The following is a 56,670-nucleotide window of genomic DNA, read 5'->3' on the forward strand; positions in this document are numbered from 1 at the left end:
ACTAAGACGCGTCTCCCACCCGGCCGACCTAGCGTTGGCCGGGCAAGCGCTATCTGCCGCTATGCCTTCGCTTGCGCATCGTGCAGCGCATCGTAGATGTCGGGAAGATAAGAAACGATATCGCCGTCAAGCGCGCCTTCGCACACCATCTTGTACAGTATCGACAGGCATGCCTCTTTCGGCATCCCTGGCCGATATGGACGGTCTTCGGTGATGGCGGTAAAAACATCCGCAACCGCGACGATGCGCGCTTCCAGAGGCAGGTGACGCGGACGGAACGGATAGCCGGTGCCATCCAGTCGTTCATGATGGAAGGCTGCCCAGGCACAAACCGTTTCCAGGCCCGGGACCGCGGAAAGTATCTGGTGCGTGTAATAGGGATGCTGGCGGATCAGTTGCATTTCATCCGGTGCAAGCTTGCCTGGCTTGTCGAGCAATACGACAGGCACCGACAACTTGCCGATGTCATGCAGGTAACCAGCTATGCCGACCAGCCTGACGCCGGCGCCACGCAAGCCCAGACGCGCCGCCAGCAGTTCGCTGGCGCAGGATATTTTCCTTGTACTTGCTGACAAAATCGAGCCAGAACGACTCCGCTGCGGATAGTTCGTCGAATATTTCGATCAGCATGGGAAGAAACTGCGCGCCGGCTCCCGTTCGGATTGCGCTGCAGATGTCGTTTTTCTGGGCAAGGATGTGCAAGTCTTCCCTGGGAAGTACCGCCAGACGGTCAGCCAGCCTCAGGATGTGGCTGGCCAGCGGGATGGCATGGCCGGCCCTGGCGGCTATTTTGGCGGCCCGCCAGTCCACATGGTGAAAACGGATGATTGTCGCTGCTTGCGTAAACGGCGGAAAATCGTGCAGCATGAGGTAGCCCTCTTCGGCATGCTCATGAATGTTTGCTTCGTCCGTCATGTCGCCGTCGTATACAGTCAGAGCCTTGTCCAGCAACGGGAGAGAGTAGGGCTGGCACACTGCGGCGATATCGTGCAAGGCGCCGGCGACGATAATGTCCTGGATCGCATCGCCAGAAAAGCCTGCAAGCTCGGCGATGCGCGCGGATAGATATGCTACGCGCAGGTGATGTTCGCCAATAGCGGGATGAAGAAGATCGATCGCCCGCGAGAACGACATCACCATGTCGAATAGCGCGACATCGACGCATCCGGCTTCGCCATTCACGCCTGGCCCGTGTCAGAACGCTTCGATCTCGGGATAGAACTCCCGGTCTTCGCGGCGGATGCGTTCATGCAGCATTTTCAAGACACGATTTGCGTCCGCCCTGAATCCTTCAGGGTCGCAGGTTACGGCGTCAGAGGTATTCCAGCGCCTTGCAAAGCCTTGATACTTTTCCGCAATAGCTTTCATCTCGGCTTGATATTCGCCGCCTTTCTTGGCAAGGCGGGCGTTAGCGCTCATTTTCAGGGCAGGATAAAGCACGGTGTCTTCAACGGCGAGATGCAACTTGATGACCGAACTCATTGATATGACAAGGCGCGCAATCGCCGGCGCATTTTCCGCGATGCCTGTGACGGCATAATTTCGAAGCGAATCGATGCAGCCATAAATCTTTTCGTGCTGCACTTTGAATTTGTCGATTTTCATTTTTGAGCCATCCTGATTGAGCGAACTTTGAAATTGATTCGGCAAGTTGGGAATACACCATGGAAAAGCAGGGTAGTCGCAAGGCAAAAACATATCGGCCAGGCGTATGGAGTACGGATGAATACGTTCGCGAATGGGCAATAAACCAAGTCAAGGGTAAAGGCGAATGCCGCATTCCATTGCAATGCCTGCAGCATTCCTGGGTGGCCAGAATCCGTTTTGACAAGCCGGGGAAGCCTGTCGAACGCATCAGGGAGCAGCTGACGCCAGCCTGAAATGTCTGTACGCCAGGTTCATTCTGCAAGCGGGATTAAAACGTCGTCGCCGCTACCGAAATCAGTTCCTGATCGTTCGCATGATCGATCAGGATACGTCTGACGCGGTCTTGCCACAGCGCTGCAAAATCGCGGCCTTCTTGCGGAGTCGCCTGGCCTTCGAGGATTTTTCGCAGCAGGCCAGTGGTGCGTGGATCGGCCGGGACCCGGCTCATGTGCATGCCAAGCACAACCGATTCCCCACTGTCGACGCGGTCGAAACGCACTTCGCCTTCCAGGGCGCAGGTGAAGTACATCAGGTTCTGGCGCCGGAAGCTGTGTCCGATGCCTTTGAATCCGCCTGGGCCCGCAGCTCCCGTCACAAGCCCGACCACACTGGCGATGACGCCGGTCACGCCGTCATCCTGAGACGCAGCAAAACGGACCTGGAGATTGCCGCGCTCGGGTATTTGCTCCGGGTACAGCAAGTCAAGCGCCCTCCTGGTCAGCAGGTAGGCGCCAGCGACGGTCGGGCAGGAATGGCCTGCCAGACGCACCGCATCAATATACCGGTAGGTGAGCAGGCCGTCATTGCACGCGCCGAGAAATCCGGCGAGCCTGTCACGGACCGTGATGGCGGGCGCCTGGTCGAAAAAAGCAGGGTAGTTCATGGTCGTCTCCGGATCGTAAGCCATGCAAAATGCGATAGCAATGTCCCACGCCCTGTCTGGTCACGCCGGCGTATTGCAGCCGCGCGGGTGCAGGGGCATTAACCGCCGCAACTGCCGCAGCACATGCCTGCTTCCCCATGTGCGAGCGGCTTGACACGCAGCCCGGCTTTCTGCAGGACTGTACGCAGTTCCTGGACCGAAGTGAGGTTTTCATCAAAGGCGACATCGATGGCGCCTGCCGCGGTAGTGATCGCCACCTTGCTTACGCCGCTCATGGAATTCAATAGTTGCGCAGCTTGCAACGCGCCGGCTTCGTTCAGGGGGCTGGCAAGGGTGAGTGTTTCGGATTTCATGATGCTCCTTGGATGCACAGGTAAGGGTTGCTCGAGTCGTTTGGGTAGAAGTACTCTACCATAAGATGCAGATGAAATGCATCTTTTAATTTACCCAGGGTTGGCAGCATCCAGCGTTGCGCCATGCGAAACGCCCGTTTTCAATTACAGGCATGCGCTGCTGGTGCAATCTCAAATGACAACGGATGTGATAGCGTATGGGTTCAAATTGACCAGGCGCCACTTTCTGATATTCGCAAACAGATGCATATACTGATCGTCGAAGACGATGCCACCATTGCCGATAACCTGTATGAATTTCTCGCAGCCCGGGGTTATGGCGTCGATGCGGCGCCAAATGGCTTGACGGCCATGCACCTGCTCGCCACCCAGCAATTCGATGCAGTGGTGCTGGATATCGGCCTGCCTGGCATGGATGGCTTGACGCTGGCGCAGCGCCTGCGCCGGGATGCGCAGTCGGCAGTGCCGATCCTGATGCTGACGGCGCGCGACACGCTCGACGACAAGCTGGCCGGTTTTGACGCTGGCGCAGACGATTACCTGGTCAAGCCGTTCGCCCTGAAGGAGGTCGAAGCACGTCTGCTGGCGCTGGTGCGCCGTGCCCAAGGCCACACAGTCGAGAAACTGCAACGGGTCGGCGAACTGGCGTATGACCCGTTCTCCGGCATTGCAACCTGGCGCGGCGAAGCGCTCAAACTGCCGCCCAAGACGCTGAAGCTTCTGCAGGCCTTGCTGGCGCGTCCTGGACGCCTGTTTTCCCGGGACGAACTGGAACAGGCGGTGTGGGGGCAGCTGCAGGCCAACAGCGATACCTTGCGCAGCCACCTGTCGCAATTGCGGCGCGAACTCACGCTGGAGGATGGGAAAAGCATGATCGAGACCGTGCACGGCCGAGGTTACCGCCTGGTGGAGCCGCATGAGAAATAGCCTGCGCTGGCGCCTGGCGTGGAGTTTCGCGCTGCTATCCACACTGGCAGTGCTGATCCAGGCAATTGCCCTGTTCATGACCACCGAGGAACAGGAAGAAGACATGATTGACGAGGTGGTCAATGTGACCCTCGACGACATCCTGACACGGTCAGGCGGCACAATGCCGGGGCTGTCGCAGCAATCGCTCACGCAGCGCCTCAGCCTTTACCACTTGCGCCCGGGTGAGTCGCCCGCGCCGCTACCCAGGGAATATGGCAGCAAGCCGGTCGGTAACTACGAGTGGTACAGCAGCAGCACCGAATACCACATCGGCATACGCGAGGTGGGTGGCGAGCGCTTCTACCTTTTGTACGATGTCGGCGAACATGAGGTGCGCCTGGAACGGTTGCGCTGGAATCTGGTGACCGGCATCTTCGTTCTGGGGCTGGTTTCCTTGTGGCTGGGTTATTGGCTTGCCGGCCGCCTGCTGTATCAGCTGCAAAAGATGACCGATCACCTGCAGCGCGACGACCGGGCCCAATTGTATGAATCCGGATTGGACCGCGAAGTTGGCCTGCTGGCGCGCGCGCTGGACGATTACCGCCAGCGCAACCGCGAATTGCTGTCGCGCGAGCGTGAATTCACCGCCAATGTCAGCCACGAATTGCGCACCCCGCTCACGCGCGTGCGCACCAGCGCCGAGCTCCTGCTGGAAGAACCGGCACTCGCCGAGCGTGCCAGGACGCGCCTGGAGCGCATCGTCACTGCCGCCGATGACATGGAGGCGCGTTTGCGCGGGCTGCTGTTTCTGGCGCGCGAGACGGCGCTGGCGACGCTGCAGCGGCTCGACTTGCGCCAGCGGGTGCAAGCCAGCGCGGGCCAGTTTGCGCCGGCGTGTACTGCCGCCGGCGTGGGTCTGGACGTGCTGGTGCCGCCCGAGACCATGATCGAAGCGGATGCGTCATTGCTGGCATTGTTGCTGGATAACCTGATCGGCAATGCCGCGCGTTATACGCGCGAGGGCAAGATCACGATCGATTTCGCCGATGGCGCATTGACGGTCTGCGATACCGGTCCCGGCATCGCGCCGGAACATCTTGCGCATGTGTTCGACCGCCATTATCGCGCCAGTGATATTCCTGGCGGCATGGGATTGGGCCTGTCGATTGTCGAGCGTATTTGCGCTGCGCATGGCTGGCATTGCAGCATCGACAGCGTCGCCGAGCCGGGGGACCCGCGCCAGGGGACGCGGGTGACAGTGCGTTTTGCGCCGGCGGCACCGATTTAGCCAGCCACTTCACAATTCCATCACATAAGCGGCAGGCATTCTTCACAGGCACATTTCTACACTCCAGTTGTTAACCTGGAGGAATGACGTATGTCTGGAAATTCAAGCGGCTGGCGCGCACGTGCGCATCACTATTTTGGCGCGGTGCCGTTGCTGCTGCTGGCGACATTCCTTGCGGCGTCGCTGCTGACGCGTATTGGCTTGCTGGCATTGTCCTGGCGGGAGGTCGACTGGCTCATGCTGCCAGCCAGTTTCCTTCTCGGCATATTGTATGACCTGATCGCCGGCGCCTGGTCATTGGTGCCGGTTTTGCTGATTTACCTGGTTTTGCCGCAACGCCGCATTCCAAGGGCGATGCTGCAGGGCATCGTGCTTGCGCTTTTGGGAACAAGCATCTATCTGCTGCTGTTCAATTTCGTCTCCGAGCTACTGTTCTGGCAAGAGTTTGGCGTGCGCTACAACTTTATCGCAGTCGACTACCTGGTTTACACGACGGAAGTCATCGGCAATATCCGCGAGTCCTATCCAGTCGGGAAAATCCTTGCCGGCCTGCTGGTGCTGACGCTCTTGCTGTTGTGGCCGGCACGCCGCCTGGTGGCCGCAGCACTGGCGCAGCCGCAACCTGTCCGGGCACGCCTGCGGCATGCCGCAGGCTGGGCCATGATTCTGGTGGCGACCTGGTTTGGCGCCGCCGCCGCCAGCGCCGCGAACGGTTTTGCCAATCACTACAATGTCGAGCTGGCCAGCAATGGCTTGTACAGCTTTGCCGCGGCTTTCCGCAACAATGAACTCGACTACGAACATTTTTACCTGACCCGCCCCAGCAACGAAGTACGCCAGACCCTGGGCCGCATGCTGGCTTCCCCGGGTGCAGAGCCCGACAAGCCGCGCCAGGTGGCAGCCCATGGCGCCGAGCAGCGCCTGAATGTCGTGCTGGTTTCAGTGGAAAGCCTGTCGGCCGATTTCCTCGGCAAGTTCGGCAATAACGAGGGGCTGACCCCGCAGCTGGATCGCCTCGCCAGCCAGGGTCTGTTGTTCACCAAGCTATACGCCACCGGCACGCGCACCGTGCGCGGGCTGGAAGCGCTCACGCTGTCGGTGCCGCCGACGCCGGGGCAATCCATCGTCAAGCGGCCAGGCAATGAAGACCTGTTTTCCCTGGGCAGCGTATTTCGCGGCAAGGGTTATGACGTGCGCTACGCGTATGGCGGCTACGGTTATTTTGATAACATGAATGCCTTTTTTGGCGGCAACAACTACAATGTGGTCGATCGCCTGAATATTCCCGACAGCCGTATCCCGTTCGAAAACATCTGGGGCGTGGCCGACGAAGCCCTGTTCGACCAGGTACTCGACGAAATTGATGCCTCGCACCGCCAGGGGCGCCTGTCTTTCACCCATGTGATGACAACTTCCAATCACCGGCCGTTCACCTATCCAGACGGCCGCATCGATATACCGTCGCACACCGGCCGCGCCGGCGGCGTCAAATACACCGACTATGCCATTGGCCGCTTCATCGACATGGCGCGTGCCAAACCCTGGTTCAAGGACACAATGTTTGTGATCGTGGCCGACCACACTGCATCCAGTGCCGGCAAGACCGACCTGCCTGTGGCGCGCTACCATATTCCGATGATCGTATACGCCCCGGCCCATGTGAAGCCTGGCACGGTGGACCGTTTGGCCAGCCAGATCGATACCGGGCCGACGCTGCTGGGCATGCTCAACTTCAGCTACGCCTCGCGCTTCATCGGCCACGACGTCCTGCATACGCCCCCCGAGGATGACCGCGCCTTTATCAGCACCTACCAGTCGCTCGGCTATCTCAAGCATGACACGCTGACCGTGTTGCAGCCGCGTCGCCAGGTCGCTGCCTTCGCCGTTGATGCGGAATCGAATACGACCCCGGTACCCGTCAACCAGACCTTGGTGCAGGAAGCCGTCGCCTATTACCAGGGTACGGCCGAACTGGTCAAGGCCGGCCAGTACCGGAGTCTGCGATGATGGTGTTGCAGCGCCTGCGGCGCGACGGCTGGCTGCTGGCAATGCCGCTGTTGCTGGCGCCGCTGATCTGGCTGGTATTCGACCGCACGCCGCTAGACCGGGTATTGATTGCCCCCTTTTTTGACGCGCCCAGCCACAGTTTTCCATGGCGCCATCATCCGTTCATGGAGAACTTCATGCATAGCGGCCTGAAGTTCATGTCGGTAGCCGTCGCCATTGCCCTCCTGGGCGGATTTTTGCTGACGTATATCGTGCCGCAATGGGAAGCCCAGCGGCGTCGCTTGCTGTGGCTTTTCCTTGCCATGGCCGGTGGCACGCTGCTGGTGTCGGTGCTCAAGCAGGGCAGTGCCCTGCATTGCCCCTGGGATTTAGCTGAATATGGCGGCTATGCACCCTTTGCGCGATTGTTTGAACGTCTGCCAGAGACGGTCGCCGCCGGAAAGTGTTTCCCTGGCGGCCATGCTTCCGGCGGCTTCGCCCTGATGGCGTTCTATTTCGGCCTGCGCGATACGCATCAGCGTCCGGCCCGTCTGGCGCTGATGCTGGGCATGGCGCTGGGGATGGCGATGGGGTGGGCGCAGATGATGCGCGGCGCGCATTTTTTATCGCACAACGTCTGGTCGGCGTGGGTTGTGTGGATGTTCCTGGCGCTGCTTTACGTCGTTTATCCGCCCCATGCCGTATTGCCGCGTCAATGAGGCGGGCTTTTCTCTTTCAGCGCGTGCTGAACGACCAGGCACGCGTGGCGGCAATGCCGTCGACGGTGCCGGTGAATTGCACGTCATAGGCTGTTTTCGGCGCAAGCGGGCCGAGCGGCACGATGGCTGCCACCGACTGCACGGTATTGGCATCGGTGGCGTGGCTCAGCACTTTGACGGGCAACGGCGCGCCGCCGCGCGGTGAAATGCTGAAGCTTTGCACCGTCACGGTGGACGTGATGTCGGCGTGAATGCTGACGGGATAGCCCACTTCATTGCGGTCGCCGACCGGGTCAGGCGTTTCATAGTCGCTGAAAAAATTCGTCAGCACGTTCTGTTGGCCTGCCAACGGGTAATGGACGAAGTTGCCCTGGCCCAGGCCGCTGCCCAGGCCCCTGGTGCTGGCCAGGTTCAGCGTGAAATAGGTATAGCCGCTGGCGGCAGTGGCGGCACCTGCGCCGGCTTCCAGAAAGCGCGGCTCGAATATCACGAAGCGGTGGTAGATCGCCGTGATCAGGTCTTCGGCGGCATTGGCCCCTGAGGTGTCGCCACTGGCGGAAATAACTTCGCCATATGCGTAGGGCGCGACCAGGGCATAGCCCGCCGCGGCCAGACGGTCCTTCAGGGTGGCGCCGGTAAAGCCGGCGGCAGTCGGCGACTGTTCATGCGTAATGACGTCGTTGCGCTTCTGGTAATCAGAATGTCCTTGCGCGGCGCTGTCGATCAGCGCATTACGGTTCAGTACGCTCAAGCCGAGTTGCTGACGGCGGAAATTGGCCCGGTTGAAGCCATCGGTGGCCGTATTGCCGGTGGCCAGAGGTGCGCCGCTTTCCACGACCGGTGCCGGCGCTGCGCTGGCGGTGCCCTGGCTGACGGCGGCATTGCCACTATCCCCACCGCCCCCGCCGCATGCCGCCAGCAACAAGCTGAGGCAAAGCGGTGTCAATGACGGCTGTAAAAATGGCAAACGCGGCATGGGCAATCCTGTGGATGGAAAACGGGTGAGTTCATGGGAGCAGATTTGATAGTCTGTGACCTTGCGCTGGCGCGCAAAGCCGGCGTCTTTATGTCAATTACTGTCAAATGCCGTTCCTATGACCATCATATGTCGCGTTTCGTTCGCGTTTTACGTGGACAACATTCAATGTTTCAGCGTGATTTCATTGAAAATTGGAAATGCAGGCTAAAATGGCAAGTATCAGACTCGATCTTCCCGGATTTTCATCCTTTCTCGTTCATGCTGAATCTGCTGCATCCTCCGACCCTTGGCGTGCTGGTGGCCGTGCTGTTGACCACGTTATCGACACTGATGCTGTTCGTGCTGAAGACGCGTACCACCTATTCCGGTTTTGGCAACTGGGTGACCGGGTTTTTCCTGCTGGCGGGCTGTTTTCTGGTTTCCATATTGCGCCTGTACCTGCCCGAAGCGCCGACGATCTTGCTCAGCAATGGCCTGGGGATTGCCAGCCTGGGGTTTTTCTATGATGGCATTGCCGGTTTCTACCTGCAAAAAAAGCCGCGGCCGGATTCCCTGAACTGGGGCTTGGGCGCCCTGGTGATAGCGGCCCAGGCGGTCAACCTTTATCAGGGCGGTGACGTCAATACGCGCGTCATCTGGTTCAACGCTTTTCAGTTTTTTGTCGCCGCCCGCATTTTTCTCGGGTTTTCCCGTTATGCCCATGGCAGGCAAAGATCCTCCACCCTGTTCATGCTCGCCGCATTCCTGGGGATCGGGGTCACGGCGATCTGGCGCATCGTTGCCATGCTCAATGCGCCGAGCATGGCCGATTTGATCAGAGATGATATCGGCTACCGCGTGCTGATCCTGGTTTCCGCAATGCTTGTGGTGATTCTTGCCTTTTGCTTCTTGCTGCTTACCCATACCCGCATCGAGGAAGCGCTGGACGAGGCGCGCGCCAAGGCCGAGCATGCCGCGCGGATCGACTCATTGACAGGCATGTGGAACCGGCGCCACTTTGAACTGGAAGCACTGCGGGAAATCGATCGCGCAAAGCGCTATGGCCTGCCGGTGTCGCTGGTGATGTTCGATATCGATCATTTCAAGCTGGTCAACGATCGTTTTGGCCACCTGGCGGGAGACGACGTATTAAAGCAGATTGCCGTCATCGTGCAGGACAGCTTGCGCACTTCGGACCTGGCATGCCGCTGGGGTGGCGAAGAGTTCGCCATACTGATGCCGGTGGCCCTTGCCGATGCCGTCACCGTGGCGGAAAAATTGCGGTTCGCCATTGCGCAGCATGATTTTGCGGAGGTCGGCAAGTTGAGCATCAGTGGCGGTTGCGCGCAACTCGGGCGCGGCGAGGACCTCACGGGCTGGAGCAGGCGCGCCGATGCGGCCCTTTATCGCGCCAAGGGTGCAGGCAGAAATCGCGTCGAAAACGATGTGCCTGGCGCCGTCGCGAACGAATTAATGCTGGCGCATTAACCTGCCGCTGGCGCTTCGAACACGCCGGCGCTGCGGTTTTTCTGCACGCGCTCCCATGCGAATACCTGGCCATTCATGGCCACGTACACCCCGGCTGGCAGTACTTGCGCAACGCCGGCGGCAAAACCGAAATTGAACATGGCGTCCGAACCGGCCACTTCATAGGGCACCATCGCCCCGGTCAGCACGATCGTCTTGCCCAGCGCTGCCGGGCCTAGTGTCCGCGCCGTCTCGGGCATGGTGTCGGTGCCGTGGATGATGACGATTGCCTGTTCTGGCGCCGCCCGGCACGCATCGAGTATGCGCTGGCGGTCGCCATCCTGCATGTCGAGCGAATCCAGCAGGGGCAGGGTTTCCAGCCGCACCGGCGAAGTGATGCGGGCGCGCCGGATGGCTTGCGGCAGGTGGCTGTCGGCAAAGGCCAGCTGGCCGGCGATTTCGTCGTAATGCTTGTCGAAGGTGCCGCCAGTGGCAATGATGTGTAGGGTCATGGTCGGTCTGGAATGGGAAAGCCACGTCGCATGGTTGCAGGCGACATGATAGCGCTTTCAGGCTGAGCGCAGGGCCTAGCCGTACGCCAGCATCGGCGCTTCCTGCGCCGTCAATAGCCTGAAGAGGTAATCCGCATCCACTACCTGGATCAGCTCGCTGCCGGCCTTGATTACCCAGGGCACGAGCATGCCGTCCGTGCCGGGCAACAGCGGCGTTGGCGTCAGTGCCGACACGCTGAATTCAGGCACGCCGTGCAATTCGTTGACAAGGACGCCAATGGTTTGCGTACCGCGCCGAATGATGATGACGGGACTGTTGTCATTCGTCACCGACGCTTTGCCGCGCACCAGGTAGCCAAGATCGAACACCCAGGCAAAGTCCCTGCTGCCTTCGTCGCCGTGGATGGTAAGTATGCCGATGCGCTCCTGGCGTGCGCCGACTGATACGGGCGATATGTTGGCCGCTGGAACCGCCTCAAGCACATTTTCAGCTGCCACGGCGAACAGGTCGCCGTCGATCAGGAATGTGGCGAATTCCCTTGCATCGCCACTCTCGAGAGGCACGTGGGCAAGCTCTTGCGGCCGGCTCGTGCGGATGCCATTTCCCGTCGCCGCGCCGAGCGTATGGAATACCACGCCCAGGACATCCTCGCGATAGCCGTCCGTGCGCTTGAATTCCCGGTAGCCGTTCGAGACGGTGCAGCCCATGATGGCATAGCTGCCGTCGTGGACGACGATGCGCGCAGCGCTGCGGCCGTTTTCCAGGGCCAGCAGGGCAGGATCGATGGCCAGTTGCGTGCCGACCGGCCGTGCGGCGTCTGTGCTGGCGATCACGCTGCCTGCGCGGTCGATGAAAAAAGCGCTCATGCTGGCCGGGTCCGGCAGGGCGCCGCGCAACATGGCCGAGAATTCGACTGTGGCGTCGAACACGATGCCGATGCCGCCCACTGCCAGCGCGGCCTGTTCGGGATGACGGATCGCCGCATGATAGATATAGGTATGGTCGTGGCCGTACAGGGCGCTCGCTTCGAAAGGCGTGGCATGGTATTGCTGTTCGCCATTCAGCGCGAGGACGCGTTCCAGCGTGCGTTCGTCGATGCTGGCGCCGATTACGGATTCGCCATCGACCGGTGCATTCGTGCTGGCAATGATGGTGCCGCTGCGGTCATAGACGAAAATGCGCGTGTATACCGTGTAGAGCTTGTTGATGTAGTCAAGAATGCCGTGCAGCTGCGCGACAGTCGCTTCGCTGCGTTGCGGCGCCGCCAGCGCGGCGCGCAACTCGGGCGTCAGCGCCCACCAGCGGCAATCGTCCGCGCGTTCGTAAAGATTGCGGTCAAGCAGGTCGACCAGCAGGCTGGCGATGAACTCGGCATTGTTCAGGTTCGACGCCAGGACCGTCTCGTACAGGTCGCGGATCGATTGCGCAAACAGCTTGTTGCTGGCCGTGCCGGTTTCGCTGATCTGGCCGAGCACCGTCTTTAGTTTCAGCAATTCGCCGTGCCTGCCGGCGGTCATGACCTGGCCGTTCCAGACGACGCGCCGGATGGTTTCCGCGGCGCCCTCGGCGGCGCGCATGATGTCATGCAGCTGCGGACAGAAAGACGATGCATGCGCCAGCAACCCTTCCGCCATGGCCGGTTCCAGCATGGCCAGGGCTTCGTGCTTCCTGGTGCTGACAAAGGCGACATCGACCGGGATCATGACCTGGCCCTGCCATCCCGGCGGCCCCATGTAACCCTGATAGCCTGCGGCGCTGACGGTGCGCGCCAGGTAGGCGCGGCCGCCGTACATGACCGGTTCCGGGCAGGCCGCAGGATTGACCGGCACTTCGTCGCCGACTGGTATCCAGCGCGGATTGGCGCTGGCGATGACGCGGTTGTCGCCGTCCAGCAGCAGCATGTTGGCGCGCGCCCTGGGGTCGCCGTGCGTGCGGAAAATGCTGGCCATCTCCTCTTCGAAGGAGAAGCACAGGCACAACACGCCGGCCACGGCATGGGTTTGCGGATGCATCATGCGTTTCGAATAGATCAGCGCGCGCTCTTTGCGCGGCTGCAGGTCGCTTGCGCGGAAGGTTTCGACGTAGGCGTCGCTGGCCAGCGACTGAGCGATCAGCGCATCGGCGCTGTATTCCAGGCTTGAGTTGCGGTCGATGTGCGCCAGTACCTTGCCCTGGGGATTGAGCAGGATGATTTCATCGTATACGGTGTACTTGTTGCGGTAGGCGCGCAGGCGATCCAGTACGGCATCCCGGTCATCCTGCAGGCCGGCGACAAACGCGCACAGTTCATGGTCAGTCGCCAGAAAGCCGATGTCGGCCGTGCGTTCGTAAAGGTTGCGCACCACGATATCGATGACATACTGGGCCTTGGTGCCGATCTCGTCGAGCACGTTGGCGACTTTTTCACCCGCCAGGCACGCCACCAGCTCCTGTTCCAGCTTGTCGAGGCTGCTGCGCGTGGCTGCCATGGTCGGCAGGATGGTCTGTGCTTCCGCCGTGCAGTTCATCCGGGCGGTTGATTCAATCATGCGCCACATCTGGTTCAGGCCCTGCATGGATTGTTCGCAGCGCATGACATCGCGCATATAGGGCAAGAATATATCTGACTGAAAGCTGTCCATGCGGTTGTTCTCCTCCGGTCATGTCGACGCGCGATTTTGAGTTATTGAACCCGTTAATTTGCACAGGTTTTGTGCGCGTGTTGCGAGCTGTGCAATTTACGGGCCATGTGCACTGAAAATGACGTGGCAAGGGACGAAGATGGACTAATTTTTGCGTCAGTTTTGAAAATCCGCTGAACGATGTAGGATACCCTTGGTCAATAACAAAGCGCTGCGTTACGGGGAAGTCCTTGATATATAAGGCAACTTTCTCAATGCCGCCCGATGGCTTCGTCTTGCATGCGATGGCCGGTCCTGTGCAAAATTCCTTGGGTGCGCTGCCTGCGTGCAGCGCGACGTTACTGCGGCAGATGCCGCGGGCATGCGCCTTCATGTGCCATTGCGGTGCTGTTTTCGGCCTGCGTGCATTTTGACGGTGCATGCGGTATCGTTTCAGGGGATCGCGTGCGGACGCGGCGCTGGCCGCCATTACACTGTCATTTTTAGAGCATTCACGATGAAATCTGTCGCGCCGGGCACTGTCATCTTCCACCGCCATCGGGGCTATGGCGTAATTACGTCGGTCAATTTGCTCACCGGCTGGATTTCCGCGCGCTTTGGCAGCGAGATACGCACCCTGGATTTGAACCTCGGTTCCGATGAAGTGCAGCATGCCGACGGCGAACCGATCCTGTTTCGCCGCCGCCCGCCTGACCGCATGCCCCACGCGCGCCTGATGGCGCTGGTACGCGAACTGCACCGCGCGGGCTACCAGCGCCTGTATATGTATAGCTGGCCGCGCCCGTCCGGGCTGCACTGGCGCTGGCATTTGTTTGCCGGCCAGCGCAACTGGATGGAGCGGCCCTGGCGGGAAGGGTGGTACGGGTCCGGCTCGGATTACAATTTCAATCCCGTGCTGGGCTGGGGCGATGCGCCGGGCGAAACGGCCGAGCAATTGGTGCGCACGCTGGCAAAATTCGATCCGCACGGACTGGCGCAGGCGCTCGGGCGCGACGAAGACCATAGCGAGTGGTTCGAGCGCGTGTGCGCGGCGTTGTTGCCGAATTACGCTTTCACGCTGGGCTGGGACCGCCGCGATGGCCCGGTACCTTCAAGCCTGCCCGTCATCGCCGTGCGCCGTGGCATCACTGCCTACGATGGCCCCGCCTTGCCATGGCCGCCTGGGTGGGCGCGGCTGTGGGCCGGCCCGAACATGGCCGCCAGCCCGCTACTGACCAGGAAGCTGCCCGCCAATGCGCCGTTCGATGCCGGCGACTGAAAACAAGAGCGCTGTGAAAAAAAGCGCTCGTTAAAACAGATCGCGTTGCCGTCCCTGGTAACGTTGCCGGTTGATTTGCGCCAGCGTGGCCACGCGTGGGCCGGGTGCCAGGTGGACCGTGTCACCGCTTTGCAGCGCACCCGTTTGCACGACGCGCAGGTAGAAGCCGGTGAAGCCGCTTTGCACCATCATCTTTACCGCATGAGAAAACCCCATCTTGGCCGCAAACTTGAAGCAAGGGCGGCGCGGCTCCGTCACCATGAATACGCTGGAGCCAATTGTCAGCCGGTCGCCAACCCACAGGTCTTCTTCCAGCAATCCTTCCAGCGTCAGGTTTTCGCCCATCGAGCCTGGCGGCAGAGGCGCGCTGCGCTTGAGGGCAACGGCGCGTTGCTGCTCCCAGAATGCGTAGTGTTCCACCGGGTAGGCGTATACCGCCTTGTCCAGCCCGCCATGCACGCTCAGGTCTGCCTGCTCGTCGCCCGCCAGGCCCAGCCTGCCCACCTCGACCATGCCTGAGACCGGCATTTTGTTGATGGCGCTGGTGATTCGGTGCAGTGTGCCGTGTTGCTCAACCTGCAAGCGGCCGACCTGAGCGAGGTTGACACTGAGAATTTTCATGGTGGCCTTTGCGGGGATTGGTTGTTGCACGGCAAGATAAGAAAAGGCCAGTTTACCTACCTTGCGACTATTTTTGCGACGGGGTTTGCCCGGCATGCAGTCATGCTCAGTTGTTACCAGGATATTGCTGCAACGAAAGAAATCGGTGCATTAGGCTAATTTCGATGCAATTTAACAAAAGTTGTCGAATTTTCGTAACAAAATAACGGAATGAGACCAGATATTAATAGTTGACTACAAAATTCAACTATTTTCTGCAGAAGTTACTACAATATTTGGCCTAAAGCATTGAGGCTGACTGTCGGGGGGGTGTACAATCCCCCTCCTATTTTCCGTAGCAACCCTGCGGAATGCAGTCCACACCGCCCTGGTCGGGGCGCCTGGAGCCGGATGGCAAGCGAGTCAATCGCTCCCTCGGCAACCGGTGCGCTTCGTGAGCCAGGGCAGCGCGGCCCTACAATGGCCGCCATTCGACAAGACCGCCGTTTCGTCAGCGTACCTGCTGGCCTTACCTCGACGACGATCCTGCCGTGCCGGGACAAGACAGAATTCTTTATTGGCATTGGAGGTAGCATGAATCAACCACGTATGGGCGGCATTACCGCGGTAAACGCTCCAGCATTTGTAAAACAACAAAAACTCATCAACTGGGTCGCTGAAGTTGCGGCGCTGACCAAGCCGGAGCGCATCTACTGGTGCGACGGTTCGCAGGAAGAGTATGACCGCCTGTGCGCTGAAATGGTCGCTGCCGGCACCCTGAAAAAGCTGAACCAGGAAAAGCGTCCTGACAGCTACCTGGCTTGCTCCGACCCTTCGGACGTGGCACGTGTCGAAGACCGTACCTTCATCTGCTCCGCAAAGCAGGAAGATGCCGGTCCGACCAACAACTGGATGGCGCCCGCCGAAATGCGCACCACCCTGAATGGCCTGTTCGACGGCTGCATGCAGGGCCGCACCCTGTACGTGGTGCCATTCTCGATGGGTCCGCTGGGTTCGCCCATCGCCCACATCGGCATCGAGCTGTCGGACTCGCCCTATGTGGCTGTCAACATGCGCATCATGACCCGCATGGGCAAGGCGGTGTATGACGTGCTGGGCACCGATGGCGATTTCGTTCCCTGCATCCATACAGTTGGCGCACCGCTCGCTGCCGGCCAGAAGGATGTGGCATGGCCTTGCAACGCCACCAAGTACATCGTGCATTTCCCGGAAACCCGCGAAATCTGGTCCTACGGTTCCGGCTACGGCGGCAATGCCTTGCTGGGCAAGAAGTGCTTCGCGCTGCGCATTGCCTCGACCATGGGCCGCGACCAGGGCTGGCTGGCCGAACACATGCTGATCCTCGGCGTCGAGTCGCCAGAAGGCAAGAAGCACTATGTCGCCGCCGCGTTTCCGTCGGCCTGCGGCAAGACCAACTTCGCCATGCTGATCCCGCCAAAAGCCTTCGAGGGCTGGAAAGTCACCACCATCGGCGACGACATCGCCTGGATCAAGCCGGGCAAGGATGGCCGCCTGTACGCGATCAACCCGGAAGCCGGCTATTTCGGCGTCGCCCCCGGCACCAACACCGCGACCAATTCCAATTGCATGGCTTCGCTGACCGGCAACACCATCTTCACCAACGTCGCGCTGACCGACGATGGCGACGTCTGGTGGGAAGGCATGACCAAGGAAGCCCCGGCCCATGCGATCGACTGGCAGGGCAAGGACTGGACACCGCAAATCGGCAAGGAAACCGGCCGCAAGGCGGCGCATCCGAACGCCCGCTTTACCGTTGCCGCCACCCAGAACCCGGTGATCGATCCGGCCTGGGATGATCCGGCCGGCGTACCGATCTCGGCCTTTATCTTCGGCGGCCGCCGTTCGACCACCGTGCCACTGGTGACCGAAGCGCGCAACTGGACCGAAGGCGTGTACATGGCTGCCACCATGGGGTCGGAAACCACCGCTGCAGCTGCCGGCCAGCAGGGCGTGGTGCGCCGCGACCCGTTCGCCATGCTGCCGTTCATGGGCTACAACATGAGCGATTATTTCCAGCATTGGCTGGACATGGGCAAGAAGATCGAAGCTACCGGCGCCAAGCTGCCGAGCATCTACTGCGTCAACTGGTTCCGCACCGACGAGAACGGCAAGTTCGTCTGGCCTGGTTTCGGCGACAACATGCGCGTGCTGAAGTGGATGCTCGACCGTATCGAGGGCAAGGCCAATGGCGTCGAAAACATCTTCGGCACCACGCCGCAGTACGGCGACCTGAAGTGGGATGGCCTTGAATTCACGCAAGCCCAGTTCGATACCATCACGTCGATCGACAAGGCGGCGTGGGAAGCCGAACTGGAGTTGCATGCTGAACTGTTCGAGAAGCTGAAGTACCATTTGCCGGCCGAGCTGGAAGCAGTCAAGGCACAATTGGAAAAGCGTCTGGCAGCTTGATCGCAGCGCAATAGCCATAAAAAAAGCGCGAGCCGGGCAAGCCGGTTCGCGCTTTTTGTTTTTCCCTGGTTGCGGGTAATTGCAGCTTAAGAGACTGCCTCGATCGCACTGATTATATTTGTTGCCTGTACTTCCAGTACTGCCTGTTTCACGCAATTGCGGCCGTCATTCTTGGCGCCGTACAGCGCCTGGTCAGCGCGGTTAATCAGGCTATTGATCGTCTCGCCGGGCGCATATTGTGCGACACCAATCGATGCCGTGACTTTTCTATCGATGTGGGAAAAGGCATGGTCCTCGATGTCTGCCCGGATGCGTTCGAGCATGTTGCTTGCCAAATCCATGTCCGCGTCAACGATCAATAACGCAAATTCTTCACCGCCGTAGCGGCCAAAATAATCGGTTTGCCGTACCTTTTTTTGTACGCATTCGGCAAATGCGCGTAAAACATGGTCGCCGGCCAAGTGACCGTGGCGATCATTGATCGCTTTGAAAAAATCCAGGTCAAAAAGCGCAAGGCAAAATGGCCGATGATCACGGTCGGCACATGCCTGCTCACGGCGCAATGCATCCAGGAAGCAGCGACGGTTGGGGATGCCGGTCAACTCGTCGTGCGACGCCAGCCGCTCAATGGTTTCGAGGGCCTTTTCCAATTCCTTGTTTTTTTGGCGCAAGGCGTTTCGGATATTGCTGATGTAGGCGCCAATCAAGGCAAACCAGGGTAGCACCATTGCCAGCAATACCCATTGCAGCACTTCGATCCTTGCGTTGATCGATTGTGGCCGATTAAAGAAAAGCAAGGCAATGACGATGGCGTATGCCCCCAGCGCAAATACAGCGGCGCCGATGAACTGCGCAAGGCGCAAGCGAAAGATGCCAAAGACGAAAATAATCATGAACAGCATCAGTACCGTACCGCGCACCTGCTCAATAAAATAGAGCACGAACATCATCCAGAGGATGCTGTTGATAATCTGTACCAGGGTCATGCTGGGATCCGCGAGGCGGCGGTTCCAGCCTGCGCAAATTGCCGCATAAAACAGGGCATGAATCGCAAGGGCAAGCGCCACAAAACCGAACAAGCCCGGCAGGGGAACGCGGAACAGGCCAACGTGGCTGCAATATACGGTGAAGCTGATGATCGTCAGGGAAGAAATCGACGACATCAGGGTATGGCGAGCACGTGTCGCCTGGGCCGGATCGTCCTTGGGAAAGCGAAATAAAGCAGACAGGAATTGCATGAATCAGCGTATCCCTTGCAATAATAATGTTGCATGAGGGTAGCACAATTTTGGTGCAAAAAAACTATCGGTTAAGTATGGAAAAGTTACCCATGGTAACGTTTGGCGCATTCCTGAAGCGCTGGCGTCAATGATCTTGCTGTGCCAATGGCAGACTGGCTGGTGGCTTGATTTCTTCCAGGCAGACCGTGGAGCGTACGCCCGCCACGCCGGGCACTTGCATGAGGCGGTCTGTCAGGAAATTCGATAGCGACTTCAGGTCAGCCGCCACCACTTTCAGCAGATAGTCGAAGTCGCCTGAAATCGTGTAGCACTCGATGATTTCGGGGAATTGACGGATCGCCTGTTCCACTTTGCGCACTTCCTTGAACTGGTCGCGGTGCAGGTTCAGGTTGACGAAAGCGATTACGCCCAGTCCCAGCGCTGCCGGATCGACCCGGGCGGCATAGCCGCGGATGACGCCTTCCGCTTCCAGGCGCCGCACGCGCCGGTAGCACTGGGGCGGCGACAGGCTGGCTGCCTCCGACAGTTCCACATTCGACGCGCGCGCGTTTTTTTGCAGCACCTGCAAAAGGATCCTGTCGTACCGGTCAAGCTTTTCCATAGCATCCTCACACGGATTGCGGACATGACGAACGATTCTTTCATAAATCCAGGTATTTGACGCCGATTACGCAAAATTATTTCCACGGCACAGGCCTATGATGAAAGGGTCGCCGGCCGCAGGCGGCACCACTGACGCGGGCAAGGAGGCCATCATGGACAAGCTGATCAAACTGGAAAGGCAATACTGCGCGCGCAACTATCATCCCCTGCCGGTGGTCTTGCATAAGGGCGAGGGCGTCTGGCTATGGGATGTCGAGGGCAAGCGGTACCTCGACATGATGTCGGCGTATTCTGCCGTCAGCTTTGGCCATAGCCATCCGGTCCTGGTGGCGGCATTGACGGAACAGGCGCAATTGCTGGCCGTGCCTTCGCGCGCCTTCTACAGCGACCGGCTGGGACCGTTCCTCGAATTGCTGTGCGAAAGCACCGGCATGGCCAAGGCGCTGCCGATGAACACCGGCGCCGAAGCCGTGGAAACCGCGCTGAAGGCGGCGCGCAAGTGGGGCTACAAGGTCAAGGGCATCCCCGAAGGGCAGGCCCAGATCATCGTTTGCAAGGGTAATTTTTCCGGACGTACCACCACCCTTGTCGGCTTTTCGTCCGAACCGCAATACCGCGACGGCTTCGGGCCGTTTGCGCCGGGTTTCGTGCCGGTGCCGTTTGGCGACACCGCCGCGCTGGAAGCGGCGATCACGGCGCATACCGCGGCGTTCCTGGTGGAGCCGATCCAGGGCGAGGGCGGCATCGTGGTGCCGCCGGCAGGCTACCTGGCAGCGTGCCGCGAGATATGTTCGCGCCACGATGTCTTGCTGATCTGCGACGAGGTGCAGACCGGGCTCGGGCGCACCGGGCGCTTGCTGGCGTGCGAACATGACGGCATCAAGCCCGATGGCCTGGTGCTGGGCAAGGCGCTGGGCGGCGGCTTGCTGCCGGTGTCGGCTTTCCTCGCGCGGCACGACGTCATGAATGTCTTTAACCCGGGCGACCATGGCAGCACCTTTGGCGGCAACCCGCTGGCAGCGGCCGTCGGCACGGCCGCCTTGCGCCTGTTGCGCGATGAGCGACTGGTCGAGCGGGCCCGTGCGATGGGCGAGCGGCTGATGACGGGATTGCGCGCTTTGCGGCATCCGGCGATTCGCGACGTGCGTGGCCGCGGCTTGCTGATCGGGCTGGAGCTGGACGCCGCCATGTTGCCGGCGCGCTTCTTCTGCGAACGCCTCATGCTCGCAGGGATACTCTCCAAGGAAACCCACGACACCGTGGTGCGTTTCGCCCCGCCCCTGGTCATCGGTCCCGAGGAAATCGACCTGGCGCTCGCCACCATCGGCGCCACCCTGGAGGCGGCGGCCCCGACGCAAGTTTCCCGCGCCGGCCACATGACCGTTTGAACATTCGTACAAGAGAGGCAGCTACATGAGCGACCGTTACCTGATGTGCACGCCAGAGCATTTTTGCGTGGACTACGTGATCAACCCATGGATGCAGGGGAACGTTGCTGCTTGCAGCAATGACCTGGCTCGGCGCCAGTGGCAGGCGTTGGCCGACGCCATTGGCGCCGTCGCCGAGGTTGATCGCATTGCCGGCGAGCCCGGCGTGCCGGACATGGTATTCACCGCCAATGCCGGACTGGTGCTGGGCAATACCTTTATCCTGTCGCGTTTTCGCCATATCGAACGCCAGCCGGAAGAAGCCTATTTCGAAGCCTGGTTCCGCGGGCAAGGATTCAATGTTCAGCGGCTGGCGCTGCCGCTGGCATTCGAAGGGGCCGGCGATGCCTTGCTCGACCGCGGCCAGCAGCTGCTCTGGCTCGGCCACGGCCACCGTTCCAGCGCGGAATGCGCCCCCGCGTTGTCCGACCTGCTGGATATTGAAGTCGAGGCATTGCGCCTGGTCGATCCGCGCTTCTATCACCTGGATACGTGCCTGTGCCCGCTGGAAGGCGGCTATCTGATGTATTATCCAGGCGCCTTCGACGCCGATTCGCGGGATCGTATTCGCGCCAGGGTGCCGGCGGCCCGGCGCATCGAGGTGGACGATGCCGATGCCCTGGCGTTTGCCTGCAATGCCGTCAATAGCGGCCGCCATGTATTCCTTAACCGTGCCTCCAGTGTGCTGGCGCAGCGCCTGGCATCACACGGTTTTGTCGTGCACCAGACGCCGCTGGGCGAGTTCATGAAGGCAGGCGGCTCGGCCAAATGCCTGACCCTGAAGCTGAATGAATACCGGAAGCAGGCGATATTTTCACGGGCGTGATATATATAATGTGAATAACAGATATGGGGAAATGAAATTGGCTATGTTATTAGTAATCACATAGACTGCAATTGTCTCCTCCATGTCTCCTCCTTTGATATGGATTCCAGCCCGCACAATTTGCGGGCTTTTTTTTGCCTATTGCCTTGTCATTGCGCCAAAGCATGGTCCTGCCTTACGCAAGGCCTTGATAAGGCGTATAATTTTCAAAGCGCCGATTTGATTAAGCCAGTCAAACCCAGCTTGCGGGCGCCGGGGTAAAGTCCCATTACAAATACTGCTAAAGCGGCCCAGGCATGAACCCGGCCCCGCATTGCAGGCCGGGTTTTTTTTATTTTATTTTTTAAAATCCTATGAACCGCCACGCCATCCCCGATACCGAAGCGCTGTTGCGCGATCTGCTGACCCGCCGCATCCTGATCCTTGATGGCGCGATGGGCACCATGATCCAGCAATACAAGCTGGGCGAGGCGGAATATCGCGGCGAGCGTTTCAAGGATTTTGCTGCGGCGGGCGGTCCCGGGGCCGGCAAGGAAGTTTTCCTGAAAGGGAACAATGAATTGCTGCTGCTGACGCAGCCGCACATCATCCAGGAAATCCACGAACAATATCTCGCGGCCGGCGCCGACCTGATCGAGACCAACACCTTCGGCGCCACCAGCATCGCGCAAGACGATTACCACATGGCGCACCTGGTGTTCGAGATGAACTTGCAGGCGGCAAAGCTGGCGCGCGCGGCCTGCGACAAGTATTCCACGCCGGACAAGCCGCGCTTTGTCGCCGGCGCACTGGGCCCGACGCCGAAGACCGCTTCCATTTCGCCAGACGTCAACGACCCGGCCGCACGCAATGTGACCTTCGACCAGCTGGTTGCCGCCTACCTGGAACAGACGCGCGCGCTGGTCGAAGGCGGCGTCGATGTGCTGCTGGTCGAGACGATCTTTGACACGCTCAACTGCAAGGCAGCGCTGTTCGCCATCGATGCCTATTTCGAAGAGACTGGCAAGAAGCTGCCGATCATGATTTCCGGCACCGTGACCGATGCCTCGGGGCGCATCCTCTCGGGGCAGACCGTGCCGGCTTTCTGGCATTCCGTGCGCCACGCCAAGCCCCTGACCATCGGCCTGAACTGCGCGCTGGGCGCCACCCTCATGCGCCCCTATGCCGAAGAGCTGTCGAAAATCGCCGATACCTTCGTCTGCATTTACCCCAATGCCGGCCTGCCCAACCCGATGGCCGATACCGGCTTCGATGAAACGCCGGACGTGACGTCGTCGCTGCTGCAGGAATTCGCCGAGAGCGGCTTTGTGAATATCGCCGGCGGCTGCTGCGGCACCACGCCGGCGCATATCAAGGCGATCGCCGATGTCGTGGCGAAGATCGCGCCGCGCCAGGTGCCCGCGTCCGACCACCGCATGAAGCTCTCCGGTCTCGAGCCTTTCTTCATCGACGACGATTCGCTGTTCGTCAACGTCGGCGAGCGCACCAACGTCACCGGCTCGAAAGCGTTTGCGCGCATGATTTTGAACGAGCAGTACGACGAGGCGCTGTCGGTGGCGCGCCAGCAGGTCGAGAATGGCGCGCAGGTCATCGACATCAACATGGACGAGGCGATGCTCGACTCGGTCGCCGCCATGACGCGCTTTTTGAACTTGATCGCCGGCGAGCCCGATATTGCCCGCGTGCCGATCATGATCGACTCGTCGAAATGGTCGGTGATCGAGGCCGGCCTCAAATGCGTACAGGGCAAGGCGGTGGTGAACTCCATCTCGATGAAGGAAGGCGAGGAAGAATTCCTGCGCCAGGCCAGGCTGTGCCGGCGCTACGGCGCGGCCGTCATCGTCATGGCCTTCGATGAAAAGGGCCAGGCCGACACCTTCGCGCGCAAGACCGAGATTTGCGCCCGCGCCTACAAGCTGCTGACCGAAGAAGTCGGTTTCCCGCCGGAAGACATCATCTTCGACCCGAACATCTTCGCGATTGCCACCGGCATCGAGGAACACAATAACTACGCAGTCGATTTCATCAATGCCACGCGCTGGATCCATGAAAACCTGCCGCACGCGAAGATCTCCGGTGGCGTGTCCAACGTGAGCTTTTCCTTCCGCGGCAACGACCCTGCGCGCGAAGCGATCCACACCGTGTTCCTGTACCACGCCATCAAGGCGGGCATGACCATGGGGATCGTCAATGCCGGCATGGTGGGCGTGTATGACGATCTCGATGCGGAATTGCGCGAGCGCGTCGAGGATGTCGTCTTGAACCGCCGTGACGACGCCACCGAGCGCATGATCGAATTCGCCGCCACCCTGAAAGCCGGCGGCAAGAAGGAAGAAGCCACCCTGGAATGGCGCAGCGATCCGGTGGAAAAGCGCCTGTCGCATGCGCTGGTGCACGGCATTACGCAATGGATCGTCGAGGATACCGAAGAGGTGCGCGCCAAGATTGCTGCCGAGGGCGGCCGGCCGATCCAGGTGATCGAAGGGCCGCTCATGAGCGGCATGAATATCGTCGGCGACCTGTTCGGCCAGGGCAAGATGTTCCTGCCGCAGGTCGTGAAATCCGCACGCGTGATGAAGCAGGCGGTGGCGCACCTGATCCCCTTCATCGAGGAAGAAAAACAGCGCGAGCAGGAACGAACCGGCGTTGCCAGCAAGCCGCGCGGCAAGATCGTCATGGCGACCGTCAAGGGCGACGTGCACGACATCGGCAAGAATATCGTCTCGGTCGTCTTGCAATGCAATAACTTTGAAGTGGTGAACATGGGCGTGATGGTGCCGTGCGCGGAAATTTTCGCCAAGGCCAAGGAAGAAAACGCCGACATCATCGGCTTGTCCGGCCTGATCACACCCTCGCTGGAAGAAATGGCGTATGTCGCGAAAGAGATGCAGCGCGACCCGTATTTCCGCGAACGCAAGATGCCGCTGCTGATCGGCGGCGCTACCACCAGCCGCGCGCATACCGCGGTGAAGATCGCGCCGAATTACGAAGGTCCGGTGGTCTACGTGCCGGACGCCTCGCGCTCGGTGCCGGTGGCGCAGTCACTGCTGACGGCGGACCAGCGCGACCAGTATGTAGCCGATCTGGCCGTCGATTACGAGCGCATCCGCCAGCAGCACGCCAGCAAGAAAACCGTGCCGCTGTTGACACTGGCGCAGGCGCGCGCCAACAAGGCCAAGCTCGAATTTACTGGCGCCAAGGCGCCGGTCAAGCCGAAGTTCATTGGACGCCGCGTATTCAATAATTACGATCTGGCGACCCTGGCGCGTTACATCGACTGGGGCCCGTTCTTCCAGACCTGGGACCTGGCCGGTCCCTACCCGGCCATCCTCAAGGATGAGGTGGTAGGCGAAGAGGCCAGCAAGGTATTTGCCGAAGGCCAGGCGCTGCTGAAAAAACTGATCGAAGGCCGCTGGCTGACCGCCAATGGCGTCATCGCCCTCTTGCCGGCCAATAGCGTCAATGACGACGATATCGAAGTGTATACGGACGAAACCCGCAGCGAGGTTGCGTTTACCTACTACGGCGTGCGCCAGCAAACCGAAAAGCCGGTGATCGATGGCGTAGCGCGCCCCAACCAGTGCCTGTCAGACTTCATCGCGCCGAAATCCTCGGGCGTGGCCGATTACATCGGCATGTTCGCGGTGACTGCTGGCATCGGCATCGAGAAGCATGAAAAGCGTTTCGAGGATGCGCATGACGATTACTCGTCAATCATGTTGAAGTCGCTGGCAGACCGCCTGGCCGAAGCGTTCGCCGAACACCTGCACGAGCGCGTGCGCAAGGATTTCTGGGGTTATGCTGCCGACGAGGCGCTGTCCAACGATGCGCTGATCAAGGAAACCTACCGCGGCATCCGGCCGGCGCCAGGCTATCCTGCCTGCCCGGAGCATACCGTCAAGGCGGATGTGTTCCAGACCCTGCAGTGCGATGAAATCGGCATGCGCCTGACCGAGTCCTATGCCATGTTCCCGGGCGCTTCGGTGTCAGGTTTTTATTTTGCGCACCCCGAATCGAAATACTTCAGCGTCGGCAAGATTGGCGCAGACCAGCTGGACGATATGGCAGCACGGCGCGGGGTCGCAAAGGAAGAACTGGAGCGCTGGCTGGCGCCGAACCTGTAATCAGATTCCCATGCGCTCCAGGGTCATGCCCAGCTGGCGCAATGCCCCTTCCAGTTGCGGGTGTTGCGCCGCAAAGCGGGCGGCCAGTTCCTGGGCGCGGCTCGCCAGCACGCCTTCTTCTTCCGTCTCTTCCGCCGGCGACTCCTTTTGCAGCAGCTGATGAATGTCGCTGTCGAGCACCTGCAGCAGGTTCTTGAGTTCGCCGTCGACGCTGCCGCCAGCCGATTCGAGATGGCGATGCAATTCCTTCAGGGTCGATTTCAGTTGTTCATTGCTCATGGCATCTCCTTGCAGTGGTGGCCGGTCGAAATGACTTTATAGCGCAATCGGCTGGCCGTCGACAAATACCTGCATTTCGCCAGGCTGGAACGCTGTCCAGTTTTCGTTGGCGGTCAGCGGTTCGGTCACGATGATGGCCACCCGGTCGTTGGGCGTTGTCACCTGGGAAAAATCGACGCGCATATCTTCGTCCGACAGGCGCGCTTCGGAAAACGGGTACTGGCGCACAATGTAATACAGCTTGGTGGAACAGTGCGTAAATAGCGCACTGCCATCCGAGAGCATCATGTTGAAGGTACCGTATCCGGCGATTTCCGTTGTCAATTCACGCAAAGCCGCAGCCAGTGCCGGCAGCGATGGCGGCGCATCGCCGAAGCGGCGCCGCAATTGCTGCAGTAAATAGCAAAAGGCCCATTCGCTGTCGGTGTTGCCCACCGGGCGGAACGCCCCGTCGAGTGCCGGCGCAAATGCCTTCAGGTCGCCGTTATGGGCAAAAACCCAGTAGCGGCCCCATAGTTCGCGCACGAAGGGATGGCAGTTTTCCAGGGCAATATGGCCCTGTGTGGCCTTGCGGATATGGGCTATGACATTGGTCGACTTGATCGGATACCGCTTGATTAGCTCCGCAACGGGCGAAACGATTGCCGATTCATAATCGACAAAGTGGCGCACGCCGGCACCTTCGAAAAAGGCAATGCCCCAGCCATCCTTGTGCTCATCAGTGCGGCCGCCGCGGGTGGCAAAACCGGTGAAGCTGAAAACGATATCGGTCGGGACGTTGCAGTTCATCCCCAGAAGCTGGCACATGACTTTGGTGCGTGTATGAAATGATTTCATACACTAGCACGAATGCAGCGGTTTGGCACATGCTGCGCGACGGGTTTGGGGTTTGCTAGCGTGTCCCGGTGGACTGGGTGAGGGCGTCGAACAGGGTGGATTGCAGATTCGCGCCTTTCAGCATTTCCAGGCTGTTGGTGGTGGCGTTGATGATGGTCAGGCTCTGGATGGTCTGGTTGCTGATGCTGTTCTGGATAAAGGTGCCCACTGCGCCTTGCGATAGCGCCGCGGGCGCGAACGTGTTGCCGAGGCCATTTTGCACGAGTCCCGCCGTGCCTCCAGGCAGATTGGCGGGTGAGCCGGCAACTGGCACTTCGATGCGGGTTGCTGTCTGCAGCACGCCATTCAGGTTGACCAGGCGTTCGATGCCGAAGGAAACCTTCAAGCCGGGCGCAATGTCGAAGCCGCCGCGCATGCGCTCCAGCACGGCGCTGTCGACTGCGATCCAGTCCTGAAATGCAGGCGCTGCCGCAGGGTTTGCTGCACCGCTCCCGCCAATCGTATAGGCGGGGCCGGCAAGGCTGGCTGCGCAGCCTGACAGCAGGCTCAACGCGAGCCATTTTCCTTTCAATGTCTGCATGCGCAACTCCCTGGCTGTGGATTCCATGCGCATGGGCATTGCATGCACGGAAAAGGGCTTTAAAAATCGGTACTGCCTAATTTTGGCAGCGTTACGCTACCGAGTCCGTCGCGCTGCACGCCGGCGACCAGCGGCGCTCGCGGGGCGGCACGCCAATCGTGCGCCAGGTTGAAACGCGCCTGATCTTTGTGGCTGTGAATAACGAACAGCACCCTGTTGACCCAACTGGCTTCGAAACTGGCACGGTCCATGGCGCGTGTGCCAGTTGCCGGATCGCCGATCAGTACGCGGCCGTCACGCAAGCCTTTGACGACGACAAAATGATGGTAGCCCTTGTCGTTGACGAGCACGATCGCCGGCAGGCCCGCTTCCGCCAGCTTGTCCAGCGGTTGCACAAATCCGTCCGCGGCAAATCCGTGGCTGGCAAGGTAGCGCTTGATGTCGAGCAGGGAAAATCCTTCACGCCGGATCTTCTCCTGGTCGCCTTGCTCATACATCGCCTGGAACACCATTTCCTCGGTGACAGGAACGTCATACTGGTGGGTCAGCAGGGTGGCCACCGCCGCAGAGCCGCAGCTGAAATCGTATTGCTGGCGCAGGGTGGCGTAAAAACGACTGTCCTTCATGCTGGTCACGGGAACCGAGTAGCCGCCACCGATACCGGAAAAATGCAAGCCGGAGGCATGGGCCAGGCTGCCGGCCAGCATGCCAACGAGGAAGAGGACGAGACTGCGCATGGTTTAGCGAAATTGCACGTTGACGATCGTCGAATTCTGGATCAGGACATTCGCGCCTGAATTCTGGATCACGATCGGCAGGCCAAAGGTGTTGGCGAAGGCGCCGCCGGCAATGGAGTTATTGCCGGTCGCAACGTTCGTGGCCGTCGCATCCTGTAGTAGGCCATGGGAGACGGCCTCGCTGGTGATGGCAGTGCCGCCGCGATACTGCTCCAGGGTATCCGCGGCGATACTGGGGCCCATGCCCGTCAGCGTGGCCGACGGCATCGCCTGTGGTTCCAGCGCAGGTTCTGCGGTGAATTCACCCAGGCTGACAGCGGTGGTATATGCGCTTGCCACTGGCAAGGGAGGGTTATCAGCTGCATATGCAAATACAGGAAATAACAGTCCCAGGCTCAAAAGTGCCCAGGTTTCATGTTTCACGGACGGCATTTGCTTCTCCTTGCATGGTTCCAGCCCGTACACGCGCGGGCTGGGAGGAACTCTTCTGAGCGGCGATGGCATGCCATCGCCGCAGTGAAAGGCCGTCCGGATCGCGAAGCGGCCCTTCGGTCAGTCTTAGCGGCCCACTGCCAGGTTGGCCTGGACGTTGACGCTTTGCTGGACGAGTGACGCGACGCCGGAGTTCTGGCTGATCACCATGACGCCTGCTGCCGACTGGCCAACATGGTTCATGGTATTGGACAGGTTGAAATTGCCTGCACTCACCTTCACTTTGCCGCCCGCGCCGCCCGCACCGCCAGCACCGCCATAACCGCTGTTGGCGCTGGCCGAGCCGCCCTTGCCGCCGCTGCCGCCCTTGCCGCCATTGCCACCATTGCCGCCGGTGGCATCGCTTGCGCTTGCCGTCGTGCTGGCTTTCTGCCCGACGCTGCCTGAGGTGGTGTCGCCGGCATTGCCGCCGTCGCCGCTATTGGCGCTCGCCGAGCCGCCGTAACCGCCGCTGCCGTTGCCGTCACCGCCAGCGGCTTTGGTGGTTGCTTTGTTGCCGCCGCTACTGGCTTTGGCGTCTCCGGTTGTGCCATCTCCCGCGCTTGCGGTCGACGAGCCGGTAGCATCGCCGCCGGCAGCCTTGGCCTTGCCAGCGGCGTCACCGCCAGCAGTCTTGGCAGCGTTAATGGCGTCGCCGTTCTTGGCTTTGGCGCCGGCCCAGGCAGCGCCGCCCGTAGCGTCACCATCACCGACGGCGCCAACGGCAGCACCGCCAGTCGCGGTCGAGGTTGCGCCAGCCGTGTTGCTGGCGGCTTGCGTGGACGTTGCCGGTCCGCCAGTGGAAGTGTCAGTCGCTGCAGCCGTGCCGCCGGTGGCGGTGTCCGTCGACGTTGCCGCGCCGCCGACCGCAACGTTTGCAGCTACTGCCGGCCCCGTAGTCTGGCCATTTGCCGCGGTGGCAGCGCCACCTGTGCCAGTGCCGGTGGCACCTGCGCCGGCCGTGGCCGGACCGGCATTGCTGCTGCCGGCCACGCTGCCGACTGCGCTGCCGGTGGATGCCGTGTTGGTCGTCGGACCGGCAGTCGCTGTGTTGAGTGCGTCGCCGCCGCCGCCGCCGCCACCACCACCACCACCGGCACCGCCGGCACCGCCAGTTGCGATGCCGCCCAGGCTGGAGCCGCCGGCGCCGCCCGCCGCACCGTTTGCGCTACCGGAGTTGGTGGCAACATTGCCGATGCCGGATACTGTCACGCCCGTCACCGCGCCGGTCAGTGTGCTGGTGGCAGTCGCACTGCTGGTGTTGAACGAGTCGCTCACTTTCGAACTGGCGCTCGCGCCGTTGGCCGCTGCCGCCGAGCCGAGCCCGTTGGCAGTGGCAGTGCCGGTCACGGCTTTCGTCGCCGTCTTGGTGACGGTCTTGGTGTCGGTATCGGTCTTGGTATGGATGGAATTATCGGTATTGGTCTTGGTTACGGTGTCAGTATCAGTTTTGGTATGGATGGAATTATCGGTGTTGGTTTTGGTATCGATGTCGCTCTTGGTGTTGGTGACGGTCTTGGTGTTGACCGAATTGTCCTGCGCCGCAAGGGAACCATTGTTCGCCAATGCGCCCGGCCCAGTCTGTGTGTCCTGTGCCATGGCGTTGCCGCCGAGTCCGAATGCAAGTGCGAGAGAGGATGCCAGGAGAGTTCTTTTCATGATTGTGCCTTTGCAAAAAATATCGAAGGTGGATCAATGTCCGACAGGACTTGGCAAACCTAGCCAATCCGCACAGTGCATTGCAATTGCAGTGCCAGAACCTGGCTTGCGCAGGTAAGTCATTGAAAACCCGGGCAATGGCGCCTGAGGCATCCGGGTTGACGTAGCGCGGTGACGGGTTCTCTTCGCAAGTCCGGTCCAGATGTGTAATGCCTCCGATACAAATGCCTGTCAGGGCTCATGGCAAGTGCGTGTTGTCAGGGTGGGGGATACAAAAAATCTCCTGCAATTCAAGCAGTTGCAGAAAAATCTTCGCACTCTTATAGAAGAATGGATGCTGTAATGTTTGTGTTACAAAGGTGTCTTGGCGATGCCGCCGGCCTGGCACGGTCGGCATCCGCCTGGCGTCGGTCTTCGAGTGGTGCGCGCACGCACGGGCAAGCGCGGGATGGCTGCAATATCACTGTAAGGCTGCGTTGCAGGGGACATGGCAGCAGCAGATGGGGCTGGCTGGAGGCGGCGCTGATCACTGTTGTAAATGCCGTTGCGTTAATGGCGTGCTTGTGCGGAATCAAAATGGCAGCGGCATGCTTCACCAAAAATGAGGCATTCCACAGACCTCTTCCGTATCCCCATGATAAATGCCCATGTAGCCGCGCCCCGGCTTGCGCCGGCGCAGGATGTAAACCTCTATGCCAATGCCGAGTCAAGATTGCGTCCACGCTTGCATGGCGCAAGCGCCTTGTGCTGTTCGTTGCTGGTAATGATGCACGGACTGGCATGGGGCGATGAGATGCAGGGCGCCGCGTCAGCACGCGAGGCCCTGCAGCACAGGATTGCAGCGCAGGCCGAGCAGATCGATGCGCTCAAGCGCGCAATCGCCGAGCAGGAGGCAAGCCTTGCGCAATTGCGCCGTGCCGTTGCCGGAGCAACGCTGGATGGGGCACGTGGCCGCGGCGCCGCCGAGCCACAGGCGCAGGGTGGGGCAGCAGTTGCGGCGGCGCAGGCCGGGGGTGGCGCCAGCCAGCCGGTGCAGCAGGAAACGCGGCCGCCGGAAGTGGCGCAGATTTTCGAGCAGCCTGGCGTACTGACGCCGCCCGGCAAGTACGTTCTCGAGCCATCGTTGCAGTACAGTTATTCGTCCGCCAATCGGGTTGCGCTGATCGGCTACACCGTTATTCCCGCGTTGTTGATCGGCTTGATCGATGTGCGCGAAGTCAAGCGCAATACCTTCACTGCGGCGCTGGCCGGGCGCATCGGGCTTACCAACCGTCTCGAGGTGGAGGCGCGCATTCCTTACGTGTACCGTTCCGATTCCACCGTCAGCCGCGAGATTGCTACCGGTACGGCGGCGGACCGCACTTTCGACGCCAGCGGCAGGCATCTGGGAGATGTCGAACTGGCAGCGCGCTACCAGTTGAACGATGGCGGCAACGACAAGCCTTACTACATCGGCACCCTGCGTTTCAAGGCGCGCAATGGCCGCGACCCCTTCGAGGTGGTCACCGACTGCGCCCAGCGTTGTGTCGGCAATGCCAGCGGCACTGGCTTGCCGCTGCAATTGCCGACCGGTTCGGGCTTCTATTCGCTGCAGGGCGGTTTGACCTGGCTGTTTCCGACGGACCCCGCCGTGTTCTTTGGCAGTGTGACGTACCTGCACAACTTCAAGCGCAATAATGTCAGCCGCACGGTATTGAATGGCGAGCGTGAATTTCTCGGTTCGATCGAACCCGGCGGCATCTTCGGCTTCAATTTCGGCATGGGGCTGGCGCTGAATGACAAGACGTCATTCAGTGTCGGCTACGACCACAATTCCGTCGGACGCACCAAGCAGGGCGGGCAGGTCGTGCCAGGGTCGGTGCGAACCCAGCTGGGCACGCTGCTGCTTGGCTATTCCTATCGCATCAATGACAAGCGCACGTTGTCGGTATCGGTCGGCGCGGGTCTCACACGCGACACGCCGGACCTAACCTTGAACGTCAAGATGCCGATCTCGAACTAGCCAGCGCATGAATGCGCCCGGAAGCGCTTGCTGGCCAATTGGCAGCAAGCGCAGGCCGGTGTACTTGCGCAGGGCACTAACGGCTATTGTCGAGAACGTGCGTGCTCGCACTTGATGTCGACATCGGGCGTGACCGGATATTGTATTTATCAATCAGGCGGTACAGCGTCACGCGCGACACGCCCAGCAAACTGGCTGCATGCGAGATCTGGTGCCGTGCCTGCGTCAAGGCGCGATGAATCATGACACAGTCGGTACTGGCGCGCGCCGCTTCCAGGGAGAGGGCGTTGTCGCAGCGCGGCACGTTCATGAACCCCAGATCCTCTGGCTGGATGAAATGCCCTTCCGCCATCACTGTTGCGCGCTGTACCCTGTTGATGAGTTCACGCACATTGCCGGGCCAGGGGTGGTTGCGCATGGCCGCCGTGGCGGCGCGTGAAAAGCCGCGCACGCTGCGGTTATGCATGCCGGAAAATTTGGCAAAGTAATGCTGCGCCAGGCCATCAATGTCGGCGTCACGCTCGGTCAGCCTTGGCGTGGTAATGCAAACGACATTGATGCGGTAGTAAAGGTCTTCGCGAAAGCGTCCCTGGACGACCGCGTCGGCGAGGTCGACATGGGTCGCGGCGATGACACGCACGTCCACATCCACGGCTTCCGTGCCGCCTACGCGCACGATGCGCTTTTCCTGCAGAAAGCGCAGCAGGTTGACTTGCATGTCGAGCGGCATATCGCCAATTTCGTCCAGGAACAATGTGCCGCCCCTGGCTGCTTCGATGCGGCCGATCTTGCGTTGCTGGGCGCCGGTAAAGGCGCCTTTTTCATAACCGAACAGTTCCGACTGCAGCAATTGCGGCGCGATCGCACCGCAATTGACGGCAATAAATGGTGCGTGGCTGCGCGGCGATTGCCGGTGCACCGACATTGCTGCGAGTTCCTTGCCGGTGCCGGATGCGCCGGTGATCAGGACGGAGGCATCCGTGCGCGCAACCTTGCGGATCTGCGAAAACAGGCGTTGCATGGCCTCGCTATTGCCGACCATTGGTAACTCGGCATCCATGTTCGCGCGCGGGTGCTGCGGCGCATTGCAGGAGTCGCGCACAAATGCCATGCCCCAGGCGTGACGCAACATAAGCATCGTGTGGTCCGGATGGGCAGGAAGGATCATGAAATTGAACAGGTAGGCGCTGATGCATTCGCGCACCCGCATGTCCGACAGGAGTTCGGGCGCGATCATGCCGATCCAGGCAATGCCGCCACGGCAGAGGAGAGGGTCGCAATTGTCCAGGTGGGCGACATCGGCCGCCTGGGTGAGCATCAGCAAGCCCACCCGGCACCCCGCGTCGATTGCCAGATAGGGGGAATCCGAACCAGGGTGTTCAATCACCCGCACTCCCTGTTTTTCCAGCATTGTCGAATAGGGGCAATACAATTCGGCATGCATTACAGGGCGCAAGATCAGAACAGTCTGTTCGTGCCGTACGGTTTTCGATACATCCAGCACAGTATCCTCCCATGGTATTTCATTGTGCGCTGCAACCGCGCCTGGCGGTCACCACTGGCTGCTGCGAACACTACACAGGGTAATCATGCATGATGCGCCGTGTTTGTTGCGGCGCAAAATAAGGGAAACTTTCAGTACTCGGCTGTGCCAAGTTTGCGCTAAGACCTTGTGGAATTTTTTAATGCAATGTTGGTGAAAAGCAGATATTTACGAGAAAAAAATTGCCGCAGGCAGGACGCAAACCTGCATGCGGCAATTGTGCCTGGCCGGCACGACAGTACTAGTGCAATACGACCGGCTGACTCATCAGTGCATCGTATTTGCCGAGGAAAGTATCAATATCTTCCACGGACGGTTCGGTGGCAATCAAGTCTTCCACATCTTTACGGAATGCTTCTGCCAAGGCACCGCCGATGAAGATTTCGCGTTTGCCGGACTTGTCCATGATTTCATAGCCGCCAAAGCGCATGGATTCGCGATCGCCGTCAGCGAAGAATTCCACTACGCTGTACTGATCGCTGTTATAGATAAGGTTCATGTGGCGCTCCTTGGCTAAACATCGCTGTTGAAAGACTGGTAGGTCGCTATCCCGAACATGACGGCTGGTCGCTGCTTTTTCAAGGCATTGACTGGCAAGAAAAGGTTACCAGTTGTTACAGCGGCACGGGTTTATCAGAGCTTGAACGAATATATGCTAGGTCTGCCACATAGGGCTACGTGCCATACAGGGAAAACCTCGCCTTCACTCAGTACTACGGCTATCCAGAGTCAATTCTTTAGTCAGACCCAGCCATTTGTCATATGGTTCCTGCTGCAGGAATTGGCGGATCTGTTGCAAGTGGCTGCTGTCGGCCAGGCTGATGTACAGGCGTTCGGGATGCTGGCGCAGGAGGCGGTTCAGGGTAACCCGCATGGTGAGGCTGCCCGTGCAGCAGATGCAGCCAGGCGCGACGCGCACGATGGTCAGCCACGACGGCAAGACTTCATCGAATGGCGTTGCACCGGTCGGCAATCCTTCCAGGATCACCGCGGTGCGCACACCCGCGTCCAGCGCCGCGGCAATCCGGCTTTCGCGCAGGAAGGCATCAGCGCCGGTAACCAGTGTCAGGGGGATGATGCGCTTCAGAGGTTCTTCTTGCCCAGCTTGCTGGGCTCGACGCCCAATTGTTTCAGTTTGCGGTAAAGATGGGTGCGTTCAAGCCCGGTTTTTTCTGCCACGCGCGTCATGCTGCCGCCTTCACGCGCCAGGTGGTGTTCGAAATAGGCGCGCTCGAAGGCATCCCGGGCTTCGCGCAATGGCAGGTCGAATGACAGGCTGAAGGCGGGCGTTTCGGCCTGCAGCGGCGCTGCCGCTGTCATGACGGTTGGTGCGCTTGTGGCCAGGCCGGCACCGTGTCCGTGCGAAGCCGTAGTGGCATGTTCAACAGGCGCATTCGGACGGGCGAAATGCGTTGCGACCGGACGGGTGGCTTCCTGGCCGCGCGACAAGCCTTGCTGGACTGCCTTGAGCAATTTTTGCAGGGCAATCGGTTTTTCCAGGAAGTTGAGCGCGCCGATGCGTGTTGCCTCGACGGCAGTATCGATGGTGGCATGCCCGGACATCATAATGACCGGCATGGTCAGCAAGCCATCGCGCTGCCATTCCTTCAAAAGAGTGACGCCATCGGTATCCGGCATCCATATATCGAGCAAGACCAGGTCGGGCAAGCCGGCAATACGCATTTCGCGCGCCTGCTGGGCGTTTTCCGCCGTATCCACGACATGACCTTCATCGGAGAGGATTTCCGAAAGTAATTCCCGGATACCCATTTCATCATCGACTACCAAGATATTCGCCATTTGCCACTCTTTCTGAACTTTACTGCCCGCTATTGCCTATAGCTTGTATTAATAATTGATTGTGAGAAATATTTTCAATGCGTTTACGCATGAGGCGCTAACTTTAACAGCAATATTAATACTTTGGCACCATTTCCATCAACTCGATTCTGAATATCAACGCGGCCGCCATGTTCGTCGATAATTTTTTTCACCATCGCCAAGCCTAGTCCAGTGCCCCGTGCCTTGGACGTGACATAGGGTTCAAACGCCCGTGCCAGGATTTTTGACGAAAATCCCGGGCCATTGTCGGTGATCGTCAGGCGCACGGCGCTGCGTTTGCTACCGTCCGAGCCGGGATAGTGGACCGCTTCCGTGCTGACGTCAATGCGCGGCTGGGTCGAGGCTTTGTCAATGTCGGCAACGGCATCCTGTGCATTCTGCAACAGATTATGGATGATTTGGCGCAATTGGGTCGCATCGCCCATGATCTGCGGCAAATTTGGTGCCAAATGCAGATGGATGATATCGCGTTCATCGCCGGCGATATACAGATGCAGGATTTCCGTGATCAGGGCGTTCAATTCCAGCGGGGCCAGCACGGCGGGCGGGGTCCGGGCAAAGTCACGGAAATCGTTCACCATTTTTTGCATGGCCGCGACCTGGTTGACGATGGTGGATGTGGCGCGTTTGAGAATGCCCGCATCGGTCTCGGCAAGCTTGTCGGCCAGCTTCATTTGCAATCGCTCGGCGGAGAGCTGGATGGGGGTTAGCGGGTTCTTGATTTCGTGCGCCAGACGCCGCGCCACTTCGCCCCATGCCAGCGAGCGCTGGGCTGAAATAACATCGGAAATGTTATCGAATACGATCAGATAGCCATTGCCTGCTGCAACCGGCAGGCGCGAGCCGCGCGCCAAAAGAGTGAGGCCTTCATCGCCTTCCGTGCCATCGCCGCCGTCAGCGGCGCCGGCTACGCGCGGGACTTCAATCTGCTTTTGCCAGTGCCGGCTGGTGACGGTGTCGTCGCCGGCAGATTGCGCGTTGTGTTCGGAAAAAGCCTTGGTCACGACTTCGGCAAAGGACGCCAGGCCCGGGATCGCCGCCAATGGCTGGCCGATGGCCTGGCTAACAGCCTGTTGCAGGATGCGATCGACGGAATCATTGCAGGTCAGGAGCTTAAATTCCTGGTCCAGCACCATCACGCCGGCCGACATGTTGGCCAGAACCGATTCGAGATAGGCCTTGGCGTTTTCCAGGGCGCTGCGGTTTTTCTCGACGGACGCGCGCGCCTCGGACAACTGCCGCGTCATGAGGTTGAATGACTTGGTCAGCGTGCCAAGTTCAGTATTGCTGGCGACGATCGGGCGCGGCGACAGGTCGCCTTCGGCGACAGCCTTGGTGCCTTCGGCCAGCAGCAGCAGAGGCTGCGCCAGGTCGCCGGCGATCAGGAAGGCGCTGGCAACTGCGCCGAAGATCGTGAGCAGCAGCGTCAGGGTCAGGGTCACCAGGTAAATCTTGCGCAGGCCGGTGCGCGACAGCGACCTTTCCTGGTATTCGCTGTAGGCTGCGCGCAGGGATTCGGCATTGGCGGCCAGCGAGGTCGGCACTTGCTGGATCAATTGCAGAAAGCGCGTTTCGCTCCTGAGCGACGAGGTGTGCAGCGATGCCGGAATCGCCACCACGACGCGCATGCGCAGCCTGGTGGCCGCATCCAGGCTCGATAGCTGCCCGGCGCCAGGCGCCGAGGCGTCGAAGCCGGTGGCATCGTCAATGATTTCGGCATCGCTTTCGATGACCGAGAAAGCGCGCGTCAGCCGCGCTTGCCGCAGCATGGCCTGGGTCGGCAGGGTTGGCAGCAAACTGCCGGCATCGCTGTCTGTTGCAACGATGCGGCTGGCGGCGCTGACGATGGTGGCTTCCTGCAGGTTGTTCTGGCCGCGCAGGCGCGACAACCGGGTGGCCTGGGCGGTGTCGGTGAGGTCGGCGATTTCAAGCGCGATGCTGCGCGCCTTGGTTTCCAGGTCGGCAAGTTGCGATTCCAGCGCGGTGCGCCCGAGATTCAGGCCCGATTCCAGCGCCGCCTCGACCCGCACGTCGAACCAGGATTCAATCGAGCGCGAGACAAATTGCACCGATACCAGGTAAATCATCAGCCCCGGCAGGATGCCGACCACGGCGAACAGCAGCACAAGCCGTGTCATCAGTTTGGAGCCGAACAGGCCGCGCCGGAATCGGCTATAAAGGCGCGTGAGCAGCAGCAGCACCAGCACCAGCAGCGAGGTGGCCACCAGGGCGTTCAGGCCCAGCAACCAGGGATAATGCTTGTCGAAGGCGGCCGAGTTTTCCGAGGCCGAGGCCAGCATGAATAGCAAGATGCTGACGAGCGCGGCGCCGATGACGAGGAAATACCGAAATAACCTGCTCAATTACTCTGCCTTGTAGGTGAAGGTCTTCCAGCCTGAGGATAAATGCCAATCGCTGTCATTGATTGCGTTGACCTGGAAAGGCTTGGGCAACTGCGTGACATCGAGGCGCATGCGCACCTTGACCTGGTAGCTGGCGCCTTCCTTCAGCGTTTCCTTGTCGGCCACCAGCCAGCGCGCCGGTCGGCGCACCACGGCCAGGGCGTCGCCAAGCGAGGAAAAACTCTGCCGCAGGCTGCCCGCCACCGTAGTGTAATACTGGCGCGTCAGCACATTATAGGACAGGCGGACCGTGCGCGAGGCGCGCACGGCGCCTTCATCGAACCAGTACCAGCGCGGCCGGTTCAGCTCCACATCGGTGGTGAAGTATAGCGGCACGCCGCGGTTGAGCGCATCTTCCAGCACCCGCCTGAGCTCGAAGCTGAAGCTGGACGCCAGCCGGTACCCTTCATCGGTGGCTTCCAGTTGGGCCTGCTCGATCTCGACGTCGGCAGCATGCGCAAATGGCATGGCAAGCATCCCGCCCAAAAGGAGGGAGGCCAGGAGAAATCGGATGGCGATCTGGAGCAGGCGGCTTGTCACTGGCAGATGGTCGGAATTTATCGGATGCTTGTTAAAACGTTAGCGGACGGGCACCGGCCCTTCAGGCAGGCGGTTTCTGGAACAGCGCATAGAACAGGCCATCCTGATCCAGTTCGCCGCTGGCGCCTGGCAGCAGTTGGCCTGGCGCGGCAAGCCGGATGGCGCCATGCCGGCTTGCGAACGCCTGTGCCTGCATTTCCGATTCTTCCGGCCAGAGCGAACACGTCACAAGTAACAATTTACCATCCGGTTTCACCATCCGCCAAAGATTGTCCAGAATTTGGCAGGAAAGTGTTGCAAGGCGCGCAGCGTCGTCCGGGCGACGCAGCCAGCGGATGTCCGGGTGGCGCCGTACCACCCCGGACGCGGTGCAGGGCACGTCGGCAAGGATGCGGTCGAAAGGCTGGCCATCCCACCAGTCGGCGCGGCTGGCATCGGCTTGCAAAAGATGCGCGGAAAGTTGCAATCTTTGCAGGTTCTGGGTAATGCGTTGCAGCCGTTCGCCATCGGCGTCCAGCGCCAGCAAGTCGATGTCGGCGCATTCCAGCAAATGGCCGGTCTTGCCGCCGGGAGCGGCGCAGGCGTCCAGTACGCGCATGCCGTCTTGCGCATCGAGCATGGGCGCTGCCAGCTGGGCGCCGGCATCCTGCACGGAAACCCACCCCTGGGTGAAGCCGGGAATGGCCTGTACCGGCATCGGCTGTTCGAGCTGCACGGCATCCGCGCCGATCTTTCGGCCTGCAATATTGTGCGCCGCCAGTTCCTGCAGGTAGGCCGCAGCGCTGGCGTGCCGGCGGTTGACGCGCAGCGTCAACGGCGGACGGGCATTGCCGGCTTCCAGGATGGTTTGCCAGGCATTCGGATAGGCGGCCTGGACGCGCTGGATCCACCAGAGCGGGTAGTTCCAGCGCGCGACCGGGTCTTGCATGACTGCTGCAAGCAAGCTGTCGCGTTCGCGCAAAAAGCGCCGCAAGATGGCATTGACCATACCCTTGGCGTGGGCGAGCTTCGGATCTGCCGCCGCGGCGGCCACGGCCTGGTCGACCAGGGTAAAGTCGGTATAGGGGCGGTCGCTGCCATCGTCCTCGCACAATTGCGCCAGGCTGCAGCAAATCAGGCTCAACAGGAGCTGCGGCTGCGGCGTGCGCGTGGCAAGCTGCCTGAGCAAGGCGCTGGCGCGCCCCCACCGGCGCATGCTGCGGTAGGCAATATCCTGCTGGGCACCTCGTGCGGCGTCGGACAAGCCGAGGGATTGCGCCACCCTGGCGAGTGCAGGCGGCAAGGCGGTGCCCTCCAGTACGAGGGCGACAGCCTGTGCAGCACCATGGAGGCTCAATGCCAGAGAGTCGGGTTTGAGCCGCAGTTTTGCCACCTTGCTCAGACTCCCCAGACGATATCGCGTCCCTGCGCATTGGCAGCACGCAGCATATCCAGCAGCGGAAATGCGCGCGCACTGAACGTGACGTGTTTGGCCGCCTGGCGCTTGCGTTCTTCGGCGTCGAAACGGTCTTCATCTTCCGCTGCGGCTTCGCGCTGCGCCGCCAGCTCGGCTTCGAGCAAGCGTTCGCGCTCGATTTCCGCTTCCAGTTTTTCAATTGCCGCGCCGGTCTCGGCAGCGGTGATGATGCCGCGCTTGGTATCCTTGCCGAGCAGGTCAAGCAGGCGCTTGGCATGGTCCTCGTACATCAGGATATCGGCCGCTGCTTTGGATTTGAAGGTGAGTAGCATATGGGCTCCGTGCGAACGAAATCAGTTCGGCTTGAAGGAAGAAAAGAAAGTGTCAGCTTCGTCGCGCGCCAGCCTGGACGATGGGCCCAGCACCACGACCTGGTAGACCCGTGCATCCTTGGCGAAGAAGCGCGCCAGCAGGAGCAGCTCCGACGCGTCCGGTGCGCGCGTGCCGGTCGCCTCGAGTTCGAGCGGGCCGGCGCCGGCACCTGCTTCGCGGCGAATGCTGCCGTTAATATTTCGCAGCAGTCCGGCCTTCATGGATGCCAGTGCAGCGGGGACGGTAGCGGCATCGGGCAGGGTGGCGGCGCCCACTGCAAAGGTCACGCCGTCGACTTCGGCCGCGGTCATGGTCATATCCACCTTGCTGCCGCCGAGTTCGACCGGCCGGGTCACGCTGGCAGGCTTGGCCGGCAGTAAAACTTCAAACGGCACCGGGGTGCCGCGCACCTGGCGCCAGTCGAATTTCGGGCTGCAGGCAGCCAGCAGCAAGGCAAGTGCAACGAGGGGCAGGCAGGGCCAGCGTCCGGGAAAGCATAAAAAATTTTGCATGGGTGCGATGGTAACGTAAATTTGCGCCAATCCGGGCCGTTTCGCCGCATTTACACTATTGCACCTGCAGTGCGCGGCGATACTGGATTGCTTCGGCGACATGTGCCGTGCCAATGACGTCGGCCGACGCCAGGTCGGCGATTGTGCGCGCCACCTTCAGCACCCGGTGATACGCGCGGGCCGACCAGTTCAGGCGCGCCATGGCATTGCGCAGCAATTCTTGCGCATCCGGGTCGGGGCAACACCATGCATCGACCTCGGCGGGCGACAGCGCATGGTTGGCCTTGTCCTGGCGCGCATGCTGGCGCACGAAAGCCTGTTCGGTACGCGCGGCAATTGCCGCCGAGGCGACCCCGTCGGCCTGCCGCAGCAAGTCGTCACGCGGCAGCGATGCCACCTGGATTTGCAAATCGATGCGGTCCAGCAGGGGGCCGGAGACGCGTGACTGGTAACGTGCCACCATGTCCGGCGAACAGCGGCACTTGTTGTCGCTGTGGCCCAGGTAGCCGCAGGGGCAGGGATTCATGGCTGCCACCAGCTGGAATCGTGCCGGGAAATCTGCCTGGCGCGCGGCGCGCGAAATGGTGATGTGGCCCGATTCCAGCGGCTCACGCAAGACTTCCAGGACGCGGCGGTCGAATTCCGGCAGCTCATCCAGAAACAGCACGCCGCGGTGCGCCAGCGAAATCTCGCCGGGGCGCGGATTGCCGCCGCCGCCGACCAAGGCCACGCCCGAGGCTGTATGGTGCGGCGCGCGAAACGGCCGGGTTTTCCAGTTGGCGGCGGCGAACACGCCAGTCAACGATTGCACCGCGGCCGATTCGAGCGCTTCCTCGTCCGACATCGGCGGCAAGATGCCGGGAAATCGCGCCGCCAGCATCGACTTTCCAGTGCCGGGCGGCCCTACCATCAGGATGCTATGGCCGCCCGCTGCAGCCACTTCCAGCGCCCGCTTGGCATGCAGCTGGCCCTTGACTTCGGCAAAATCCGGATAGCGCGGCAGGGCCGTCTGCGTGGCCGCTGCGGCATGGTGGCGCGCCAGGCGGTCGTCGCCTTGCGGTGCGGCGAAGTGGGCGCATACCTGCTGCAACGACGTGGCCGGAAGGATGGCGGCATCCATCACGAGCGCGGCCTCGGCGGCATTGGCTTGCGGCAGGATGAAGGCACGCTGGCGCCCTGCGGCGGCGCTGCTGTTGCGCATGGCATAGGTCATTGCGAGCGCGCCGCGGATCGGACGCAATTCGCCTGACAGCGACAGTTCACCGGCGAATTCATAGCGGTCCAGCTCATCTGCAGGAATTTGCCCGGACGCTGCCAGGATGCCCAGTGCAATCGGCAGATCGAAGCGGCCGGATTCCTTGGGCAAGTCGGCCGGCGCCAGGTTGACGGTGATGCGTCGCGCGGGAAATTCGAAGCGGCCATTTTGCAACGCGGCCCGCACACGGTCGCGCGCTTCCTTGACCTCGGTATCGGGCAAGCCGACGATGGTAAATGACGGCAAGCCATTGGCCAGGTGGACTTCGACCGTGACTTCTTGCGCCTGCATGCCGGTTAGCGCGCGGCTTTTCAGGACTGCCAGGCTCATCAAATGCCTTTTTCTTGTTTAAAGGAAAGAAGGCAAGCTTACCTTTACCGGAAATTCCGAACTTTGCCGCAGATCAGGCAGCGTCAGGCTAGGCTGGATTTGTGGTTTTTAAGATGTTCCAGATGGAAAATGACCGCCTTGACGATGGCCACCATGACCGCGCGGTCTTTGCTTGGATGGTCGGCATAGGCAACGACGATGTTGCCTATTTGTACTGTAGTGCTGCGCTCGTGCGGCGCATCTTTGGGAAAAATCAGCGCCAGTTCATATTCGGCCAGCAGCGGCCCGCAGGCTTTCCAGTCGCGCGTCCACTTGGGTAATGCCTTGTTGCCTTCCCACAGGGTGCCCGCGCTTTCGTAGAATTCCTCGATGTTATGGTGGCCTAGCAGATGCGCCAAGTGACGTTCTTTCGCCACGCAACTGCGGAAATATTCTTCATCGCTCATGCGCATGATGGAACTCCCTTCAAGAAACGTGTCGCCGGAAGGAACAGCAGATGGTGAAACAATTATCCTATCGCATCGAGGCCATCGTCAGGCAGAATATATTTGATCGATCCGATAAAATCCCTGGCCAGTTCAATAATCGTTTCTTCATGTTCACGGTGTGGAACATGGTAAGTGTCTGGCATTATTTCAACACGCAATGGTCCACCAGATAGCCCTGCAATCGTTTCAGGATGACGCAAGGAGCCATATTCGTCTTGTGCACCATGAATGACGAGCAAGGGACAGGTCACCTCGGGCAAGACATTCTTAAGCGACCATCCGGAAAAATCAGGATCGGACCATGTGTCGGTCCAGGCATTCAAGACCCATGTCGCCTTGTCGCCATGGTATTTCATCAAGCGCGTAATTTGCCCCGGCTGTTTGAACGATTCTTTCGCCACCTGGATGCCGTGCAGTATCCTGTCATCGACAAACGCCTGGGCTGATTCAGTGATGAGCCCTTCACAAGCACCTGGGAATTTGGCGGCACAATAGATCGCGATGCCGCCCCCAACGCTGTGGCCAAAGGCAATAAATCGCGTGATGTCCAGTTGTGCGCAGACCGCTGGAAAATAGGTGTGCGCTTCTTCCGCAATAAAATCCAGTCCTGGTTTGGCCGAGCGAGGATCGGACCGGCCGTATCCCAGGCGATCATAGGCAATGACGCGTCTGCCCGTGCTCACGCTTAGCATGGCAGGGAAATTACGCCACAGGTCGACACAGCCTAAGGAGTCGTGGAACAGCACGATAGGACTGCTGGTCGCAGCGCTTTCCCTGTCTTTCAAAGGAAGCCAGGTACGGGTAAAGATGCGTCCGTGGGGATGTTCTATCCAGGCATCTTCGTGGGTGCTGTCGCGGACATGGTTGGTTTGCATGCGAGTCTTACGTCAGGATAGCCTTGACTTACCGACTATTGCGCTGACAGCACAATCAGACTGGATGTGGCTGAAGCATAGAGTTTTCCGTCAAGATCGGTCAGGCGCGCCTCGGTGAATGCGACGCGACGCCCCAGGGTAATAATTTTGCCCTCTGCGCGGACGGTCCCCGTATCCTTGTTCATTGCCTTGTGATACGAGATTTTGAGTTCAATGGTTGAAGTGGTCTGCCCGGCAACCATTCGGGACATGACGGCATAGCCACAGGCGAAGTCCAGCATGGTGGCGGCAAATCCGCCGTGAACAGTGCCAAACGGGTTGTAGAGATGAATGTCCGGTATCGCTTCGAGCACGACGCGACCGTCATCAACTTCAACAAGACGGATGTCGAGCGTCTCGCCGATGCCGGGCCGCCGGTCTGTCTGCAGCATCGCCTTGAGTTGTTCAATTCCAGACAAGTGTGGCCCGATTTCATGCAGCAGGTTCATGGCGTGTTTTCTCTATTCGATGGATTGCACAAAGCTCATACAAGAACTACATGTTCGGATAGTTCGGCCCGCCGCCGCCTTCGGGCGTGACCCAGACGATGTTCTGGGTCGGGTCCTTGATGTCGCAGGTCTTGCAATGCACGCAGTTCTGCGCATTGATCTGCAGGCGGTCGGCGCCTTCTTCGGTCTTTACGAATTCATACACCCCGGCCGGGCAATAGCGCGACTCCGGCCCCGCATAGGTCGCCAGGTTCACCTGCACCGGCACGCTCGCATCCTTCAAGGTCAGATGCACCGGCTGGTCTTCGGCATGGTTGGTGTTGGAAATGAACACCGAGGACAAGCGGTCAAAGGTCAGCTTGCCATCCGGTTTCGGATACGCAATCGGCGTGAAATTGGCCGCAGGTTTCAGGCTTTCATGGTCGGCATGGGTATGGTGCAGCGTCCAGGGCGCCTTGCCTTTCAACAGCACCTGGTCGATCCCCACCAGCAGGGTGCCCATCACCAGCCCCTTGCCCATGGCCGGCTTGAAGTTGCGCGCCTTGTGCAATTCTTCATGCAGCCAGGATTGCTCGAAGGCGAGGGGATAGGCGCTCAGTTCATCGTGCTGGCGGCTGGCGCCCAGCGCCTCGAAGGCGGCATCCGCAGCCAGCATGCCTGTCTTCATGGCCGCATGGCTGCCCTTGATGCGCGAGGCATTCAGGAAGCCCGCATCGCAGCCGATCAGCGCGCCACCGGGGAAGACCAGCTTCGGCAGCGATTGCAGGCCGCCGGCGGTGATGGCCCGGGCGCCATACGACAGGCGCTTGCCGCCTTCGAAGAAGCTGCGGATGGCGGGATGGGTCTTGTAGCGCTGGAATTCCTCGAAGGGGGAGAGATACGGGTTTTCATAGGCCAGGCCCACCACGTAGCCCACCGCCACCTGGTTGTTTTCCAGGTGGTAGAGGAAGGAGCCGCCATAGGTGGCATTGTCCAGCGGCCAGCCGGCGGTATGGATGACGAGCCCGGGCTGGTGTTTGGCCGGATCGATTTCCCACAATTCCTTGATGCCGATGCCATAGGTTTGCGGATCGCGCCCGGCATTCAAGTCATATTTGGCCATCAATTGCTTGCCCAGATGCCCTCGGGCGCCTTCGGCAAACAGGGTGTACTTCGCATGCAGTTCCATGCCCAGCTGGAAAGCCGCGGTAGGCTGGCCTTCGCGGTCCACGCCCATGTTGCCGGTGGCAACGCCCTTCACGGAACCATCATCGTTGTAGAGCACTTCGGCGGCGGGAAAGCCGGGGAAGATTTCCACGCCCAGTGCTTCGGCTTGCTGGCCCAGCCAGCGCACCACGTTGGCCAGCGAAATGACGTAATTGCCGTGGTTCTGGAAGCACCCCGGCAAGAGCCAGTTGGGGGTCTTGTAGGCCTTGGTTTCGGACAGGAAGAGGAAGCGGTCTTCGGTGACGGGCGTGGTGAGCGGTGCGCCGCGTTCCTGCCAGTCGGGGAAGAGTTCGGCGATTGCCACGGGGTCCATGACGGCGCCGGAGAGGATGTGGGCGCCGAGTTCGCCGCCTTTTTCCAGCACGCAGACCGAGACCTCATTGCCCTTGGCCGCGGCGAGCTGCTTCAGGCGAATGGCGGCTGACAGGCCGGCGGGCCCGCCGCCGACGATCACCACATCGTATTCCATTGCTTCGCGCGGGCCGTACTGTTCCAGGAGATTCATTTCAGAAGGTAAAAAAGAGGGCTAAATACAGGAGGATTCAAACTCAGGGCGCAACCGGTTTTTTGCCTGCAGCTTCCCCGTAGCTCACGCCGAGTCCGGCGCGCACGTCTTGCTGGATGCCATACTGGGCAAAGGGGTAGCGCAAACCATTGCCGGACAGGGCGCGCATGCCCTCGAGCGCTTTTTTCAAATCCTCAGGTGCAATCGCCATGAGCATTTCATCGTCCAGCACGCCGCCGTAACGCCGCTCGGCAAAGCAGGGCAGCGACAGGCTTGGCTGCCGTGTCGCCAGCGCGCGTCCCCAGGAATCGGCGCAAGCCGATTCGCCCACCACGCTCCAGTCGAAACGCTTGTAGCCGGACCACTGCAGGCCATTGATGAAATAGATCATGGCGCCGGGCGTGGCGTAAAACAGCACGATATCCGGCGGATCGAGGCGCTTGCTGCGCACCGGCGACACCACCATGGCGGCATAGCGCCCGTGCGGCACGCAATGCATGGCTGACTGGTGCGCGGCGGCATCGTCTTTGGTCGCGTACCAGACCCCGGCCATCGGTGTGCCCGCCCGCCAGGTTTCATCCTGTTTGGCGAGCCCGATCACGGCGCGGCACTGGTCGCCGACCAGGTCGTCGGCAGTAATACCGACTGTCCAGCCCAGGCGTGCTGCCTGGGCGACGATCTGGTCGGTCGTATGGATCGCGGTCGGCCGGCGCAGTTTGGGAATGGCTTGCATGGCTTCCACCGTTTCGAACATCTTGATGCCGAACGGTGGGGTGCGCAACTTCAGCACATTTTCCAGTTCCTGCGCCAGCGTGACCAGATCCAGCTTATCGTCCAGCTTGTCGCCCTGGTTTTCCATGGCAATAACCTTATTCCGCGCTCAGATGGAGGTCGGTAGTGACTTGCTGGCGCAGCAGGTATTTCTGGATCTTGCCGGTGACCGTCATCGGGAATGCATCGACAAACTGGACGTAGCGCGGGATCTTGTAGTGGGCGATCTGCCCGCTGCAAAAGCTGCGGATTTCCTCGGCATCGGCATGCATGCCAGGACGCAGGATGATGCAGGCGCACAGTTCTTCGCCATACTTCTTGTCGGGCACACCCACGCATTGCACATCCAGCACTTTCGGATGGCGGTAGAGGAATTCCTCGATCTCGCGCGGATAAATGTTTTCGCCGCCGCGAATGACCATGTCCTTGGAGCGGCCGACGATGCTGCAAAAACCGTTTTCATCGATGACCGCGAGATCGCCGGTATGCATCCAGCCGGCGGCATCGATGGCTTCGCGGGTCTTTTCCTCGTCGCCCCAGTAGCCGAGCATGACCGAGTAGCCGCGGGTGAGCAATTCGCCCTTTTCGCCGCGTGGGACGATCTTGCCGTCGGCATCGACGATCTTGACTTCGAGGTGCGGGTGCACGCGGCCGATGGTGGACACGCGCAGGTCGATCGGGTCATCCACCGAGCTCTGGAAGCTGGCTGGCGACGTTTCCGTCATGCCGTAGGTGATGGTGATCTGACTCATGTGCATGTTGTTGATCACGCGTGTCATGACTTCGATCGGGCAGGGCGAACCCGCCATGATGCCGGTGCGCAAGCTCGACAGGTCGTAGTTCTTGAATTCCGGATGGTCGAGGATGGCGATGAACATGGTCGGCACGCCATGCAGGCCGGTACATTTTTCGGTCTGTACCGTTTCCAGCACACCCTTGGGATCGAAGCCTTCGCCCGGGTAGACCATCGCTGCGCCATGCGTGACGCAAGCGAGATTGCCCAGTACCATGCCGAAGCAATGGTAGAGCGGCACTGGAATGCATAGCTTGTCTTTCTCGGTGAGCCGCATGGTTTCGCCGATGAAAAAGCCATTGTTCAAAATATTGTGATGCGTAAGCGTGGCGCCTTTGGGCGCGCCGGTCGTGCCGGAAGTGAACTGGATATTGACCGGGTCGTCGAACTGCAGCGTGGCGCTGACATCGGCCAGGTGCTTGAGGTCGTCGTCGTTGACGGACGTCAGCAGGTCGTCGAAGTTGAGCATGCCGGCGGTTTTTTCGCGGCCCATGCGAATGATGTGCTTGAGCGTCGGCAAATGCGGCGCATGCAGGGCGCCGGGCCGGGCGTGCTTAATCTCTGGCACGACATCTTCGGCGATCTGGATATAGTTACTGGTCTTGAATGCCGGCGAGAGGATCAGGGCACTGCACTCCACCTTGCCGAGCACGTATTCCAGTTCCGAGCGGCGGTAGGCTGGATTGATGTTGACCAGCACCAGGCCGGCCTTGGCGGTTGCAAACTGGGTGAGCACCCATTCGGAATTGTTTTGCGACCAGATGCCGATGCGCTCACCCGGCTTCAAGCCCAGCTTGAGCAAGCCAGCGGCAAGACGATTGGCGCGCTGCTGGAATTCCCGGTAAGTCCAGCGTACGTTCTGGTACGGCACCACGAGCGCCGGCTGGTCGGCAAAGCGGTCGGCTATCGAATCCAGAAATGAACCGATCGTTTCGCCGATCAGCGGTACGTTATGGGCACCGTGAACATAGCTTGGCTTTTGCATGATTTCTCCTTGATATGGCCGGTCCCACGCGTCATGCGAAGCGTGGGCCGGTAATGGCAATATCGTTAAATTATTATTTTTTTACAAGCGGGCAACCGGATTGCGCCAGCGGGCGGAAGGCTTCATCGCCCGGCACAGTGCTGATCACTTTGTAATAATCCCATGGCGCCTTGGATTCTGCAGGTTTTTTCACTTGCAGCAGCAGCATGTCATGGACGACGCGACCATCTTCACGCACCTTGCCCTTCGGGATCACGACGTCCGAGATGGGCAGTTCACGCATCTTTTTGTTGACAGCGGCGGTCTCGTCAGTGCCAGCGGCCTTGACGGACTTCAGGTAATGCATGACGGCAGAATACATGCCTGCCTGCGCCATGGTTGGCATGCGCTTGTGCTGCGAGAAAAAGCGCTTCGACCAGGTCCGGGTGGCGTCATTCAGGTCCCAGTAAAAACCTTCGGTCAGATACATGCCCTGCGCGTAATTGAGGCCGATGGAATGGACATCGCTGATAAACATCAGCAAGGGCGCAACCATCTGGCCGCGCGAGGCGATGCCGAATTCAGCAGCTTGCTTGACGGCGTTGACAGTGTCGCCGCCGGCATTGGCCAGGCCAATGACCTTGGACTTGGAGTTTTGCGCCTGCAGCAGGAAGGAGGAAAAATCGCTGGCATTCAAGGGGTGCTTGACAGAGCCGAGCACCTTGCCGCCGGCGCCGGTGACGATGTCGGAAACGTCTTTTTCCAGCGATTTGCCGAAGGCGTAATCGGCGGTCAGGAAGAACCAGCTGTCTGCGCCGCGCTTGACCAGCGCCTTGCCGGTGCCGACGGAACTGGAGTAGGTGTCATACATCCAGTGCATGCTGTTGGCGTTGCATTTGTCATTCGTGATGGTGCTCGACGCAGAGCCGACGACGATCGCCAGCTTGTTCTTTTGCTGCGCCACTTCCATCACCGCCAGGGCAACGTTGGTCGGGACCAGGTCCATCAGCACGTCGACATTCTGCTGGTCGATCCATTCGCGCGCCTTGGAGGCGGCGACATCGGCCTTGTTCAGGCTGTCCGCGGTGACGATTTCGATGGGTTTGCCCAGCACGGTCTTGCCGAAGTCTTCAATCGCCATTTTCGCGGCAATGATGGAACCCTGGCCAGACAGGTCCGAGTACAACCCGGACAAATCCGTCAGCACGCCGATCTTGACGACATCATTGCTGACCTGTGCCGACGCGGATGCCATGCCGGCGACGACCAGTGATACGGCGAGCGAAATCTTCCTGAGTTTGGGGTGCATTATCTATCTCCATTGATGTAATTCTTGTGTTGCGATCGGGCGACTCTCAGTGTGGATCAACCAGGGAATCCAACCATCATTTGTGCTGATTGTTGTTAATGCGCAGCAAAAATATTTCTAAATATGAGTGCAACTAACAAACGAGCACGATTTTAGGATGAATATTCAGGGGTATCAAGAAGAATTTGCGCGATATAGTATTTCAAACTTGATTTGTAGTGAGTTATACTCACAAACGGTTGTCGGGAATGCTGGAGATAATTTCCTTGCGACATGGAAACGTAAGCAGCGGTAGAAACTGGCAGCAAGCTATATGACAATGAAAAGCGAGGCATCTCGTTTTTCCCTACTGATAGGACAAGAAAACATGACGACTCAATTCCTCGATTTCCCTAGCCTGAGCTTTGACCATGGCGAAGATATTGCTGCGTTGCGTGAGGCGGTGCAACAATTTGCGCAGGCGGAAATCGCCCCGCGCGCTGCTGAAATTGATCACAGTGACCAGTTCCCGATGGATCTCTGGAAAAAGTTTGGCGACCTGGGCTTGTTGGGCGTCACCGTAGAGGAAGAATACGGCGGCAGCGCCATGGGTTATCTGGCGCATATCATCGCCCTCGAAGAAATTTCCCGCGCGTCGGCATCGGTTGGCCTGTCGTATGGTGCGCATTCCAACCTGTGCGTCAACCAGATCCGCCGCAACGGCAGCCACGAGCAAAAACTGAAGTACTTGCCGAAGCTGGTTTCGGGCGAGCATATCGGCGCCCTGGCAATGTCAGAGCCGAATGCCGGCTCCGACGTGGTCAGCATGAAGCTGCGCGCCGACAAGAAGGGTGACCGCTATGTCTTGAATGGCAATAAGATGTGGATCACCAACGGACCGGATGCCGATGTCCTGGTGGTCTATGCCAAGACCGACCCGGCGGCAGGTCCGCGCGGTATCACGGCCTTCCTGATCGAAAAAGGTTTCAAGGGATTCTCGATTGCGCAAAAGCTCGACAAGCTGGGCATGCGCGGTTCGCACACGGGCGAACTGGTCTTCCAGGATTGCGAAGTTCCGGAAGAAAACATCATCGGCGGCTTGGGCAAGGGCGTCAACGTGCTGATGTCGGGTCTGGATTCCGAGCGTGCAGTGCTGTCGGGCGGGCCGCTGGGCATCATGCAGGCATGTATGGATGTGGCAATTCCATATATGCATGACCGCAAGCAGTTTGGCCAGGCCATTGGCGAATTCCAGCTCATGCAGGGCAAGATGGCCGACATGTATTCGACCATGATGGCGTGCAAGTCGTATGTGTATGCCGTGGGCCAGGCATGCGACCGCGCGACAACCCCGGAAGCCGTTCGCGCCCTGCGCAAGGATGCTGCCGGCGCGATCCTGTATAGTGCCGAAAAGGCGACGTGGATGGCCGGCGAGACGATTCAGACGCTGGGCGGCAATGGTTACATCAACGAGTATCCTGCCGGCCGCCTGTGGCGCGATGCTAAGTTGTATGAAATTGGCGCAGGCACGTCGGAAATCCGCCGCATGCTGATCGGCCGCGAGCTGTTTGGCGAAACCCGGTAAGCCATCCGCAATGAGCGAATCGGGGCTTGCGGAATTTCTGCAATAGCCCGCGAAGTGAATCGGGCCGCCCTTGGCGGCCTGTTTCACTTGAGATGACGGTTTGCGCAAGGCAGAGACGGCGTGGCGAGCGCTTGCAGATAATGCCGGATTGAATTTTTTTGAACTGGATGCCGGCTTAGGTTGTATAGTTGTTTTTCTGCCGGACGGGCACTGTACGGTTTTGCAATTTCGCCTCCCTTTTCACTGCCATTATGATGCTTTCACCAATTAAATCTCCCCGCAAACGCGAGGCTCTGGGCACGCGGTCGGAACGTCGTGTCAAGGAAATCCTGATGGTGGCGCGCCAGGTGTTTTCCGAACTGGGCTATGAAAAAACCACCGTGCTGGAAATTGCCCGGCGCATGGAAATTTCGGAAGCCACGGTTTTTTCCTATTTCAGCAGCAAGCGCGACCTTTGCATGCATGTCATCAAGGTCTGGTACGACGAAATTTCCGGGGCGCTGGAGCGCGAAGTTCCGCTGATCATCGGCACGCGTGCGCAATTGCATTTCATCGTCCGAAAACATCTGGCCACCCTGATGCATGAAGGTACCGGCATGTGCAAGCTGGTGCTCAGTGAAGGCCGTACCGTCGATGAAGAATTTGCCGAGATGCAAGCCGACTTGCGGCGCCGCTATACGGCACCACTCAAAAAAGTGTTGTCGACCGCACAGCGCTCCGGTGAAATTCGCCAGGACATGCCGCTGCCGCTATTGCGCGACCTTGTCTATGGCGCCACGGAGCATGTACTGTGGGATTATGTCGTGACAAACAATAAGCCTGACATCGACACGACGGCGGCACACTTGACCGACATGTTCTGGTGTGCAGTTGCGCCAGTTCCTCCCGACGTGAAAAAACTGGCGCAGTTCCATGCCGAGGTGGCCGATGCCATGCGACGGATCGACGCCCCTGCCGATGGTGCCGTCCGTATTGCCGCCAACGGGCGCTAGCACTACGCCCGGTAGCACCGCCGCTTAGCGGTTCTTGAGCTGCGCTTCCAGTTCGGCGACCCGGGCTTCCAACTCTTCCAGCTTGCTCCGGGTCTTTGCCAGGACCTGGACATGAATATCGAATTCCTCGCGAGTCACCAGGTCCAGGCGTGAAAACCCCTGGCTGAGCATGGCTTTGACATTCTTTTCTACATCCTTGACGGGCGAATTGTCGATGGCATGCTGGATCTTGGCTTGCAAATCGTCAAGAAAATTGGGCTTGTTCATGGTTACTCCTTGTTTTAGCTAAAAAAGCACTGTTTTGATGCAAGTCTGTCCAGATGCCCGTAAATGGTGCAATTCTGGTCCGGCGAACGCGATATTTTTGCCGTTTTGCAATAGTAATTTGCAAAAATGGCAATACATCTGCGCAGTAATGGGTTGGCACGGCTCCTGCTAACCAAGGTAAAGCTTACATCATCAAGCGCTTTTTACTTCACACTCACAGGGAATGACCATGAAAAAATTAATGCTCACCGCCGCCGTTCTTGCAACCTTCGCTGCGCCTGTATTTGCGGCAGAGCCAGCTTCGGACCACACTTTCACCGCCAACGTGACAGTTGCTTCGGATTATCGCTTCCGTGGCATTTCCCAGACTTTCAAGCAACCGACCGTCCAAGGCGGTTTTGACTATGCGCATTCCAGCGGCTTCTACCTCGGCAACTGGAACTCGACCATCAGCGGCTTGCAGTACAACGATACCGCCGGCATCGAAATGGACTTTTACGGCGGCTACAAGTTCGAACCGATCAAGGATGTCACTGCCGATGTCGGCGTGCTGTACTACTTCTACCCGAGCGCAAGGATTCTTGGCACCAACGAGAAGTATAACAACGCCGAAATTTATTTTGGCGGCGCGTACAAATGGTTCTCGGCCAAATACAGCTACAACATCACCGACTTCTTTGGTCTGAGCAATGCCGTCGGCGGCAATGGCGATTCCAAGGGTTCCGGTTACCTCGACCTGAACGCCAATTTCGAAATCGCTGAAAAGACCACACTGGGCTTCCACGTCGGCAAACAATGGGTCAGCAACTACGGCAACCTGAACTACGCTGACTACAAGGTCAGCCTGAGCCGTGCATTCGATTTTGGTACCCTCAGCGCCGCAATCGTCGGCACCGACACCAAGAATGGCGCCTATGCCAATGTTGTGAGCAGCTCGGGCAAGTCCAAGGATGTTACCGATACCACTTTGGTTTTGTCTATCAGCAAATCCTTCTAATTCACCACGTATGAGGTTCTCATGAAACTGATTACTGCAATCATCAAACCCTTCAAGCTTGATGAAGTGCGTGAAGCCTTGTCCGCCATTGGTGTGCAAGGCATCACCGTCACCGAAGTCAAGGGCTTCGGCCGCCAGAAGGGCCATACCGAGCTGTATCGCGGCGCCGAGTATGTGGTCGATTTCCTGCCGAAGACGAAAATCGAGGCAGCAGTGGATGATGACATCGTCGAACGCGCCATTGAGGCGATCGAGTCTTCCGCCCGCACCGGCAAGATTGGCGATGGCAAGATTTTTGTCTACGACCTGCAGCAAGTCGTGCGTATCCGTACCGGTGAAACCGGAAAAGAAGCCCTCTAAGGAGAATGTAATGAAACATTACTTTGTACGCTTCCTGGCGGCGGCCACCTTGCTGACAGCAGTCGGCCTGGCGCCTTCAGCCATGGCAGCGGAAGAAGCGGCGGCTTCGGCTGCCGCGGCAACGCCTGCTGTTACTGCGGCCGCTCCGGCTACCGCTGCCCCGGCAGCAGTGGCTCCCGCCGCTGCACCTGCCGCTGCCGCGGCAGCCCCTGCTGCTGCGGCTCCTGCCGAGCCAGCCGCGGCACCTGCAGCACCGACCGCCAACAAGGGCGATGTTGCCTGGATGTCGACGGCGACCATCCTGGTGATCATGATGTCGATCCCTGGCTTGGCATTGTTCTACGGCGGCCTGGTCCGCACCAAGAACATGCTGTCGGTGCTGATGCAAGTCTTCATGGTGTTTTCGCTGGTTGTCGTGTTGTGGTGCATTTACGGCTACTCGCTGGCATTCACCACGGGCGGCAGCTTTATCGGCTCCTTTGATCGCCTGTTCCTGAGCGGGATTACCGTGGATACCATGGCGGCGACCTTCAGCAAGGGTGTGGTGATTCCGGAATTTAGCTTCGTCGTCTTCCAGGCAACGTTTGCTGCGATCACCTGCGGCCTGATCATCGGCGCTTTTGCCGAGCGCATCAAGTTCTCCGCGCTGCTGGCATTTATCGTCCTGTGGTTCACCTTCGCCTATCTGCCGATGGCCCACATGGTCTGGTTCTGGGCGGGCCCGGATGCCTACACCGATGCTGCGGCTGCGGAAGTTGCCGGTAAGACGGCAGGCTGGCTGTTCCAGCAAGGTGCGCTCGACTTTGCCGGCGGCACCGTGGTGCACATCAATGCCGCCGTTGCCGGCCTGGTGGGTGCCTACGTGATCGGCAAGCGCATCGGCTATGGCAAGGAATCGATGGCGCCGCACTCGCTGACGATGACCATGATCGGCGCATCGCTGCTGTGGGTAGGCTGGTTCGGCTTCAACGCCGGCTCCGGTCTGGAAGCCAACGGTCTGACCGCCCTGGTGATGGTCAACACCCTGCTGGCAACCGCTGCAGCCGTGGTCACCTGGACCTTCGGCGAATGGATGGCCAAGGGCAAGCCTTCGATGCTGGGCGCCGCTTCCGGTGCTGTTGCCGGCCTGGTGGGCATTACCCCGGCAGCAGGTTTCGTCGGTGTGATGGGCGCACTGGTGATCGGCCTGCTGGCAGGCATCGTCTGCCTGTGGGGCGTGAACGGTCTGAAGCGCCTCCTCGGCGCCGATGATTCGCTCGACGTGTTCGGCGTGCATGGCGTTGGCGGCATCCTTGGCGCCATCCTGACCGGCGTGTTTGCTTCGCCCTCCCTGGGCGGAACGGGCATCTATGACTATGTCGCCAACAAGGTTGCTCCGGACTACTCGATCGCCAGCCAGGTCTGGATCCAGACCGAAGGCGTGCTGGTCACGATCGTCCTGTCCGGCGTGGTTTCCTTCATCGCCTACAAGCTGGTCGACCTCGTCATCGGCCTGCGCGTGACGGAAGAACAGGAACGCGAAGGCCTGGATATTTCCAGCCACGGCGAGCGGGCTTATCACCCCTGATGGGCATGCCAGGATTAAAGTTCCTCCGACCCAGCTGTTAGGGTTTTGCAAAGCGCCTCGTTACGAGGCGCTTTTTTTATGGCCGCTTTCTTTAAATTCCGCAATCCGGCCTCAACTACAGAGACTGCCAAAGCGACGTGGCCAGAGCAGGTGCCAATGTTGCCTCGATTACATCTTGTCGGCGCAATGTCATGAATCCCGCTAAAATCTGCATCAAGACTCAACCGTTTCTCAAAGGGTGTATATGGTTCCGCATCTGGTCACTGCCCTGAATGGGCCGCTGCTCGACCTCGAAAAGAAAATCCTGAAAGCCACGCCAGCCATCGAGCGCTGGTTCCGGCTCGAATGGCAGGAGCACACGCCACCGTTCTATTGTTCGGTCGATTTGCGCAATGCCGGCTACAAGCTGGCGCCGGTCGATACAAACCTGTTTCCTGGCGGTTTCAACAACCTGTCGCCGGAAATGCTGCCGCTGGCGGTCCAGGCAGCCATGGCCGCGATTGAAAAATATTGCCCGGATGCCAAGAATCTGTTGCTGATTCCCGAAAACCATACGCGCAATACGTTTTACCTGCAAAACGTCGCCCGGCTGATGCAGATTTTCCGCCAGACCGGCCTGAACGTGCGCCTGGGCTCGCTGAATCCGGATGTGACAGCGCCGACGCCAATCGAATTGCCGGATGGCACCGTCCTCACGCTGGAGCCGCTCGAGCGCATCCAGAATGGCCGCCGCGTCGGCCTGAAGAATTTCGACCCCTGTACGGTCTTGCTCAACAACGACCTGTCTTCAGGGATTCCGCCGATCCTGGAAAACCTTCACGAGCAAAACCTGCTGCCGCCGCTGCACGCCGGCTGGGCCGTGCGCCGCAAGAGCAACCACTTTGCCGCGTACG

General features: G+C 59.8%; 54 protein-coding genes (2 of these 54 running past the window's edge). 18 read left to right on the forward strand and 36 right to left on the reverse strand.

From position 1 onward, the window contains the following. Nucleotides 1-5: the end of a cation acetate symporter gene (locus EKL02_RS02440; protein WP_128900554.1), read on the forward strand. It extends 1,660 nt beyond the left edge of the window; only the last 5 of its 1,665 coding nucleotides appear in the window; its start codon lies beyond the left edge, outside the window; the stop codon is at nt 3-5. Between the two features lie 54 nt (nt 6-59). Here EKL02_RS02440 and EKL02_RS02445 read toward each other — a convergent pair whose 3' ends face one another. The 5 genes from EKL02_RS02445 to EKL02_RS02465 form a co-directional block, all read right to left on the reverse strand. Continuing rightward, complete coding sequence (locus EKL02_RS02445) at nt 60-515, reverse strand: HD domain-containing phosphohydrolase (protein ID WP_164931930.1); 456 nt, start codon at nt 513-515, stop codon at nt 60-62. Then, entirely contained in the window at nt 466-1,182 is a 717-nt protein-coding gene (locus EKL02_RS02450; protein WP_128900556.1) for an HD domain-containing protein, read from the reverse strand. Before EKL02_RS02450 ends, EKL02_RS02445 begins: the two co-directional genes overlap by 50 nt. A gap of 12 nt (nt 1,183-1,194) precedes the next feature. Further along, nucleotides 1,195-1,605, reverse strand: coding sequence for a hemerythrin domain-containing protein (locus EKL02_RS02455; RefSeq protein WP_128900557.1), 411 nt, complete (start codon nt 1,603-1,605; stop codon nt 1,195-1,197). A 310-nt stretch (nt 1,606-1,915) separates the two neighbouring features. Beyond that, nucleotides 1,916-2,530, reverse strand: a complete 615-nt coding sequence (locus EKL02_RS02460) for a hypothetical protein (RefSeq protein WP_206732440.1) — start codon at nt 2,528-2,530, stop codon at nt 1,916-1,918. Between the two features lie 98 nt (nt 2,531-2,628). Beyond that, nucleotides 2,629-2,883: a hypothetical protein gene (locus EKL02_RS02465; protein ID WP_128900559.1), complete on the reverse strand. Its 255-nt coding sequence runs from the start codon at nt 2,881-2,883 to the stop codon at nt 2,629-2,631. A 243-nt stretch (nt 2,884-3,126) separates the two neighbouring features. Here EKL02_RS02465 and EKL02_RS02470 point away from each other — a divergent pair, with 243 nt between their 5' ends. The 4 genes from EKL02_RS02470 (at nt 3,127) to EKL02_RS02485 (ending at nt 7,785) form a co-directional block, all read left to right on the forward strand. Then, complete coding sequence (locus tag EKL02_RS02470; RefSeq protein ID WP_128900560.1) at nt 3,127-3,810, forward strand: response regulator transcription factor; 684 nt, start codon at nt 3,127-3,129, stop codon at nt 3,808-3,810. After that, entirely contained in the window at nt 3,800-5,080 is a 1,281-nt protein-coding gene (locus EKL02_RS02475; RefSeq protein WP_128900561.1) for a HAMP domain-containing sensor histidine kinase, read from the forward strand. Before EKL02_RS02470 ends, EKL02_RS02475 begins: the two co-directional genes overlap by 11 nt. A gap of 90 nt (nt 5,081-5,170) precedes the next feature. Then, nucleotides 5,171-7,087 carry an LTA synthase family protein gene (locus EKL02_RS02480; RefSeq protein WP_128900562.1) on the forward strand — a complete coding sequence of 639 codons (1,917 nt, stop codon included), beginning with the start codon at nt 5,171-5,173 and terminating at the stop codon, nt 7,085-7,087. Beyond that, nucleotides 7,084-7,785: a phosphatase PAP2 family protein gene (locus tag EKL02_RS02485; RefSeq protein WP_128900563.1), complete on the forward strand. Its 702-nt coding sequence runs from the start codon at nt 7,084-7,086 to the stop codon at nt 7,783-7,785. The genes EKL02_RS02480 and EKL02_RS02485 overlap by 4 nt, the downstream gene beginning before the upstream one ends. Nucleotides 7,786-7,801: 16 nt before the next feature. Here EKL02_RS02485 and EKL02_RS02490 read toward each other — a convergent pair whose 3' ends face one another. Continuing rightward, nucleotides 7,802-8,761: a CAP domain-containing protein gene (locus EKL02_RS02490; protein ID WP_128900564.1), complete on the reverse strand. Its 960-nt coding sequence runs from the start codon at nt 8,759-8,761 to the stop codon at nt 7,802-7,804. 261 nt (nt 8,762-9,022) lie between these two features. Between EKL02_RS02490 and EKL02_RS02495 the strand changes: the two genes are divergently transcribed. Further along, a complete protein-coding gene (locus EKL02_RS02495) occupies nt 9,023-10,231 on the forward strand; it encodes a GGDEF domain-containing protein (RefSeq protein WP_164931931.1) in 1,209 nt (402 codons plus the stop codon). Here EKL02_RS02495 and EKL02_RS02500 read toward each other — a convergent pair. From EKL02_RS02500 to EKL02_RS18105, 3 genes are all read right to left on the reverse strand, one after another. Beyond that, on the reverse strand, nt 10,228-10,722 hold the full coding sequence (locus EKL02_RS02500) for an asparaginase domain-containing protein (protein ID WP_128900566.1): 495 nt from the start codon (nt 10,720-10,722) through the stop codon (nt 10,228-10,230). The genes EKL02_RS02495 and EKL02_RS02500 overlap by 4 nt on opposite strands. Nucleotides 10,723-10,797: 75 nt before the next feature. Beyond that, nucleotides 10,798-13,344, reverse strand: coding sequence for a chemotaxis protein CheW (locus EKL02_RS02505; protein WP_128900567.1), 2,547 nt, complete (start codon nt 13,342-13,344; stop codon nt 10,798-10,800). Then, nucleotides 13,244-13,813: a hypothetical protein gene (locus EKL02_RS18105; RefSeq protein WP_164931932.1), complete on the reverse strand. Its 570-nt coding sequence runs from the start codon at nt 13,811-13,813 to the stop codon at nt 13,244-13,246. Before EKL02_RS18105 ends, EKL02_RS02505 begins: the two co-directional genes overlap by 101 nt. A gap of 27 nt (nt 13,814-13,840) precedes the next feature. On the opposite strand from EKL02_RS18105, the gene EKL02_RS02510 reads away from it, so the two are divergent. Then, entirely contained in the window at nt 13,841-14,602 is a 762-nt protein-coding gene (locus EKL02_RS02510) for an L-asparaginase (protein WP_128900568.1), read from the forward strand. A gap of 30 nt (nt 14,603-14,632) precedes the next feature. Here the strand turns inward: EKL02_RS02510 and EKL02_RS02515 are convergent, their stop codons facing one another. Next, the gene (locus EKL02_RS02515; RefSeq protein WP_128900569.1) at nt 14,633-15,223 is read right to left on the reverse strand and encodes an MOSC domain-containing protein; all 591 of its coding nucleotides are present in this window, start codon (nt 15,221-15,223) and stop codon (nt 14,633-14,635) included. A gap of 573 nt (nt 15,224-15,796) precedes the next feature. On the opposite strand from EKL02_RS02515, the gene EKL02_RS02520 reads away from it, so the two are divergent. After that, on the forward strand, nt 15,797-17,653 hold the full coding sequence (locus EKL02_RS02520; protein ID WP_128900570.1) for a phosphoenolpyruvate carboxykinase (GTP): 1,857 nt from the start codon (nt 15,797-15,799) through the stop codon (nt 17,651-17,653). Between the two features lie 86 nt (nt 17,654-17,739). Here the strand turns inward: EKL02_RS02520 and EKL02_RS02525 are convergent, their stop codons facing one another. After that, the gene (locus EKL02_RS02525) at nt 17,740-18,891 is read right to left on the reverse strand and encodes a GGDEF domain-containing protein (RefSeq protein WP_128900571.1); all 1,152 of its coding nucleotides are present in this window, start codon (nt 18,889-18,891) and stop codon (nt 17,740-17,742) included. 127 nt (nt 18,892-19,018) lie between these two features. Next, entirely contained in the window at nt 19,019-19,495 is a 477-nt protein-coding gene (locus EKL02_RS02530) for an Lrp/AsnC family transcriptional regulator (RefSeq protein WP_128900572.1), read from the reverse strand. A gap of 154 nt (nt 19,496-19,649) precedes the next feature. Between EKL02_RS02530 and rocD the strand changes: the two genes are divergently transcribed. The 3 genes from rocD to metH all read left to right on the forward strand — a co-directional run bounded on the left by rocD (nt 19,650) and on the right by metH (nt 25,874). Then, nucleotides 19,650-20,885, forward strand: a complete 1,236-nt coding sequence (gene rocD, locus EKL02_RS02535) for an ornithine--oxo-acid transaminase (RefSeq protein ID WP_128900573.1) — start codon at nt 19,650-19,652, stop codon at nt 20,883-20,885. Nucleotides 20,886-20,910: 25 nt separating this feature from the next. Next, a complete protein-coding gene (locus EKL02_RS02540) occupies nt 20,911-21,750 on the forward strand; it encodes an arginine deiminase-related protein (RefSeq protein ID WP_128900574.1) in 840 nt (279 codons plus the stop codon). Nucleotides 21,751-22,103: 353 nt separating this feature from the next. After that, on the forward strand, nt 22,104-25,874 hold the full coding sequence (gene metH / locus EKL02_RS02545; protein ID WP_128900575.1) for a methionine synthase: 3,771 nt from the start codon (nt 22,104-22,106) through the stop codon (nt 25,872-25,874). Here the strand turns inward: metH and EKL02_RS02550 are convergent, their stop codons facing one another. The 6 genes from EKL02_RS02550 to EKL02_RS02575 form a co-directional block, all read right to left on the reverse strand. After that, the gene (locus tag EKL02_RS02550; protein WP_128900576.1) at nt 25,875-26,153 is read right to left on the reverse strand and encodes a DUF4404 family protein; all 279 of its coding nucleotides are present in this window, start codon (nt 26,151-26,153) and stop codon (nt 25,875-25,877) included. Between the two features lie 36 nt (nt 26,154-26,189). Then, the gene (locus EKL02_RS02555) at nt 26,190-26,960 is read right to left on the reverse strand and encodes a class II glutamine amidotransferase (RefSeq protein WP_128903347.1); all 771 of its coding nucleotides are present in this window, start codon (nt 26,958-26,960) and stop codon (nt 26,190-26,192) included. 85 nt (nt 26,961-27,045) lie between these two features. Further along, a complete protein-coding gene (locus EKL02_RS02560) occupies nt 27,046-27,570 on the reverse strand; it encodes a hypothetical protein (protein ID WP_128900577.1) in 525 nt (174 codons plus the stop codon). Between the two features lie 59 nt (nt 27,571-27,629). Then, nucleotides 27,630-28,277: a C39 family peptidase gene (locus EKL02_RS02565; RefSeq protein ID WP_241687895.1), complete on the reverse strand. Its 648-nt coding sequence runs from the start codon at nt 28,275-28,277 to the stop codon at nt 27,630-27,632. A 33-nt stretch (nt 28,278-28,310) separates the two neighbouring features. Next, complete coding sequence (locus tag EKL02_RS18440; RefSeq protein WP_128900579.1) at nt 28,311-28,739, reverse strand: hypothetical protein; 429 nt, start codon at nt 28,737-28,739, stop codon at nt 28,311-28,313. Between the two features lie 126 nt (nt 28,740-28,865). Continuing rightward, nucleotides 28,866-30,437, reverse strand: a complete 1,572-nt coding sequence (locus EKL02_RS02575) for a hypothetical protein (protein WP_128900580.1) — start codon at nt 30,435-30,437, stop codon at nt 28,866-28,868. Between the two features lie 763 nt (nt 30,438-31,200). Between EKL02_RS02575 and EKL02_RS02580 the strand changes: the two genes are divergently transcribed. Further along, nucleotides 31,201-32,439, forward strand: a complete 1,239-nt coding sequence (locus EKL02_RS02580) for an acetate kinase (protein WP_128903348.1) — start codon at nt 31,201-31,203, stop codon at nt 32,437-32,439. A 76-nt stretch (nt 32,440-32,515) separates the two neighbouring features. Here the strand turns inward: EKL02_RS02580 and EKL02_RS02585 are convergent, their stop codons facing one another. From EKL02_RS02585 to EKL02_RS02665, 17 genes are all read right to left on the reverse strand, one after another. Beyond that, nucleotides 32,516-33,883, reverse strand: a complete 1,368-nt coding sequence (locus EKL02_RS02585) for a sigma-54 dependent transcriptional regulator (protein WP_128900581.1) — start codon at nt 33,881-33,883, stop codon at nt 32,516-32,518. A 340-nt stretch (nt 33,884-34,223) separates the two neighbouring features. After that, nucleotides 34,224-34,481, reverse strand: coding sequence for a DUF3567 domain-containing protein (locus tag EKL02_RS02590; RefSeq protein ID WP_128900582.1), 258 nt, complete (start codon nt 34,479-34,481; stop codon nt 34,224-34,226). Between the two features lie 204 nt (nt 34,482-34,685). Next, nucleotides 34,686-34,982 (reverse strand): GTPase, encoded by a 297-nt coding sequence (locus EKL02_RS02595; protein ID WP_347232095.1) that lies wholly within the window; start codon nt 34,980-34,982, stop codon nt 34,686-34,688. 83 nt (nt 34,983-35,065) lie between these two features. After that, on the reverse strand, nt 35,066-35,782 hold the full coding sequence (locus EKL02_RS02600) for a response regulator (protein ID WP_128900584.1): 717 nt from the start codon (nt 35,780-35,782) through the stop codon (nt 35,066-35,068). Nucleotides 35,783-35,865: 83 nt separating this feature from the next. Beyond that, nucleotides 35,866-38,187: an ATP-binding protein gene (locus EKL02_RS02605; RefSeq protein WP_128900585.1), complete on the reverse strand. Its 2,322-nt coding sequence runs from the start codon at nt 38,185-38,187 to the stop codon at nt 35,866-35,868. Then, nucleotides 38,188-38,703, reverse strand: coding sequence for a DUF4390 domain-containing protein (locus tag EKL02_RS02610; RefSeq protein WP_128903349.1), 516 nt, complete (start codon nt 38,701-38,703; stop codon nt 38,188-38,190). Nucleotides 38,704-38,827: 124 nt separating this feature from the next. Further along, complete coding sequence (gene rsmB, locus EKL02_RS02615; protein WP_128900586.1) at nt 38,828-40,138, reverse strand: 16S rRNA (cytosine(967)-C(5))-methyltransferase RsmB; 1,311 nt, start codon at nt 40,136-40,138, stop codon at nt 38,828-38,830. Nucleotides 40,139-40,143: 5 nt separating this feature from the next. Beyond that, complete coding sequence (locus tag EKL02_RS02620; protein WP_128900587.1) at nt 40,144-40,494, reverse strand: DUF1840 domain-containing protein; 351 nt, start codon at nt 40,492-40,494, stop codon at nt 40,144-40,146. A 21-nt stretch (nt 40,495-40,515) separates the two neighbouring features. Then, on the reverse strand, nt 40,516-41,046 hold the full coding sequence (locus EKL02_RS02625; RefSeq protein WP_241687767.1) for a hypothetical protein: 531 nt from the start codon (nt 41,044-41,046) through the stop codon (nt 40,516-40,518). 55 nt (nt 41,047-41,101) lie between these two features. Beyond that, entirely contained in the window at nt 41,102-42,631 is a 1,530-nt protein-coding gene (locus EKL02_RS02630; RefSeq protein ID WP_128900588.1) for a YifB family Mg chelatase-like AAA ATPase, read from the reverse strand. 83 nt (nt 42,632-42,714) lie between these two features. After that, nucleotides 42,715-43,083, reverse strand: a complete 369-nt coding sequence (locus EKL02_RS02635; RefSeq protein WP_128900589.1) for an aminoacyl-tRNA synthetase — start codon at nt 43,081-43,083, stop codon at nt 42,715-42,717. A gap of 56 nt (nt 43,084-43,139) precedes the next feature. Continuing rightward, the gene (locus EKL02_RS02640) at nt 43,140-43,994 is read right to left on the reverse strand and encodes an alpha/beta hydrolase (protein ID WP_128900590.1); all 855 of its coding nucleotides are present in this window, start codon (nt 43,992-43,994) and stop codon (nt 43,140-43,142) included. Between the two features lie 35 nt (nt 43,995-44,029). Then, a complete protein-coding gene (locus EKL02_RS02645) occupies nt 44,030-44,482 on the reverse strand; it encodes a PaaI family thioesterase (protein WP_206732441.1) in 453 nt (150 codons plus the stop codon). Nucleotides 44,483-44,528: 46 nt separating this feature from the next. After that, nucleotides 44,529-46,193: an electron transfer flavoprotein-ubiquinone oxidoreductase gene (locus EKL02_RS02650; RefSeq protein ID WP_128900591.1), complete on the reverse strand. Its 1,665-nt coding sequence runs from the start codon at nt 46,191-46,193 to the stop codon at nt 44,529-44,531. A gap of 43 nt (nt 46,194-46,236) precedes the next feature. Beyond that, nucleotides 46,237-47,052 carry a DUF169 domain-containing protein gene (locus tag EKL02_RS02655; protein ID WP_128900592.1) on the reverse strand — a complete coding sequence of 272 codons (816 nt, stop codon included), beginning with the start codon at nt 47,050-47,052 and terminating at the stop codon, nt 46,237-46,239. 10 nt (nt 47,053-47,062) lie between these two features. Further along, complete coding sequence (locus tag EKL02_RS02660) at nt 47,063-48,742, reverse strand: AMP-binding protein (RefSeq protein ID WP_128900593.1); 1,680 nt, start codon at nt 48,740-48,742, stop codon at nt 47,063-47,065. 73 nt (nt 48,743-48,815) lie between these two features. Then, entirely contained in the window at nt 48,816-50,030 is a 1,215-nt protein-coding gene (locus EKL02_RS02665; protein WP_128900594.1) for an ABC transporter substrate-binding protein, read from the reverse strand. Nucleotides 50,031-50,397: 367 nt separating this feature from the next. Here EKL02_RS02665 and EKL02_RS02670 point away from each other — a divergent pair, with 367 nt between their 5' ends. Both EKL02_RS02670 and EKL02_RS02675 read left to right on the forward strand, forming a co-directional pair. Beyond that, on the forward strand, nt 50,398-51,594 hold the full coding sequence (locus tag EKL02_RS02670; protein ID WP_128900595.1) for an isovaleryl-CoA dehydrogenase: 1,197 nt from the start codon (nt 50,398-50,400) through the stop codon (nt 51,592-51,594). 251 nt (nt 51,595-51,845) lie between these two features. Beyond that, entirely contained in the window at nt 51,846-52,586 is a 741-nt protein-coding gene (locus EKL02_RS02675) for a TetR/AcrR family transcriptional regulator (protein WP_241687768.1), read from the forward strand. A 24-nt stretch (nt 52,587-52,610) separates the two neighbouring features. Here EKL02_RS02675 and EKL02_RS02680 read toward each other — a convergent pair whose 3' ends face one another. Continuing rightward, the gene (locus EKL02_RS02680; RefSeq protein ID WP_128900597.1) at nt 52,611-52,853 is read right to left on the reverse strand and encodes an accessory factor UbiK family protein; all 243 of its coding nucleotides are present in this window, start codon (nt 52,851-52,853) and stop codon (nt 52,611-52,613) included. A gap of 229 nt (nt 52,854-53,082) precedes the next feature. On the opposite strand from EKL02_RS02680, the gene EKL02_RS02685 reads away from it, so the two are divergent. The 4 genes from EKL02_RS02685 to gshA all read left to right on the forward strand — a co-directional run. Beyond that, complete coding sequence (locus tag EKL02_RS02685; RefSeq protein ID WP_128900598.1) at nt 53,083-53,850, forward strand: TorF family putative porin; 768 nt, start codon at nt 53,083-53,085, stop codon at nt 53,848-53,850. 21 nt (nt 53,851-53,871) lie between these two features. Beyond that, a complete protein-coding gene (gene glnK / locus EKL02_RS02690; protein WP_128900599.1) occupies nt 53,872-54,210 on the forward strand; it encodes a P-II family nitrogen regulator in 339 nt (112 codons plus the stop codon). Nucleotides 54,211-54,220: 10 nt separating this feature from the next. Further along, a complete protein-coding gene (amt, locus tag EKL02_RS02695) occupies nt 54,221-55,777 on the forward strand; it encodes an ammonium transporter (protein WP_128900600.1) in 1,557 nt (518 codons plus the stop codon). A 244-nt stretch (nt 55,778-56,021) separates the two neighbouring features. Next, on the forward strand, nt 56,022-56,670 hold the beginning of the coding sequence (gshA, locus tag EKL02_RS02700) for a glutamate--cysteine ligase (protein WP_128900601.1). The gene runs 650 nt beyond the window's last position; 649 of the gene's 1,299 nt are visible here — the first part of the coding sequence; the start codon lies at nt 56,022-56,024; the stop codon falls past the right edge of the window.

This window comes from Janthinobacterium sp. 17J80-10, assembly GCF_004114795.1.
In the GTDB taxonomy this organism is placed as follows: Bacteria; Pseudomonadota; Gammaproteobacteria; order Burkholderiales; family Burkholderiaceae_D; genus Paucimonas.

Excerpts from the sequence above, each read along its gene's own strand:
- amt (WP_128900600.1), top strand. The coding sequence starts at position 54,221 with ATGAAACATTACTTTGTACGCTTCCTGGCGGCGGCCACCTTGCTGACA.
- rocD (WP_128900573.1), top strand. The coding sequence starts at position 19,650 with ATGGACAAGCTGATCAAACTGGAAAGGCAATACTGCGCGCGCAACTAT.
- EKL02_RS02520 (WP_128900570.1), top strand. The coding sequence starts at position 15,797 with ATGAATCAACCACGTATGGGCGGCATTACCGCGGTAAACGCTCCAGCA.
- EKL02_RS02500 (WP_128900566.1), bottom strand. The coding sequence starts at position 10,722 with ATGACCCTACACATCATTGCCACTGGCGGCACCTTCGACAAGCATTAC.
- EKL02_RS02660 (WP_128900593.1), bottom strand. The coding sequence starts at position 48,742 with ATGCAAAAGCCAAGCTATGTTCACGGTGCCCATAACGTACCGCTGATC.
- EKL02_RS02655 (WP_128900592.1), bottom strand. The coding sequence starts at position 47,052 with ATGGAAAACCAGGGCGACAAGCTGGACGATAAGCTGGATCTGGTCACG.
- EKL02_RS02555 (WP_128903347.1), bottom strand. The coding sequence starts at position 26,960 with ATGTGCCAGCTTCTGGGGATGAACTGCAACGTCCCGACCGATATCGTT.
- EKL02_RS02515 (WP_128900569.1), bottom strand. The coding sequence starts at position 15,223 with ATGAAAATTCTCAGTGTCAACCTCGCTCAGGTCGGCCGCTTGCAGGTT.
- EKL02_RS02585 (WP_128900581.1), bottom strand. The coding sequence starts at position 33,883 with ATGCATGCCGAATTGTATTGCCCCTATTCGACAATGCTGGAAAAACAG.
- EKL02_RS02560 (WP_128900577.1), bottom strand. The coding sequence starts at position 27,570 with ATGCAGACATTGAAAGGAAAATGGCTCGCGTTGAGCCTGCTGTCAGGC.
- glnK (WP_128900599.1), top strand. The coding sequence starts at position 53,872 with ATGAAACTGATTACTGCAATCATCAAACCCTTCAAGCTTGATGAAGTG.
- EKL02_RS02675 (WP_241687768.1), top strand. The coding sequence starts at position 51,846 with ATGATGCTTTCACCAATTAAATCTCCCCGCAAACGCGAGGCTCTGGGC.
- EKL02_RS02630 (WP_128900588.1), bottom strand. The coding sequence starts at position 42,631 with ATGAGCCTGGCAGTCCTGAAAAGCCGCGCGCTAACCGGCATGCAGGCG.
- EKL02_RS02590 (WP_128900582.1), bottom strand. The coding sequence starts at position 34,481 with ATGAACCTTATCTATAACAGCGATCAGTACAGCGTAGTGGAATTCTTC.
- EKL02_RS02485 (WP_128900563.1), top strand. The coding sequence starts at position 7,084 with ATGATGGTGTTGCAGCGCCTGCGGCGCGACGGCTGGCTGCTGGCAATG.
- EKL02_RS02645 (WP_206732441.1), bottom strand. The coding sequence starts at position 44,482 with ATGAACCTGCTGCATGAAATCGGGCCACACTTGTCTGGAATTGAACAA.
- EKL02_RS02530 (WP_128900572.1), bottom strand. The coding sequence starts at position 19,495 with ATGGAAAAGCTTGACCGGTACGACAGGATCCTTTTGCAGGTGCTGCAA.
- metH (WP_128900575.1), top strand. The coding sequence starts at position 22,104 with ATGAACCGCCACGCCATCCCCGATACCGAAGCGCTGTTGCGCGATCTG.
- EKL02_RS02640 (WP_128900590.1), bottom strand. The coding sequence starts at position 43,994 with ATGCAAACCAACCATGTCCGCGACAGCACCCACGAAGATGCCTGGATA.
- EKL02_RS02525 (WP_128900571.1), bottom strand. The coding sequence starts at position 18,891 with ATGCAATTCCTGTCTGCTTTATTTCGCTTTCCCAAGGACGATCCGGCC.
- EKL02_RS18440 (WP_128900579.1), bottom strand. The coding sequence starts at position 28,739 with ATGCCGTCCGTGAAACATGAAACCTGGGCACTTTTGAGCCTGGGACTG.
- EKL02_RS02575 (WP_128900580.1), bottom strand. The coding sequence starts at position 30,437 with ATGAAAAGAACTCTCCTGGCATCCTCTCTCGCACTTGCATTCGGACTC.
- EKL02_RS02490 (WP_128900564.1), bottom strand. The coding sequence starts at position 8,761 with ATGCCGCGTTTGCCATTTTTACAGCCGTCATTGACACCGCTTTGCCTC.
- EKL02_RS02680 (WP_128900597.1), bottom strand. The coding sequence starts at position 52,853 with ATGAACAAGCCCAATTTTCTTGACGATTTGCAAGCCAAGATCCAGCAT.
- EKL02_RS02495 (WP_164931931.1), top strand. The coding sequence starts at position 9,023 with ATGCTGAATCTGCTGCATCCTCCGACCCTTGGCGTGCTGGTGGCCGTG.
- EKL02_RS02550 (WP_128900576.1), bottom strand. The coding sequence starts at position 26,153 with ATGAGCAATGAACAACTGAAATCGACCCTGAAGGAATTGCATCGCCAT.
- EKL02_RS02475 (WP_128900561.1), top strand. The coding sequence starts at position 3,800 with ATGAGAAATAGCCTGCGCTGGCGCCTGGCGTGGAGTTTCGCGCTGCTA.
- EKL02_RS02460 (WP_206732440.1), bottom strand. The coding sequence starts at position 2,530 with ATGAACTACCCTGCTTTTTTCGACCAGGCGCCCGCCATCACGGTCCGT.
- EKL02_RS02610 (WP_128903349.1), bottom strand. The coding sequence starts at position 38,703 with ATGCTTGCCATGCCATTTGCGCATGCTGCCGACGTCGAGATCGAGCAG.
- EKL02_RS02565 (WP_241687895.1), bottom strand. The coding sequence starts at position 28,277 with ATGCTGGCCGGCAGCCTGGCCCATGCCTCCGGCTTGCATTTTTCCGGT.
- EKL02_RS02685 (WP_128900598.1), top strand. The coding sequence starts at position 53,083 with ATGAAAAAATTAATGCTCACCGCCGCCGTTCTTGCAACCTTCGCTGCG.
- EKL02_RS02635 (WP_128900589.1), bottom strand. The coding sequence starts at position 43,083 with ATGCGCATGAGCGATGAAGAATATTTCCGCAGTTGCGTGGCGAAAGAA.
- EKL02_RS02600 (WP_128900584.1), bottom strand. The coding sequence starts at position 35,782 with ATGGCGAATATCTTGGTAGTCGATGATGAAATGGGTATCCGGGAATTA.
- EKL02_RS02510 (WP_128900568.1), top strand. The coding sequence starts at position 13,841 with ATGAAATCTGTCGCGCCGGGCACTGTCATCTTCCACCGCCATCGGGGC.
- EKL02_RS02670 (WP_128900595.1), top strand. The coding sequence starts at position 50,398 with ATGACGACTCAATTCCTCGATTTCCCTAGCCTGAGCTTTGACCATGGC.
- EKL02_RS02470 (WP_128900560.1), top strand. The coding sequence starts at position 3,127 with ATGCATATACTGATCGTCGAAGACGATGCCACCATTGCCGATAACCTG.
- EKL02_RS18105 (WP_164931932.1), bottom strand. The coding sequence starts at position 13,813 with ATGGCGGCCAGCGCCGCGTCCGCACGCGATCCCCTGAAACGATACCGC.
- EKL02_RS02455 (WP_128900557.1), bottom strand. The coding sequence starts at position 1,605 with ATGAAAATCGACAAATTCAAAGTGCAGCACGAAAAGATTTATGGCTGC.
- EKL02_RS02650 (WP_128900591.1), bottom strand. The coding sequence starts at position 46,193 with ATGAATCTCCTGGAACAGTACGGCCCGCGCGAAGCAATGGAATACGAT.
- EKL02_RS02620 (WP_128900587.1), bottom strand. The coding sequence starts at position 40,494 with ATGCTACTCACCTTCAAATCCAAAGCAGCGGCCGATATCCTGATGTAC.
- EKL02_RS02625 (WP_241687767.1), bottom strand. The coding sequence starts at position 41,046 with ATGCAAAATTTTTTATGCTTTCCCGGACGCTGGCCCTGCCTGCCCCTC.
- EKL02_RS02665 (WP_128900594.1), bottom strand. The coding sequence starts at position 50,030 with ATGCACCCCAAACTCAGGAAGATTTCGCTCGCCGTATCACTGGTCGTC.
- EKL02_RS02480 (WP_128900562.1), top strand. The coding sequence starts at position 5,171 with ATGTCTGGAAATTCAAGCGGCTGGCGCGCACGTGCGCATCACTATTTT.
- EKL02_RS02465 (WP_128900559.1), bottom strand. The coding sequence starts at position 2,883 with ATGAAATCCGAAACACTCACCCTTGCCAGCCCCCTGAACGAAGCCGGC.
- EKL02_RS02505 (WP_128900567.1), bottom strand. The coding sequence starts at position 13,344 with ATGGACAGCTTTCAGTCAGATATATTCTTGCCCTATATGCGCGATGTC.
- EKL02_RS02540 (WP_128900574.1), top strand. The coding sequence starts at position 20,911 with ATGAGCGACCGTTACCTGATGTGCACGCCAGAGCATTTTTGCGTGGAC.
- EKL02_RS02580 (WP_128903348.1), top strand. The coding sequence starts at position 31,201 with ATGATGCACGGACTGGCATGGGGCGATGAGATGCAGGGCGCCGCGTCA.